Here is a 56,918-nt window from a genome sequence, read left to right on the forward strand (position 1 = left end):
GACCTCGACCGGTTCAAGCTGTTCAACGACACCTACGGGCACCAGGCCGGAGACCTGCTGCTCACCGACGCCGCCACGGCCTGGAGCCTCGCGCTGGGCGGCCAGGACATGCTGGCCCGCTACGGCGGGGAGGAGTTCGTGCTCGTCATGCCCGGCCGGGAACCGGCGGACGCGGAGCGGCTGCTCGCCGCCATGCGCGCGGCCACCCCGCAGGCGCAGACCTTCTCGGCCGGGCTCGCGCTCTGGGACGGCCGGGAACGCCCCTCCGACCTGCTGCACCGCGCCGACCTGGCCCTGTACGCCGCCAAGGAGGCCGGGCGCGACCGGGTGGTGCGGGCGAGTCGGCCGGCGCCGCCGGCCGGCGCGCACCCCGCTCCCCCGTCCCCGGCGAGGACGTGACGCCCCCGCCTCGGGTCTCCGCCTCGGGTCTCCGCCTCGGGTCTCCGCCTCGGGTCTCCGCCTCGCCCGCGGCGTCCGCGACGACGCGGATGTCCGCATCCGGCCATTCTCATAATAGATCTTGTCAATGAGGGTTAATGGTGCGAATACTTGCGATTTGTTCTTATTGGCGAGGAAGGCACGTGATGAAAAAAGTCATCGTTCACAAGCCCGGCACGGTCGCGCTCAGCGGGGCCGCCAGCCCCAAGCACGTCGGCTGAACCGGAACCGCAGAGCCGGCGTCCAGTGATGGACGCCGGTCCGCCAAGGGAATCGAGGAGATCGGTGAGTCGGGGACCCCTCGCCCCGGGAGAAACCTCGGAAGAAGCAGCGGCGGAAGCGCCGGGAGAAGCAGCGGAAGCCCCGGCAGAAGCCTCAGAAGAAGCGCGCCTCCCCCCGCTGCTCCTGCCCCCCGTGGACGCCGACCGGCGCCTGCGCGGGCCGTACACCGCCGCGGGTGCGATCATCGCCGCCGTGCTGCCGCAGGCCCGCCCTGAACTCGTCGCCCGCCACGACATCGAACTGCGCGCCGTCGCGCCCGACCTGCGCGACCGGATCCCCGCCCGGCGCCGGTCCCGGGCGGACGCCCTGCCCCGGGCGGAGCGGATCCTGGTCCACGCGCCGCGCCGGACGCTGCGCATCGCCAACGGCGTCGCCGAGTTCCTCCGCGCCCACCTGGAGGGGCTCCCCGACGAGCGGCCGGAGCGGACCGGCCCCCGGCGACTCGTCGTCACCGGCACCGCCGAGGCCGACCCCACCGACCTGGAGCTGCTGGCGGTGCTGCGCCGCCGGATCCCGTCCGAGCTGCTCACCGTGGAGCTGCGGGAGCAGGCCGCGGCGCCGCCCGAGCTCGAACCCGAGGAGCACGACAGGCGCGCCGACGACCTGGAGCGGCGGGGCTCCGTCGGCGCGCGCCTCGGCGCGGTCCCCTACCACCGCGAGCGCGGCACCGACCCCCGCCTGGCCGTGGAGGCGCTGCGGTTCGCGGTGCAGTGGTGCCTGGACGCCGGATGCCACGACGCCGTCGCGGAGCTGGGCCCGCGCGGCCTGGCGCTGACCGACCCGGAGAGCGATCCGGAGACCTGGTGGCGGTTCCTGCACAGCACCGCGACCGCGCTGGGCTCGCTGCGCCGCGAGGACGAGGCCGCGGCCCTGTTCGACCTGGCCAGGCGCCAGAGCGTCTCCCCCGTCACGCACGCGGCGGCCGCCTACTCCACCGGCATGCTGAAGGTCCGCCACCACGACCCCGCCCGGCGCGACCCGGAGGCGGCGCTGGCCTGGGTCAACCAGGCGATCGCCATCTCGACGCTGCTGCCGGACCCGCGCGAGCGGGCGTTCAAGCTGGGCTTCGACCTCAACGGCCGCGCCCTGGTCGAGGTACGGCTCGGCCGCCCCGCCCGGGCGCTGGAGCTGGTCCAGCAGGCCGTGGACCTGGCCGACCGGGAGCTGGGACCGGACGAGCATCCGATCCACCGCCTGGTGCTGCTGGCCAACCGGGCGCAGCTGACCGTCATGCTGGGCCGCCCGGAGGCGGCGCTGGAGGACCTGGACGCGGCCATCGCCGCGGATCCGGGCTATCCCGACTACTACATCGACCGGGGCAACCTGCTGCACCGGCTCGGCCGGCTGGACGCGGCGGTCGCCGACTACGAGACGGCGATGCGGGCGGGCCCGCCCTTCCCCGAGCCGTACTACAACCGGGCCGAGATCCGCTTCTCCACCGGCGACCACGCCGGGGCCCTCGCCGACCTGGACCACGCCCTGGAGCTCGACCCGGAGTTCGTGGACGCCCTGGCCAACCGGGCCGGCCTGCTGGCCGCGCTCGGCGAGTACGGCCGGGCGCGCGCGGACGCCGAGGCGGGGCTCGCACTGGACCCCGGCAACCCCTACCTGCTGTGCGCGCTGGGCCAGGTGGAGGCGGTCGAGGGGCGGCACACCCGGGCGCGGGAGGCGTTCGACCGCGCGCTGGAACGCTCCCCGGGGCTCTCGGCGGCCTGGGCCAGCCGGGGGGTGCTGGCCTTCGAGACCGGGGACCCGGAGGGCGCGGTCGCCGACTTCACCCGCGCCCTGGAGCCGGGCGCCGATCCGGCGCTGCTGTTCAACCGGGCGCTGGCGCTGCGCGCGGCCGGACGCGACCGGGAGGCCGCGGCCGACCTGGCCAGGGCGCTGGAGCTGGCCCCGGACGACGAGGACGTCCGGCGCGAGCTGGCCGCCCTCGGCGGCGCCCCCGGCGCGGACGCCCCCGGTGGCGGATCCCCCGGATCCCCCGGATCCCCCGAAGACACCGGAGACACCGAAGACACCGGAGACACCGAAGACACCGGAGACGGCTCCCGCGGAGGCGCCGGCGGCGACCTCAGCGGCGGGTCCGGCCGGACCGGGTGAACGCCCCCGCCAGGTAGCGCTCCGCCAGCTCGCAGGTCCCCCGGGTGTAGCCCGCGCCGAGCTCGGCGGCGGTCTCCACCCCGGCGTGGCTGCCGATCCAGGCGACCAGCAGCAGGCGGCGGAACATCACGAACGTCCAGGCCTCGGCCTCGTCCCCGGCGGGCAGGCCGAGGACGGTCCGGTAGCCCCGCAGCCAGGAGTCGATCATCTCCGGGACCTCGGGGCGGTGCTCGATGAAGCTGAGCGCCGCGGCCAGGTCGTAGAGGTACCAGCCGAAACCGCAGTCGTCGAAGTCGATGACGCTGGGCGGCCCGTCGCCGGTCACCAGCAGGTTGGCCGGCCGCAGGTCGGCGTGGATCAGGCCGTAGCGGCCGGCGTCCCGGCCGAAGCGGCGCAGCCGCCCGCGCAGCTCCTCCGCCAGCCGGCCCAGCACGGCGAGCGCCTCGGCGTCCATGCCGGGACCGTCCCGCCAGTGCCCCCACCGGGACTCCGCGCCCAGCGCGGCGTCGTGGTCCCAGTGGAAGCGGGTGAAACCGGCCGGGCGGCGCCAGGACCGGGCGTGCCGGTGCATCCGCGCGGTGATCGCGCCGAGCCGCTCGAAGCCCTCGACCAGGCGGTCCTGCGGAGGCTCGGCCCCCGGCAGGAACTCGAACAGGACGCACTCGCGGGGCGGCTCCCCCGGAACGGTCAGCACCCGGGAGCCGTCCGGGGCCCGGAGCACCCGCGGCGTCCTGACCCCGGCCTCCTCGCGGAGCGCCTCCAGCCAGGCCAGTTCGGAGCGGATCGCCGCCGTGGAGTGGTAGCCGAGCCGGTGCACCCGCAGCACGGCCCGCAGCCCGGTCCGCGGATCGTCGACCCGGAAGGTCGCGTTCTCCGACACGTTGATCAGGGTGACCTCGGCGCCGGGCAGGCCGTACAGGCGCGCCGCCGTCCGGGCGGTCGCGTGCACGCGCTCCAGCACGCCGCCGCCGGCGGACAGGTCGTGGGCGCGCACCGCCCCGCGCCCGTCCGGACGCGCGGCCTCCCGCCCGCCGGGTCCCGTCACGGCCCGGCCGTCCGCACGCGCCGCCTCCCGGATCCCGCCGGGTCCGGCCCTCGTCACCGGCCCGACGAGCGGAGGTAGGCGAGCACCGCGAGCACCCGGCGGTGCTGGTCGCTGTCCTCGACGTGCAGGCCGAGCTTGGCGAAGATGCTGCGGACGTGCTTCTCCACCGCGCCGTCGCTGACCACGAGCTGGCGGCCGATGGCCGGGTTGGACCGGCCCTCCGCCATCAGGCCGAGCACCTCCCGCTCACGCGGGGTGAGGGAGGCCAGCGGGTCGTCGCGGCGCCGCCGCACCATCAGCTGGGCCACCACCTGCGGGTCGAAGACCGTGCCGCCGGAGGCGACCGAGCGCAGGCCCCCCATGAAGTCGTCGACGTCCACGACCCGGTCCTTGAGCAGATAGCCCACCGCGCCGCGCGCGTCGGCGAGCAGGTCGTCGGCGTAGGAGACCTCGACGTACTGCGACAGGATCAGCACCGGGGCCCCCGGCACCCGCCGCCGCGCCTCGACCGCGGCCCGCAGGCCCTCGTCGGTGAAGCTCGGCGGCATCCGGACGTCCACCACCGAGACGTCCGGCCGGTGCGCGGCGACGGCCTCCACCAGGCCCCCGCCGTCCCCCACCTCCGCCACCACCTCGCAACCGAACTCCTCCAGCAGCCTGATCAGGCCCGCCCTGATCAGGACCGCGTCGTCGGCCACGACTACCCGCACGGCACCTCCGCCACGATCACCGTCGGCCCGCCCACCGGTGAGTCCACCGCCAGCTCGCCGTCCACCGCCTTGAGGCGGTCGGCGAGCCCGGACAGGCCGTGTCCCTTGGCGACGTGTGCGCCGCCGACCCCATCATCCCCGATCGTGAGCATCAGGACGCCACCGGTCTTGCTCAGGGTGACGGTGCAGACGGTGGCGTGGCTGTGCTTGGCGATGTTCGTCAGGGACTCGGCGACCACGAAGTAGACCGTGTTCTCCACCGCGGCGGCGAAGCGCCCCTCCACCTGGACGTCCAGGTCGACCGGGACGGTGCACCGGCCGGCGAGCGCGGCCAGCGCCGGGGCCAGACCGCGGTCGGTCAGCACCGGCGGGGCGATGCCGCGCGAGAGCGCGCGCAGCTCGTCCAGGGTCTCGCGGGTGGAGCTGATGGCCTCGGACAGCATCCGCTCGACCGCCTGGGGGTCGCGCTTGAGCTGGCGCTGGGCCCGGGACAGGTCCATGGCCAGGGAGACCAGGCGCTGCTGCGGGCCGTCGTGGATGTCGCGCTCCAGCTTGCGCAGCGCGTTGGCCTCGGCCGAGACCGCCGCGGCCCGGCCCTCGGCCAGGTCGTCGATGCGCTCCTGCAGCTCCGCGACCCCGGTGAGCATGGCCCGGCCGAGCCCGGCCTGGACCAGCGCCGCGCCGCGGATCACGATCGGCAGTGTGATCGCGAACAGCACGCCGATCACGGTGTGGAGCGTCACCTCCGCCAGGGCGCTGTCGCCGAAGCCGAGCAGTTCGGCCAGCCCATGGTTGTCCGGGATGTTCGCGGTGATCCACCCGTAGATCGGGGCGGTCAGGCCGAGGACCGTCCCGGCCCACCAGGTCACCGTGATGCAGAACGTCGCGACGGCGACCGGGAAGCTCACGATCGCGTGCAGCAGGTCCAGCCACGACTGCCCGCTGGTCAGCGGGTTGGCCATCCGCCGGAGCCAGCCGGCGCCCTCGGGCGCCGGGCGGTAGCGCGGCCGGGCGACCTGGTAACCCAGCACTTGGGGCAGCGAGCGGCGCTCGATGTCGGCGAAGCCGCGGGCCAGCATCAGCGTGGCAGCCAGGACCGGCACGCCCAGCCAGACGACGAGCGTCCCCAGTCCGGCGGCGAAACCGGTCACCGCCAGGCAGAAGGCGATCAAGGAGAGGGGGAAGCCGGTGAGCAGGTAGCGGGTGTCGACGGCGATGCGGCGCAGGAGGGATCTCATGGGGGCAACGCTACGAGCAGCGGGCGGCGCGATCGACCCGGTGCGCAGGCGTACGGGGGTAGGGCGGGCCCTACCCCCGCCAGTGGGGTGATCATGCGCCGAAGAGGGCGGGAGCCGTCACTGTGCCGCCGGAGGTTTCGCGGAAGGCTCGGAGCCCTCGGAGCACTGCCCCCCTGACGAATCGAGGCGACCGGTGACCGCCGTCCTGACCCGCTCCACGCCCCCTCCCGCACGACCTGTCCCCCCGGTGCTCGCGCCCCCCGGCCGCGACCTGTTCATCGACGTCCTGCGCCTGTTCGGCACGGCCCTGGTGGTGCTGCAGCACTGGAGCATGCCGGTGCTCTCCCTGGCCGGCGACCGGATCACCACCGGCAACGCGCTGGCCGCCGGGAACGCCTGGGCGATCACCTGGATCAGCCAGGTGATGCCCCTGGTGTTCTTCGCCGGGGGCGCGGCGGGCGCGATCAGCCACCGCGCCGCGCTCCGGCGCGGCGACGGCTCGCCCGCCTGGCTCGCGGCGCGGCTGCGCCGCCTGGCCTGGCCGGTGTTGCCGCTGGCGGCGGTCTGGCTGCCCCTGCCCCATCTGCTGCTCGCCCTCGGCCTGCCGTCCCAGCCGGTGGTCACGGCCTCGCGCCTGGCCGGGCAGCTGCTGTGGTTCCTGGCGGTCTACCTCATCGCGGTGGCGGCGACGCCGCTGATGCTCCGGCTCGGCGCGGCGTACGGCCTGCGCGTGCCGGCGGCGCTGGCGGCGGGGGCCGTCGTGGTCGACGTGCTGCGGTTCGCCTGCGGCCTGGAGGTCGCGGGCTGGGCGAACATCGGCCTGGTCTGGCTCGCGGTGCACCAGCTCGGCTTCCTGTACGCCGACGGCCGCCTGGACCTCCCCCGGACCCGCCTGTGGGGCATGGCGGCGGCGGGGTACGGCCTGGCCGCGCTCCTGGTGGCCCTCGGCCCCTACCCGGGCAGCATGATCGGAATGCCGGGGGCCGCGGTGTCCAACATGGCGCCGCCCACGGTGGCGCTGCTGGCGGTGGGGACCGGGCAGATCGGGCTGGCGCTCGCCCTGCGCCGGCAGATCGGCGCCCTCGCCCGCCGACCGGCGGCGGCACGGGCGCTGGGCTGGGCCGGTCCGCGCATGATGACCGTCTACCTGTGGCACATGAGCGCGCTGTTCTGCGTCACCGCGGTGGTCGTGGTGGGGCTGGGCGTCCCCACCCCGGAGCCGGGATCGGCGGCCTGGCTGTCCGGCTGGCCGCTGTGGCTGGCCGCGCTCGTGCTGGTCCTGTGGCCGCTGCTGCGCGGGCTGTCGCGCTTCGAGGAGCCCCCGGCGGCGGCGCCGTACCGCGGGGGGACCGTCAGGATCGCCGCCGCGCTCACGCTCGCCGGCGCGGGGCTGCTCGTCCTGACCGTGTCCGGTTTCGCCCCCGGGCCGTGGCCCGTGCTCGGCTCCGGTCTGCTGGTGGGCGGTCTGCTGCTCACCCGTTCGACCGGATCCCGCTGGATTCTCGGGAATTGACGGCATCTCTACCGCCCCGGTGGTCCGACCACCGCCCGTTCTTCGGCAGGATGGGAGGGTGAGCCTTGTAGATCGCCTGCCCGAAGAGATCGACGCCGACCCCGACGCCATCTTCGACGCCTTCGTCGAGTGGAACACCGAGCGGGGGCTCACCCTCTACCCGGCCCAGGAGGAGGCCCTGATCGAGGTGGTCTCGGGCAACAACCTGATCCTGGCCACCCCGACGGGCTCGGGCAAGAGCCTGGTCGCGGCGGGGGCGCACTTCACCGCCCTCACCCGCGACGTGCGCACCTTCTACACCGCGCCGATCAAGGCGCTGGTGTCGGAGAAGTTCTTCGACCTGTGCGCGCTGTTCGGCACCGAGAACGTCGGCATGATGACCGGCGACGCGAGCGTGAACCCCGGCGCGCCCGTCATCTGCTGCACCGCGGAGATCCTCGCCAACGTCGCGCTGCGCGACGGCGCGGCGGCCGACATCGGCCAGGTCGTGATGGACGAGTTCCACTTCTACGCCGAGCCGGACCGCGGCTGGGCCTGGCAGGTGCCGCTGCTGGAGCTGCCGAACGTGCAGTTCGTCCTGATGTCGGCCACCCTCGGCGACGTCAGCATGTTCGAGGAGGACCTGACCCGGCGCACCGGCCGGCCCACCGCGGTGGTCAAGCACGCCGAGCGCCCGGTCCCGCTGGTCTACTCCTACCGGATGACCCCGCTGCACGAGACGCTGGAGGAGATGCTCTCCACCGGCCAGTACCCGGTCTACGTGGTGCACTTCACCCAGGCCTCCGCCATGGAGCGGGCGCAGTCGCTGATGAGCATCAACATGTGCACCAAGGCCGAGAAGGAGGCCATCGCCTCGCTGATCGGCGGCTTCCGCTTCACCACCAACTTCGGCCGCGCCCTGTCCCGGCTGGTCCGGCACGGCATCGGCGTGCACCACGCCGGCATGCTGCCCAAGTACCGCCGCCTGGTGGAGCGGCTGGCCCAGGCCGGCCTGCTGAAGGTCATCTGCGGCACCGACACCCTCGGCGTCGGCGTGAACGTGCCGATCCGCACCGTGCTGTTCACCGCGCTCAGCAAGTACGACGGCAGCAAGGTCCGGCGGCTGCGCGCCCGCGAGTTCCACCAGATCGCCGGGCGGGCGGGCCGGGCCGGCTACGACACCATCGGCTACGTCGCCTGCCAGGCCCCCGAGTACGTCATCGAGAACGAGAAGGCGCTGGCCAAGATCGGCGACGACCCCAAGCGGCGGCGCGGCTACGCCCGCAAGAAGCCGCCGGAGGGCTTCGTCGGCTGGAGCGAGGAGACCTTCGCCAAGCTCCAGGAGGCCGAGCCGGAGCCGCTCGGTTCCCGTTTCAAGGTCAGCAACGCCATGCTGCTGGCGGTCATCAACCGGCCCGGCGACTGCTTCGCCGCGATGAAGCACCTGCTCACCGACAACCACGAGGACCGCAAGTGGCAGCGGCGGCACATCAGCCAGGCCATCGCGATCTACCGCTCGCTGCTGGCGGGCGGCGTGGTGGAGCAGCTCGACGAACCCGACGAGCAGGGCCGCCGGGCGCGCCTCACCATCGACCTGCAGGAGGACTTCGCGCTCAACCAGGCGCTGTCGACCTTCGCGCTGGCCGCCTTCGAACTGCTCGACCGCGAGGCCCCCACCTACGCCCTCGACATGGTCTCGATCGTGGAGTCCATCCTCGACGACCCGCGCCAGATCCTGTCCGCCCAGTTGAAGAAGGCCCGGGGCGAGGCCGTCGCGCAGATGAAGGCCGACGGGATCGAGTACGAGGAGCGGATGGAGCTCCTGGCCGAGATCACCCACCCGATGCCCCTGGCCGAGGAGCTGCTGGGCGCCTACGAGACCTACCGGCGGGGCCACCCGTGGGTGGCCGACTACACGGTCAGCCCCAAGAGCGTCGTGCGCGACATGTACGAGCAGGCGATGACCTTCACCGAGTACGTCGGCCACTACGAGCTGGCCCGCTCCGAGGGCACCGTGCTCCGCTACCTCGCCGACGCCTACCGCACGCTGTCGCGGACCATCCCCGAGCACCTGAAGACCGAGGACCTGGTCGACCTCATCGAGTGGCTCGGCGAGCTGGTCCGCCAGGTCGACTCCAGTCTGATCGACGAGTGGGAGAAGCTGACCAACCCGGCGGCGGCGCTGGAGTCCGAGGAGGAGATCGAGGTCAAGCCGCGCCCGGTCACCGGCAACCCGCGCGCCTTCCGGGTGCTGGTCCGCAACGCGATGTTCCGCCTGGTGGAGCTGGTCGCGATGGAGAAGGAGGAGGAGCTCGCCGGGCTCGCCCCGGACGTCGACTGGCCCGCCGCCCTGGACGCCTACTACGACGACCACGAGGAGGTCGGCACCGGTCCGGACGCCCGCGGCCCGGCCCTGCTCCGCATCGAGGAGGAGAAGGAGCTCTGGAGGGTCCGGCAGGTCATCGCCGACCCGGCGGGCGACGGCGACTGGGGCATCGACGCCCAGGTCGACCTGGCCGCCTCCGACGAGGAGGGCCGCGCGGTGCTCCACGTCATCGGGCTCAACCGCCTCTGACCGCGCCGGGCCGCGGTCGGCCGCGAGTTCGGCATGGCGCCGCACCAGTACCCGACCGGGCGCCGCGTCGGCCTCGCCCGCCGGCTCCTGCCGGAGGGCGCGCCGCCGCCCGCTGCCGCGGCCTCCGCGGGCTGCTGCGGCCGGCCCCCGCCTCACCCGGCGCTTCAAGTGCGTGCCGGAGAGCACCTCCACGCACTACGCGCGCGCCCGACCCGCGGGACCCGTGAAAATAGGGGCATGAGCGATGAGGCGATCAGGCAGGTGCTCGGCCTGCTCTACCAGGACGACACGCTGCGGGTGCTGTCGGCGCTGGCACTGGAGCGCGCGCCCGAGGAGGCGGGGCTGGAGCGGGACGCGATGCTCCTGGCGCTGGACCGGCTGAAACGCGGCGGTCTGGCCGTGCACGACCACGAGGGGGTGTGGCGGCTGCGGCGGGAGCGCTTCCGCGAGCTGCTGCACGCCGCGGCCCCGCCGCCCGAGCCGGTCTCCCCCGAGGAGAAGGTGCTGCGCGCCTTCCTCGTGGAGGGGCGGCTGCGGGCCATCCCCACCAAACGCGACAAGCAGCTCGTCGTGCTGAACTACGTGGCCCAGGTCTTCGAGCCCGGCGTGCGCTACTCGGAGAAGGACGTCAACGTGGTGCTGCGCGCCTTCCACGACGACCACGCGGCGCTGCGCCGCTACCTGGTCGACGAGGGCCTGCTGACCCGCGAGAACAACGTCTACTGGCGCAGCGGCGGCACGGTCGACGTCGCCGGCGCCTGAAACCCGGCGGCCGACCCGCGCACGCGGCGGTCCTGATCCGCCCGCGGAGGGACCAGCGCGGACGGGCCGATGGCGGCAGGACCGGAACCCGCGCCGGTCGTGTTCCTCGGCCGGTGCGGAGCGGGTCAGCCGCCCGAGGTGTCGAGTTCGGCGTCCGCGCAGGGCACGGCCAGGTCGTACGGGTCGTCGAGCCAGCCCGCGGGCAGGTGCACGCGGTCGCGGGCGTGGGTCTTGCCGCGCGGCGCGTCCGCCACCTTGCCGGGCCAGGGCTGGGCGGGGTCGAGCTCGGCCAGCCCCTCGCGGAGCCCGGCGAGGGTCTCCGAGGTGGCCAGGCGGCGACGCAGCTCGGAGCCGACGGTGAAGCCCTTGAGGTACCAGCCGACGTGCTTGCGGAAGTCGGCCACGGCGTGCGGCTCGCTGCCGAAGCACTCCGCAAGGAGCGCGGCGTGCCGCTCCATGACCGCGGCGACCTCCCCCAGTCGGGGCCTGGCCCGCTCGTCGCTCCCCGCGCACATCGCGGCCAGGTCGGCGAAGAGCCACGGCCGGCCCAGGCAGCCCCGGCCCACCACGACGCCGTCGCAGCCGGTCTCCGCCATCATCCGCCGCGCGTCGTCGGCGCTCCAGACGTCGCCGTTGCCGAGCACCGGGATCTCGGTCACCGCCTCCTTGAGCCGGGCGATCGCCTCCCAGTCGGCCGTCCCGCCGTAGTGCTGGACCGCGGTGCGGCCGTGCAGCGCGATGGCCGCGACGCCCTCCTCGACCGCGATCCGGCCGGCGTCCAGGTAGGTGAGGTGGTCGTCGTCGATGCCCTTGCGCATCTTCATCGTCACCGGGAGCGCACCGGCGTTGCGCACGGCCTCCCGCAGGATCGCGCGGAGCAGGTTGCGCTTGTACGGCAGGGCGGAGCCTCCTCCGCGCCGGGTCACCTTGGGCACCGGGCAGCCGAAGTTGAGGTCCACGTGGTCGGCCAGGCCCTCGTCGGCGACCATGCGGACGGCCCGGCCGACGGTCACCGGGTCCACCCCGTAGAGCTGGAGGCTCCGGGGCCGCTCGTCCGGTGCGAACCGGATCATCTTGAGCGTCTTGGCGTTCCGCTCCACCAGCGCCCGCGTCGTGATCATCTCGCAGACGAACAACCCGCCGCCCTGCTCGCGGCAGAGCGTGCGGAACGCGGCGTTGGTGATCCCGGCCATGGGCGCCAGCACGACCGGCGGCCACACCTCCAGCGGGCCCAGCTTCAACGACTCCACCTCGTGTTTCTACCGCACGCGGCCACATCGGACGAACCGGTCGCCGCCCCGGCTCCGCCGTCCGCGCCTCTCCCCGGCCCCGTGCGCACCCGCCGCCGTGACGCGCGGTTACGCAACCACCCGGAAAACCCGCTAGAGTTCTCTCGTCGCCACGGGCCGGAACGCCCGGCGGAGGCGCGCGGAAGTGGCTCAGTGGTAGAGCATCACCTTGCCAAGGTGAGGGTCGCGGGTTCGAATCCCGTCTTCCGCTCGGAGAGGCCCCTCGGGTCTCACTCGGTGGAGTGGCCGAGAGGCGAGGCAACGGCCTGCAAAGCCGTGTACACGGGTTCAAATCCCGTCTCCACCTCTGGTCTTCACGCCCGGACGATTAGCTCAGCGGGAGAGCGCTTCCCTGACACGGAAGAGGTCACAGGTTCAATCCCTGTATCGTCCACCACGCTCCACGGCCGGGTTCTTCCCGGTCGAACGGGAGACGAAGCCCCAGCTCACGGCATCAGCCGAGAGTCTGGGGCTTTTTGTCGCCCCTGATGGCTTCGGGCCGCTGTCAGCACCGGCGCCGACGTCGTGCCGCCCCTCGAAGCGAGGTTCGTCAGCGGTTTCCTTCCCATCGTCCGATCCGGGCCGTTGGGACACCGCGTCCCGGCCGGTCCCACATCCGGATGCCCGCTCAGCCGCCGGGAGGCGTCCCGCACAAGGACGCCCCCAGCGCGGTCGTCATGTACAGGACGTTGCGCCCGCAGCGCTCGCGCGCGACGAGCCCGCTCTCGCGCAGCACTCCGAGGTGCTGCGAGACCGCGCTGGGAGTGACACCGAGCGCACGAGCCAGATCCGTCGTCGTCGCGGGCGACCGGAGCGTCTCGAGCAGTTCGGCCCGCACCCGGCCGAGCAACCGCACCGTGCTCCCCGCGGACGGCCGCGTCCCCGCCGTCCACAGCGCTCCGACGCCCCGTGCCGGATAGCGCACCGTGGTCTGCGTCGACGTGCTCTGTTTGACCAGCACGTACGGCGAGCCGAGAACGACCGGGATGAGGACCAGCCCGCCCGGACCGCGATTCACCACGCGCTCGGTGCGCCAGCGCTCTCCTCCCAGCATCAGCCGGCCATCGCACCACCGCAGATCCGGATGCAGGTCGGCGAACAACTTCTCGGCACCGCCTGCGGCCAGCCGCCTGGCGCGGTGGCCGACGTCCGCATCGAGCACGCTCCGGATCCGAGGCCAGTGCGGCGCGACGAGCCGCTCGTGCGCCGTGCTCAGTTCCGCGGCGATCGCCCGCAGACCGGCCGCCGGCCGGGCGGCGAGCGCGGCGGCCACATCGGGGAGCCGTTCACCGAAGACGCGCCGGAGGCTGGCCCGCACCTGACGGGCCGTCGTTCTCCGCAGCGCGGCCAGTTCATCGTCGATGGACGACCCCGCGCCGGACGGGGCGGGGACGAGGAACTCCGGCCAACTCGGCCGGTCGCTGACGAGCAGCGGCCACGTATGCGACAGGTCGAGGGGCCGACGGGCGAGCTCGTCGGCCGCCCAGTGCAGCCATCGCAGGTTGACCGGGTTGCGGTCACGGCCGCTCAGCTGCTGCAGGCCCGCCACCGTCTCCGACAGCGGTGAGACGGAAAACCTCGTCGCCGCCAGCTCGGCCACGCCGAGATGGATCGTCAAAGCCATCGATCGATTATGTAGCCGGGGCCTAAATGCTGTCGTGGGAGCACCCGGGACCGCAGGATCCCGACATGAGGTCGGACATGCCGGGAAACGAGGCCGAGCCGCGTCTGCCCGCGGCCTTCTGGCGGCTGTGGTGGGCCACGGGTGTCACCGCGGTCGGCGACGGGGTGGTCGCCGCGGCGATCGCGCTGCTGACCGTCACGATCACGCGCGACCCGCGACTGGTGTCGGTCGTCTCCGCGGCGGCCTACCTGCCGTGGCTGCTGCTGTCCCTGCCTGTCGGCGCGATCGTCGACCGCTGCGACCGGGTCGGCCTCCTGCGGCGCTCCCAGGCGGTCCAGGCAGTGATCGTCACCGTCCTCGCGGTCCTCGCCGCGTCCGGCCGCCTCGGCATTGCGATGCTCGCGGCCCTGGCCTTCGGGCTGGGCGCCTGCACGGTCGTCTCCGCCAACGCGGCTCAGGCGATCGTGCCGAACCTCGCCGCCGGACCCCTGCTGCACACGGCGAACGGCCACCAGCAGACGATCACGACCATCGGCCGGGAGTTCGCCGGCCCGATGATCGGCAGTCTGCTGTTCGCGGTCGCCGCAGCACTGCCGTTCGGCGTGGACGCCGGCTTCCTCACTCTGTCCGCCGTCCTGCTCGCGACCCTCCCCCGGCGCGGACCCCGGCGCGATCGGCACCCACCGATGCGCACGGCCATCGCCGACGGCCTGGGGTGGCTGGCCCGTCACCGATTGCTGCGCACTCTGGCGCTCCTGCTCGGCACCAACACCTTCTGCGCCCACCTGGCCAACGCCACCCTCGTCCTGCTGGCCACCCAGGTCCTGCACCTCGGCACGCGCGGCTACGGACTGCTGCTGGCCGGGGCGGCGACGGGCAGCCTGCTCGGCGGCCTGGTCGGCGCGCGCCTCATCACCCACTTCGGCGCGATTCCCGTACTGCTCGCCGCGCTCACCGCGAACGTCATCGTCTTCGTCGGGATCGGGCTGAGCCCGAACGCGACCGCGCTCGGAATCCTGCTGGCCGGCAACGGCTTCGTCGTCACCCTCTGGAACATCGTGACCCTCGGTCTCCGCCAGCAGAGCGTGCCGTCCGGGATGCTCGGCCGGGTCAACGGCGTCTACAGGATGATCGGCTGGGGACTGATCCCGCTCGGAGCTCTGGCCGGCGGATTGGTGGCGCACGCGTTCGGCCTGCGTGTCCCGTACCTCGCCGCCGGCGTGCTGAGAGGGATCGCTCTGCTGGCGGCGCTGCCCATCCTGATCCGCTCCTTCCGGACCGGCGCCGCAACGTCATCGGGCGAGACCGATCGACACTGATAGTAAAGTATTGATTACCCTTTGAAGGGAGGATCGTGTCCCCCGGCCATGAGCATGAAATGCCCCTGGAGATGACCAGGCGCCGCCCCGCCTTCGCCCTGGAGCTCCTCGCTCTGGGGCTGAAAGCCCACCCGGACGGATACCACGACGCCCGCCTCGAGTCGGTGGAGCTGAACGAGCGGCTGCCCGCCGAGTACATGGCCGACTCGGTCATCTCGGTCGAAGGCCCCGACGGCGGCCGGCGTTTCGTGATCGTGGAGGTCCAGCGGGCGTGGGACGACCGGAAGGTCTGGTCCTGGGCGGCCTACGTCGGCGGCCTGATGGGGCGGCACCGGTGCGCGGTGCTCCTCGTCGTGGTCTGCCTCAACAAGGCCGTAGCCGCCCGCTACGACCGGCCGATCATGCCGACCGACTCGTGCATGCTGCTCCGTCCGGTCGTCGTCGGCCCCGACCAGCTCCCCCTCCCCCGCACCACCGAGGACGTGCTGGCCTCTCCGGAGCTCGCCGTGCTGTGCGCTATCGCGCACAGCGACGACTTCGACGTGGTGGCCACGGTGGGGACCGCCATGGCCGAGGTCGAGGACGACCGGGGCCCCGTCTACTACGATTACTTGTACGGACATCTCGCGGAGCCGGTCCGCGCACGGCTGGAGGAGATCATGAGCACCATCACCCCGGAGACCGAGAGCGGCATCGAGCGGCTCATGCGACGGCGGGAGGCCATCGCGGAAGCACGCGCGGAGGCACGCGCGGAGGCACGCGCGGAGGTGCACACGAAAGCCGAGATGCTGGTCCTCGTCCTGGAGGCCCGCGGGCTCGCGCCGAGTCCTTCCCAGCGTGAGCGGATCGCCTCCTGCACCGACCCCGAGGTCCTGACCGCCTGGGTGGCCCGCGCCGCCACCGCCACCGCCACCGCCGAGGTCTTCGGGGACGGCTGAGGACCGGTTCCACGCCCCGCCGGGTCATCCCGTCGCACAGCGGATGGCGGATGAGGAGCTGACCGCGGCGATCGCCGAGACCCTACCCGGGAGGATAGGGCGTGGTGTAGCCCTGCGGGTTGTAGGCCTGCTGGGTCTGGGCGTTGTACGCCTGCGGGTCGTACGCCTGAGGAAGCGGCGGCTGTGCCTGCCCGTGGTGCCCGGGAAGAGGGTAGTGCTGCGCGGGGGGGACGTGCCGGCGCTCCGCGGCGCCGCACGCGGCGCCGCCGACCATCAGTCCGATCCCCGTCAGGGCGAAGACCGGCGCCTGCTGCATCTCCTGCGGCTCGTCTCCGAAGGAGAGACCCACCCCGAAGAACAGCGCGATGCAACCGAAGGAGAGGAAGAGGGCGCGGCCTACCATGGGGAGAGTGTAACGCCTGCGACGTGAGGCGGTGATCGGCCATCAGGCCGCCCGTCCGGGACCGGACGGGGAGCGGCGCTATCCGGCCACCAGGAGGTGGTCGCGCTCGACGGCCTCCAGGGAGAGCGTCTTGTAGCCGACCTCCTCGAACAGGACCGTGACCCGGTCGTTCTCCCGGCTCATCACCGTTCCCGGGCCCCAGGCGCTGTGCCGTACCCGGGCGTGCATCGCGAAGGGGCCGTCGTCGACCTCGGGGGCCTCGGCGACGCCGGCGCGGCAGGTGTCGCACTCCCCGCAGGCCCGCTCGTACGGCTCGCCGAAGTACTCCAGCAGGAACCGGCGGCGGCACCCGGTGGTCTCGGCGTAGCCGCGCATCATGTCGATGCGCGAGTCGTCGATGCGGCGGCGGGTCTCCTCCAGCTCCACCGCCGTCTCCACGGCCTTCTCCGGGCCGGGCCCGCCGGGGACCGCGCGCAGGTCGCCCTCCGCGGTGACCTCGACGGCGCCCGCGCGTTCCAGCAGGTTCACCGCCCGGGTCAGGCGGGTGGCGCTGACGTCGAGCACCTCGCGCAGCTCGCGGGCGGGCACCGTGCCGCCGTGCCCGCAGATCAGCGTCGCGGCCCGCAGCAGGAGCTCCTCGTCGGCCCTGCCTCCGGCGAAGAACCGGCGCAGGCCCAGGTCCTCGGGCCGGTAGAACAGCACCGCGGCGGCGGGTTCCCCGTCCCGTCCGGCCCGGCCGATCTCCTGGTAGTAGGAGTCCGGCGACTCCGGTGGGGCGGCGTGCAGCACGAAGCGCACGTCCGGCTTGTCGATGCCCATGCCGAACGCCGAGGTCGCCACGACGACGTCCAGTCCGCCGTCGCGGAACAGCTCGTGGATGCGGTGCCGGTCGGCCGCCTTCATGCCCGCGTGGTACGGCTCGACCCTGCGGCCGGCCTCCCGGATCGCCTCGGCGTACTCCTCGGCGGCGCGGCGGGTGGCGACGTAGACCAGGCCGAGGCCGACGCGGGAGGCGGCGTCCTCCACGAGCGCCCGCCGCAGGTCCTCGTCGGCGGTGAAGCGGCGGACCTCCAGGTCGAGGTTGGGCCGGTCGAACCCCCGCACGACGTGGAGCGCGTTCCGCAGGCCCAGCGAGGCCGCGATCTCCTCGCGGACCACCGGGGTGGCCGTGGCGGTCAGCGCCACCACGGGCGGGTGGCCGAGCCGTTCGACGACCTGCCCGAGCCGCAGGTAGTCGGGGCGGAAGTCGTGCCCCCAGGCGGAGACGCAGTGCGCCTCGTCGATGGCGATCAGCGAGGGCTTCGCGGCGCGCAGCCGCTCCACGGTCTCGGGTTTGGCGAGCTGCTCGGGCGAGAGGAAGACGAACTCGGCGCGGCCCGCCCGTACGGCCTCCAGGGAGGCCTCGCCGCCCGACTGCGCGGAGTTGACCGCGACGGCCCCGCCCACGTCGGCCTCGGCCAGGCCCGCGACCTGGTCCCGCTGGAGGGCGATCAGCGGCGAGACGACCACCGTGGGCCCGTCGAGCAGGAGCGCGGGCACCTGGTAGACGGCCGACTTCCCGCTGCCGGTCGGCATGACCACGAGCGCGTCGCCGCCGTCCAGCAGGTGGCGCATGGCCTCGATCTGGCCGTCGCGCAGGTCCTCCCAGCCGAAGACCTCGCGCGCGACCTTCCGCAGCCGCCCCGTCCCGGACCCGTTCCCCACGTCCGTCCCCCTCCGTCGTCCGTCCCCGACCCGTCACCGGCTACCCGCGGATCGGCGCGGTACTCGTCGACGGGAAGGGTGGGCGGGTATGGCAGCATCTGCGGAGAAGGTCGCACGTCAGGGGGAGGGTCCGTGGAGGTCGATGTGCGGGGCCGGCTGCAGCGGCTGGCCTTCATGAGCCCTTCCATCGTCCAGTGTTCCGTGGCGGCGGGGCTCGCGTGGGTCGTGGCCACGAACCTGTTCGGCCACGAGCGCCCCTTCTTCGCGCCGATCGCCGTGGTGGTCTGCATCGGCGTCGCCGTCGGCCAGCGGGTGCGGCGGGCGGCCGAACTGGTCGCCGGGGTGAGCCTGGGCGTGGGCGTCGGCGACCTGCTGATCCTCCAGATCGGCTCCGGGCCCTGGCAGATCTCCCTCGTCGTCGCGCTGGCGATGGGCACCGCGGTGCTCCTGGACAGCGGCACGCTGATCGTGCTGCAGGCGGGGTCGTCGGCGGTCCTGGTCGCCACCCTGCTGCCGCCCAGCGGCACCGGAGGGCTGGACCGCATGGTCGACGCGCTGATCGGCGGGGTGCTGGGCATCACGGCCGTCGCTCTGCTGCCCGCCAGTCCGGCCGCCATCGTGCACCGCCATGCCGCGGCCGTCCTGGAGTCGCTGGCCGCCGCGTTCACCGGTACGGCGGAGGCCCTGGAACAGGCCGATCCGGAGCGCGCCGCGGCCGTGCTGGAGGAGGCCAGGAAGACCCATTCCTCGGTGGAGGCGTTCGGCCGGGCTCTGGAGACGGGCCGGGAGATCACGGCCATCGCGCCGCTGCGCCACCGCCGGCGTGAGCGCTTCCTGAGGTACGACACGGCCTCGACGCCGGTCGACCTCGCGCTGCGGAACATGCGGGTGCTGTCCCGGCGGGCCCTCGTCGCCCTGAGCCAGGCGGAGTCCCCGCCCGCCGCGCTCCCGACGGCCCTGCGGGAGCTCGCCGGAGCCGTGCTCCTGTTCCGCGACGAGCTGGAGGCCGGCCTCCCGCCCGAGGGGACCAGGGCCGCCGTCACGAAGGCGGCGGCGCTGCTGTCCGAGATGCCCCCGGGCCGGGCGGGGCTCTCCACGGACGCCATGACCGCGCAGCTGCGGTCCGTCATCGTCGATCTGCTGGAGGCGACCGGGGCGGACCGGGAGGCCGCCGCAGCCGTCCTGCCGCCGATCGCCCCGCCGCCCGGCTGAGGACGGCCCGGACCGGCGGCGGACCGGGCCGGGCGGGATCCCGGTCCGCCGCCGGGATCCGGGATCCCCCGGGGGCGTTCACCGGCGTCCTCACTGCCGGGATCGGCCGGCGGAGCGTTCGAAGTCCTCCCACGCCCGCACGCAGGAGGAGTGACGCCAGTCCCCCCGGGGCAGGCGCCTGCAGACGTAGGCGCTGCTGAAGCGCGGGTCGAGGGCGTCGGCGCCGTCGGGTGCGCCGCCGTCCGCGCCGTCCGCGCGGGGCGCCGGCCCGTCGCCCGGGGCGCCGTCCCGGCCGGAGGGCGGCCTTCCGCCGCCGGACGGTCCCGTCTCGGCGGACGGCCTTCCGGCACCGGGGGCTCCCGTCCCACCGGACGGCGCCGCGCCGTACGGCACGGCCGGTCTGATCGTCGCTCCGCCGGGCCCGCGGCCGACGGACGCCGCTCCGCCCGTCCGGGTGGAATCGCTCCGCCCGGCGGCGTCCCCCCGAACGGTCGTCACGCGGGGGCGGGGGCGTTCCACGACGGCGGCGCCCGGCGGGCCGGTCTCCGGTCCGGTCGCGACCCGGGCCGAGGACCCGGCCTCCGCGCCCGGGGGAAGGCCGTCCGCCGTCCCGGGAGGGGAGCCGTCCGCCCCCTCCTGCCCGGTCCCCGTCTCCTCCGGGGGCGCGGCGCGGGAGGGGGCGGGCGTCGAGGCGGCGGACTCCGAGCCGGTCGTCAGGTCGCCGCCCCGCGGTGACGCGGCCGGGAACGGGGCCCCGTGGCCCGGCGCGGCGGACGGCCCGGTCGCGGTCGGCCACACGGCGGACAGACCGCCGGCCCCCACCAGGAGGAGGAGGCCGCCGACGAGCACGGGCCCGGACAGGCCGCCGCGGAGGGTCCGCGGCCGGGCCCGGGTCCCCTTGCCGGGGAGACGCGGGAGGGTGACCGTTCCGTCCTGCCCGCCGGGACCGGCCGGGGCGGGGAACTCGGGCGGGGACTCGTCGTGGGGTATGCGGCCGCGCCGTACGGACCTGGGGGTGGGGCCGTGCTCACCGTGCATCTCGTCTCCCGTGTCGGATGGGGTCCGCTCCAGCCTGCCGGAAAACACGGAGAGCGTACGGTCGATCACAGAACGATCATTCCGAATCGCGGGGATGGCCGGCTCCGGGCGCGGCACACCCGAAGGTTCTGCGGGTTTTTTCCGATTCAGCCCGGGAAGGAGGTGTTTCTACCGTTTTGCGACTTATGCAGGGAAAGAAAACATATGAGCACTGTGCCGGTTTTTTTTGGACCTGCTTCCGGGAGTTCGGCCGGGAGAGGGCCGTCGCGGGCATGAACCCCCTCGTCGCCGGGCCCTCCTCCCCGGAGCAGGCCCTCACCATGGGCGTGGAGGAGGAGTTCCTGATCATCGACCCCGAGACCGGGCGGGTCGTGCCCGTCGCGGACGCCGTCCGCAGGCGGATCGGCGCCGCGCTCTCCGACCGGGTCCAACCGGAGCTCATGCGGTTCCAGATCGAGACCAACAGCCTCGTCCACACCGACCTGGGACGGCTCCGGCACGACCTGGCCGGGCTCCGGGCCGCCGCGGCCGCCGCGGCCGAGTCCGCCGGAGTGCGCCTGGCCGCCTCCGGCACCTCGCTGCTCGGGAACACCGGCCCGCCGCCGCTGACCCCCTCCCCCCGCTACCAGCGCATGCACCGGCAGTACGGCGGCGTCCTGCAGGGACAGGGCGTCTGCGGCTGCCACGTCCACATCGGCATCCCCGACCGCCACGAGGCCGTCCAGGTCAGCAACCACCTGCGCCCGTGGCTGCCGGTGCTCCAGGCGCTGATGAGCAACTCCCCCATCGCCGACGGGGCCGACACCGGGCACGCCAGCTGGCGCGTCGTGCAGTGGACCCGCTGGCCGAGCTCCGGGCCGCCGCCGTTCTTCACCTCGGCGGAGCACTACGACGCCCTCGTCGACGCGCTGTACGCCACCGGGGCGATCATGGACCGGGGAATGGTCTACTGGTACATCAGGCCCTCCCACCACCTGCCCACCCTGGAGTTCCGCGGCGCCGACGCGTGCGCGACCGTCGACGAGGCCGTCGCGCTGGCGGGCCTGGTCAGGGCGCTGTGCACCGTCGCCCTCGCCGACGTCAGGAGAGGACTGCCGGCTCCGGCGGTCGACCAGACACTGCTCAACGTGGCCTACTGGCGGGCGGCCCACGACGGCCTGGAGGGCAGCGGGTACGACCTGCTCTCGGGCCGGCGGAGGCCCGCCTGGAAGCTGGTCGGGGGCCTGGTGCAGCGGGCGCGGCCCGCCCTGGAACGCAGCGGCGACCTGGCCTTCGTCACGGAGGTGCTGAACCGGCTGCGGTCCGGGGGCTCGGGTGCGGCCCGCCAGCGCGCCGCCTACCGGCGGCGGCACTGCCTGCGCGACGTCGCGCACCTGCTCGTCGAGCAGACCCGGCCGCCCTCCGAAACCGCCGTCCCCGCGGGGGCCTCCGTACGGTGAGCCGGGGCCTCCGTACGGCGAGCCGGGGCCTCCGTACGGCGAGCCGGGGCCTCCGTACGGCGAGCCGGGGCGCGCCGGCCGCGGTCGCCGCACGGCCGCGGCACCCGTGCGGAGCGGGCGGGCCCGCGGCCCGGCACGGCCTCCGCTCCTCAGCCCACCGGCTGCGCGGCCAGCCCGTCCAGTTCGAACACCTCGGCCAGTTCCATCTGGCGGCACGAGCGCATCAGACGCGGCGGCAGGCCGGCGAGCCTCAGCCGTCCCGAGACCGTGGCCAGCCGCCAGCGGATGCCCAAAAGCAGCGTCCAGCCGGCGCCGTCGCAGGAGTCGAGCGCGCTCACGTCGAGGACGAGGAACCGGTGGCCCTGGTCCACCAGCTCGGTCAGGACCCGTCCCAGCAGGCAGGCGGTCGCCATGGTGAGGCCGCCCGCCAGCGTGACGACCGTCTCCTCGGACTCTGATCCGATCACGAGTTTCAGCTCGGCGACGGGTGCCGCCTCCGGCGGCCTCCCCGCGGCCACCGGCGCGATCTCCGGCACGGTGCGGCTCTCGAGACTTCTCATGATCGACACGACCTCCTCGGACGGGGCGGCAGGCCTGGGCTCCGCCGTACGGGCTGAGGGGGTGCCTGATTGTTTACCCGAAAACCAGGATATATCACTCTTAGTAGCGCTTCGGTTACCGTCCAACGCATCCCCTAGGAGAAATATCACTTCCGGCGCCGGAATAGGGTGCGTCCGATCTTGTGTTGTCACAGCGAGGTAACGAGTGGCATCCCAGAGCGGCCCGGGCCGCACGCGCGACACGCCGGGGGTCACGGTCACGCGACTGGAGAGACGCTTGCACACCACTGTTCTGGACGTCCGGCACGCCCCGCCTCGGGCGGTCTTCCCCGGCGCGGCGGCGCCTGCCGCCCGGACGCTGCTCGACATCCTCGACGAGACCGTCCGGAGCCGTCCCGGCGCCGCGGCGCTGGACGACGGGCGGACCCGTCTCGACTACGCCGGTCTGCGCGCCGAGGCCGACCGGCTCGCCGGGGGGCTGCGCGCGGCCGGCGTCGGCCGCGGCGACCGGGTGGGGGTGCGGGTGCCCTCGGGCACGACCGGCCTCTACGTCGCGATCCTGGGCGTGCTCGCCGCCGGCGCCGCCTATGTGCCGGTGGACGCCGACGATCCCGACGAGCGGGCCGAGCTGGTCTTCGCCGAGGCCGGGGTCGCCGCGGTCGTCACCGAGGGTGAGAAGATCGTCCTTTTTGACCGCGCGGACCGCGCGGACCGCGCGGAAGCCGGGAGCGGCCCGGCGGGGACGTCCGGGGCGGACCGGCCGGGCCTGGACGACGACGCGTGGATCATCTTCACCTCGGGCTCCACCGGCAGGCCCAAGGGCGTCGCGGTCACCCACCGCAGCGCGGCGGCGTTCGTCGACGCCGAGGCCCGGCTGTTCCTCCGGGACGAGCCGATCGGCCCCGGCGACCGGGTGCTGGCGGGTCTGTCGGTGGCCTTCGACGCCTCCTGCGAGGAGATGTGGCTGGCCTGGCGGCACGGCGCCTGCCTGGTCGCCGCGCCGCGGGCGCTGGTGCGCACCGGCGTGGACCTCGGGCCGTGGCTGGTCGAGATGGGCGTCACCGTCGTGTCGACGGTGCCGACGCTGGCGGCCCTGTGGCCCGTGGAGAGCCTCGACGACGTCCGGCTGCTGATCTTCGGCGGTGAGGCCTGCCCGCCCGAGCTGGCCGAGCGGCTGGCCGTACCCGGGCGGGAGGTGTGGAACACCTACGGTCCGACCGAGGCGACGGTGGTCGCGTGCGCGGCGCCGCTGACCGGGGAGGGGCCGGTCCGGATCGGGCTGCCGCTGGACGGCTGGGACCTGGCCGTCGTGGGCGCGGACGGCGAGCCGGTCGCCGTGGGCGGGACCGGTGAACTGGTCATCGGCGGTGTCGGCCTGGCCCGCTACCTCGACCGGGACAAGGACGCCGAGAAGTACGCCCCGCTCCCGTCCCTCGGCTGGGAGCGCGCCTACCGCAGCGGCGACCTGGTCCGGGCCGAGCCCGAGGGGCTCGTCTTCTGCGGCCGGGCGGACGAGCAGGTCAAACTCGGCGGGCGCCGGATCGAGCTGGGCGAGGTGGACGCCGCGCTGCAGGCGCTGCCGGGGGTGTCCGGCGCCGCCGCCGCGGTGCGCACGACCGGCGGCGGCCACCAGTTGCTCGTCGGGTACGTCGTGCCCGGCGAGGGCTTCGACCCGCAGGAGGCCCGGGACCGGCTGCGGGACGCGCTGCCGGCCGCGCTGGTGCCCCGGCTCGCCCTGGTCGGCGACCTGCCGACCCGCACCTCGGGGAAGATCGACCGGGCCGCCCTGCCCTGGCCGCTCCCCGGCACGGCCGCGGGCGCGGGACCGGCCCCGGAAAGAGCCCCGGGAACGGCGTCGGGCGCGGTCTCCGGCACGGCGGCGGGCACGGCGGCCGGCACCGGTCCGGACGCCGGTCCCGTCGCGGACCCGTGGCTGGCGGACCGCTGGCGGGACGTCCTCGGCGTGACCGAGGGCGACTTCTTCGCCGAGGGCGGCACCAGTCTGGCCGCGGCCCGGCTGGTGTCGGCGCTGCGGGAACGCCACCCGGCGGTCACCGTCGGCGACGTCTACGACCACCCGACCCTGCGCGCGCTCGCCGCGCACCTGGGCGCCCTCGACGCCCCGCCGCCGCCGCCCGCCGCGACGCGGACGGTCGCGCCGGTGCCGCGGCGCGCCGCGGTCGCGCAGGCCCTGCTCACCGTGGTGCTGCTCACCGCCGGCGGGATGCGGTGGCTGGTCGGCCTGGCCGCTCTCGGCACCCTCGCCGGTCCGCCGTGGGCGGCCGTGTCCTGGTGGTGGGTGCTGGCGGGCGGACTGCTGTTCGTCAGCCCCGCCGGGCGGATCGCGCTGGCCGCCGGGAGCGCGCGGCTGCTGCTGCGCCGGCTGGAGCCCGGTTCCCACCCGCGGGGCGGGGCGGTCCACCTGAGGCTGTGGTTCGCCGACCGGCTCGCCGAGCAACTGGGCGTGACCGCGGTCTCCAGCGCCCCCTGGCTCACCCACTACGCCCGCGCGCTCGGCGCCCGGATCGGCCCGGACGCCGACCTGCACTCCCCGCCGCCGGTCACCGGCATGCTCCGGCTCGGCCGCAACGCCGCGGTCGAGCCCGAGGTCGACCTGAGCGGTTACTGGATCGACGGCGACCTGGTGCACGTCGGCGAGATCAGGATCGGCGCCGGGGCCGTGGTCGGGGCCCGCTCCACGCTCCTGCCCGGCACCCGGATCGGCAAGAACGCCCAGGTCCTCCCCGGCTCGGCGGTGGCCGGCGCGGTGCCCTCCGGCCAGCGCTGGGCCGGGGTGCCGGCCGTCCGGACGGGCCGGGCCCGCCGCTCCCCCGGCGAGCGCCCGGCCCGCTCCCGCCGCTGGTCGGCCGTCTACGGCCTGACCGCGCTGGCACTGGGCCTGCTGCCGGTCGCCGCCGCGGTCCCCGGCCTCCTCCTGCTGACCCGCGAGGGCACCCTCGCCGGCGCCCTGTACGGCGTGCCGCTCGCCACCGTGGTCTCGATGGCGGTCTTCGCCCTGGCGGTCCTGGCCGCGGTGCGGCTGCTGGCCGTCGGCCTGCACGCCGGGCTGCACCCGATCCACGGCCGCCAGGCCTGGCAGGCGTGGACCACCGGCCGCCTGATGTCGATGGCGCGCGTGTGGCTCTTCCCGCTGTACGCGAGCGCCGCCACCCCCCTGTGGCTGCGCGCCCTCGGCATGAGGGTCGGCCGGGACGTCGAGCTGTCCACGGTGCTGGCGCTGCCCTCGATGACCACGGTCGGCGACGGCGCGTTCCTCGCCGACGACACGATGGTCGCGCCGTACGAGCTGGACGGCGGGCGCTTCCGGGTGGACCGCGTCCGGATCGGCAAGCGGGCCTTCCTCGGCAACTCCGGGATGACCGCGCCCGGCCGGAAGGTCCCCAAGGACGGGCTGGTCGCGGTGCTGTCGGCGGCGCCGAAGAAGGCCAGGGCGGGCTCGTCCTACCTCGGCATGCCCCCGGTCGAGCTGCGCCGCGCCGCCGGGGACGGCGACCGCAGCCGCACCTACGACCCGCCGGTGCGGCTGCGGGCGGCCCGCGCCGCCGTCGAGCTGTGCCGACTCGTCCCGGCGATGGCCACGGTCGCGCTCGCCGTGCTCGCGGTGGCGGCGCTGGAGCGGCTCGCCGGCGCGTACGGCGTCGCGGTCGCGGCGCTGCTGAGCGGGGTCGTGGCGGCCGGGGCCGGGGTGCTGGCCGCGGCGACCGCCACCGCCGCCAAGTGGGCGATCCTCGGCCGGGTCTCCGCGGGCGACCGGCCGCTGTGGAGCTCGTTCGTGTGGCGCAACGAGCTGGCCGACAACTTCGTGGAGGTGCTGGCCGCGCCGTGGTTCGCCCAGCACTGGCTGGGGACCGCCCCGCTCAACCTCTGGCTGCGCTCGATGGGCGCGCGGATCGGCCGGGGCGTGTGGTGCGAGACCTACTGGCTGCCCGAGATCGACCTGGTCGCCCTGGGCGACGGCGTGTCGGTGAACCGGGGCTGCGTCCTGCAGACGCACCTGTTCCACGACCGCGTGATGAGCATCGATACCGTCGTCCTGCGGAACGGCGCGACGCTGGGCCCGCACGGGGTGGTCCTGCCCGCGGCGACGATCGGGGAGAACACCGCCGTGGGCCCGGCGTCCCTGGTGATGCGCGGCGAGTCCGTGCCGCCGGGGACCCGCTGGTTCGGCAACCCGATCGCCGCATGGACGACCCGCCCCCCGAGGACGTGAGACCGGTTACCAGCACCGCCCACCGCCCCTGTTTCCCCACGCACGGCGACGACGGCTTCCGGATCGGCCGCTACGACCTGTCCCTGGAGTACAAGGTCGCCGCCAACCGGCTCGGCGCCGTCGCCCGGCTCTCGGCGACGGCCGTCCGGCCGCTGGAGCGCGTCTCCCTGGACCTCGGCGCCTTCCGCGTGGGCGGCGTCCTGGTCGACGGGCGTCCGGCGCGCTTCACCCACCGCGACGGCCGGCTCCACCTCACCCCCGGGCGCCCGGAACCGGGGCCGTTCACCGTCGAGGTCCGCTACTCCGGCGTTCCCCGGCCGGTCTCCAGCCACTGGGGCGGGGTCGGCTGGGAGCAGCTGACCGACGGCGTGATCGTGGCCGGGCAGCCGATCGGGGCCCCGTCGTGGTTCCCCTGCAACGACCGGCCGGACGACAAGGCCTCCTACCGGATCGCGGTGACCACGGCCTCGCCGTACACGGTGGTGGCCAACGGGGAGCTGGTGGAGCGGCGGCGCGCGGGCCAGGCCACCACATGGGTGTACGAGCAGGCCGAGCCCATGGCGACCTATCTGGCGAGCGTGCAGATCGGCCGCTACCGGCGGACGGAGCTCGGGCCGCGGATGCTGCTGTTCCACCCCGCGCGGCTCACCACGCGGGCCGCCAACGACTTCGGGCGCCAGGACCGGATGATGGCGCTGTTCACCGACCGGTTCGGCCCGTATCCGTTCCGCGCGCCGTACACCGCGGTGGTGACGGAGGACGAGCTGGAGATCCCGGTCGAGGCGCAGGGTATGTCGATCTTCGGCGCCAACCACGTGGACGGCGCGCGCGGCGAGGAGCGCCTGGTCGCCCACGAGCTGGCCCACCAGTGGTTCGGCAACAGCCTGACCGCGGCCGACTGGCGCCACATCTGGCTGCACGAGGGGTTCGCCGCCTACGCCGAGTGGCTGTGGTCGGAGGAATCGGGTGGGCCGTCCGCCGCCGCGCACGCGGCCCACTGGCACCGCCGACTCGCCGCCCTGCCCCAGGACCTGGTGCTCGCCGACCCCGGCGCCCGCGACCTGTTCGACGACCGCGTCTACAAGCGCGGCGCCCTGGCCCTGCACGCGCTCCGCACCGGCATCGGCGACCTGGCGTTCTTCTCGCTGCTGCGCACCTGGACCGCCGCCCACCGGCACGGCTCCGTCACCACGGAGATGTTCGTCGACCTCGCCCTGGAGTACACCCCGCGGTCGTACGAGACGTTCTTCGCCTCCTGGCTGTACGGCACCCGCCTGCCGCCGCTGCCCTGACCCGGGTACCGGGACGCACGCCCCCCGCGCCGCGGCCCCGGCACGCGGCCCTGGAACATGCTCCCGGCCTGCGGCCCCGGAACGGTCGCCGCCGGAGCGGCCGCTATCGTGGGGCGGTGCCCCACGCCCTCCGCTCCCGCCTGCCCGCCGCGCTGGCGGCCGTGGCGACCGTGGCCGCCGGGCTGACCCTCCGCGCGGTGGCCGGCGGCCCGCTCGGCGCGTACGGCGGTGACGCCCTCTACACCGTGCTCATCCACACGATCATCGTGTTCGCCCTGCCGCGCGTCGCGCCGCTGCGGGCCGCGGCCGGGGCGCTGGCCTTCAGCTGGGCGGTCGAGTTCGCCCAGCTCACCGCCGTGCCCGCGGCGCTCTCCGCGGCGAGCGCGGTGGCCCGGCTGGTGCTCGGCAGCACGTTCGGCGCGGCCGACCTGGCGGCCTACGCCGCCGGGGCCGCCTGCGCCGCGGCCGTCCACACGCTCCTGCACCGCCGGTCCGCCGCCGCTCTCCTGACGTCCGGACCGACCGGACCGACCGGACCGACCGGACCGACCGGACCGACCGGATAACCTTCGCCCATGCCCGAAGGACACACCATCCACCGCCTGGCCGCCGAGCACCGGCAGGTCTTCGCCGGACGGGCGGTCCGCGCCGAGAGCCCGCAGGGCAGGTTCGCCGCCGGGGCCCGGCAGATCGACGGGCGGGTGCTCCGGGAGGCCGACGCGCACGGCAAGCACCTGCTGCTCGGCTTCGACGACGACCGCTGGCTCCACGTTCACCTCGGTATCTACGGCAGGTTCGCCTTCGGCCCGATGCCCGCCCCCGCCCCCGTCGGCGCGGTACGGCTCCGCCTGACCGGCGCGGACGCCTGCGCCGACCTGCGCGGCCCGAACACCTGCGAGCTGCTCGACCCCGTCGACGTCAAGGCGCTGCACGCCCGGCTCGGCCCCGACCCGCTGCGCGCCGACGCCGACCCGGACCTCGCCTGGCGGCGGATCTCCCGCAGCCGCACGTCCGTCGCGGCACTGCTGATGGACCAGTCGGTCATCGCGGGCGTGGGCAACATCTACCGGGCCGAAGTGCTGTTCCGCCAGGGCATCGCCCCGGCGACACCCGGCCGGGAGCTGACCCGCGAGCGGTGGGAGGCGGTCTGGGCCGACCTGGTGGCCCTGATGGCCGAGGGAGTGCGCGCGGGCCGGATCGACACGGTCCGGCCGGAGCACACGCCCGAGGCGATGGGCCGGCCGCCCCGGGTCGACGACCACGGCGGCGAGGTCTACGTCTACCGGCGCTCGGGCCTGCCCTGCCTGGTCTGCGAGACCGAGGTCCGCACCGAGTCGCTGGTCGGCCGCAACCTCTTCTACTGCCCGGGCTGCCAACCGGGCTGACCGGCCCCGGCCTTCGGCCCGCCCGGCGACCCCCTCCGGCCTGACGGCCCCGCGTCCGGTGCGACCTGCGCCGGTGCCCGGCACCGGGAGAGAGGCCGGTTCGTCCCGGCCCTGCGCAGACGAGACCGGCCGGTGGCGGCTTGGCGGAGGCCCGCTCAGAGCAGCCGCAGGACCGCCTCGACCGACTCGCGCCTGGCCGGCACGAGCGGGAGCCGTACCGACGGGGTGGGGATGAGGCCCTGCGCGTGCAGCACGCCCTTGAGCACGGTGGGGTTGGACTCGGCAAACACGGCCGCCGCCAGGGTCGACAGGCGGTGGCCGAGCGCGCGGGCGCGGGCGGCGTCGCCGGAGCGCCAGGCCTCCGCGAGCGCGGCGAAGTCGGCGGTGCGCAGGTGGGCGGTGGCGACGATGCCGCCGGGGGCGCCCAGGGCGAGCAGCGCGGAGAGGAACGCGTCGTCGCCGGCCAGCACCGCGAAGTCCTCCGGCGGGTCGGCCAGGAGGGCGACGGTGTCGGCGTCGAGGCCGCCGACCGCCTGCTTGACCCCCCGCACCATGGGCAGCGCGCCGATCTCGCGCAGTGCGGCGGCTCCCGCGGTCTGGCCGGTCCGGTGGGGGACGTTGTAGACGATCAGCGGCACCGGGCTGCGCCGGGACAGCTCGGTGAAGTGCGCCAGCACCCCCGCCTCGCCGGGGCGGACGAAGGACGGCACGGCGACCAGTGCGGCGTCCGCCGCCCCGGCGAGGTCGCGCAGGGCTTCGGCGGTGCCGCGGGTGCCGCTCGATCCGGCTCCCACCACCAGAGTCGCCTCCCGCTCCCGGCAGACCCGGGCGCACACCTCGGCGACCGCCCGCCGCTCCTTGCCGGTGAGCATGGCGGCCTCGGCGGTGGTGCCGAGCGCGACCAGCCCGCTCGCGCCTCCGTCGAGCACGGCGTGCGCCAGGCCTTCCAGCGCCTCGGCGGCGATCTCGCCGTCGGCGGCGAACGGGGTGATCAGCGGGACGAGGACACCGGAGAACGTCACGGTCCGAGCCTGGCAGCCGCCGGGCCTTCAGGTCCAGTTAGCTTTCGTTGGGCCGGTCGTTAAGCCCTGCTGATCCGTTCCGTCGCAGGCCGTCTCACATGAGGGTGCGGGCGGTCCAGAGCTCGGGGAAGATCTCCCGGCGCATGCTCCGCTCCAGCCAGGTCATCCCGCTGGAGCCGCCCGAGCCCGGCTTGGCGCCCATGGAGCGGCGGACCGCCATCAGGTGGCGGTAGCGCCAGTCGGAGAACTGCTCGGCCAGATCGGTCAGCGCCTCGGCCAGCGGCGCCAGCGGGCTCGCGTAGACCTCGGCCCAGACCGCCTCCACCTGTCGGCTCGGCTGGTACTCGGCGGCGTGGTCGCGCTCGGTCACCTGGGGCGGAACCGCGAAGCCGTTGCGGGCCAGGAAGGCCAGCACCGAGTCGTAGAGGCTGGGCCGGGCCAGCGCGTCCACGAGTTCGGCGTAGGCCTCGGGGTTGCGCCGGTGCGGACGGATCATGGCCTCGGACTTGATGCCGAGCAGGAACTCCACGTGCCGGTAGTAGGCCGACTGGAAGCCGGACGCCTCACCGAGCGCGTCGCGGAACTGGTTGAACTGCGCCGGGGTGAGCCAGCTCAGCGAGGACCAGGCCGCGTTGAGCGCCTCGAAGTGCCGGACGCTCCGCCTGATCGTCGTGATCGCGGACGCGGCGTCGTCGTCGTCGAGCTGCCGCTGGGCCAGCCGCCACTCCGAACGGAGCAGCCCGAAGTACAGCTCCATGACCTGCGTGGTGACCAGGAACGCGAGCTCCTCCGGGGCGTCGGTGACGGTCCGCTGGAGCCGGTGCAGCAGGGCGGTGCCCACATAGTCGTCGTACGGCGTGGCGGAGTCGAAGCCGAGCGTGGGCAGCCCTTCGTTCTCGGCGGCCCGGACGGCCCGCTCCTGCTCGGTGCGCTGCTTGATGCTGTTCACTTCTCTCCCTCGTGCGGTCTTCCTTCCATCCTTTCTCACACCACTGAATACCTAAATAACGCGATAAAGGCGATTCGGTGGTTTACCTTGGGAACGGAAGGCCGCCAGGCGGATCGGGTTTGCGGATGACGGAGCGTGACAGTGGACGCGATGGACTGGGCACTCCTGGCCGAGCTGCAGAAAGACGCCCGGCTCTCCTACAGCGAGCTCTCCCGCCGGGTCCACCTGTCCGCTCCGGCCGTGGCCGAGCGGGTGCGGCGGATGGAGGAGTCCGGCGTGATCACCGGCTACCACGCCCGGGTGGACCCGGCCCGCGCCGGGCGCGCCGTGGCGGCGCTGATCAGGATGTCGTGCTACGGGCCGCGGTGCGTGCTCCGCGACGAGCAGGCGCTGGCCTGGCCGGAGATCCTGGAGGTGCACCGGGTGACCGGGGAGACCTGCTGCCTGATGCGGGTCTCGGCCGCCTCGATGACGGCCTTCGAGGAGCTGATCGACCGGCTGGCGCCGTACGGGCACCCGTCGAGCATGATGGTGCTCTCCAGCCCGGTGCCCTGGCGCCCCCTCTCCCCCTGAGCGGACGCGCCGCCTCCCGGGCGGACCGTGAGCCCTTGGACGGACGCGCGACCCCTTGAGCGGACGTTCCCGCGCGCCGGCGCCGCGCCGCCGGTCCTCACTCCGTCAGCCCGCCGGCGGGCCTCCCGCGCCGCGGAGGATCCGGTCGGTGATCGCCCCCGCGGTGGCCCGCCAGATCGGCGAGGCGGGGTCGATCACATCGAAGTGGTCGCCGGTCATCTCCAGATAGGTCACCTCGTCGCCCGCGGCGCGGGCGGCCCGCGCGTAGCGGCGGTTGAGGTCGACCAGGTCGAGGTCGTCCCCGTCCCCCTGGACCACGAGCTGCGGGACCTGCAGCGGCAGGCGCTCCAGCGGACTGGAGCGGGCGTAGACCTCGGGCACCGCCCCGACCGGACCGCCCAGGGCGGCGGCGACCGCGCCCCCGCTGAGGTGGCGGCGGTCGCCCTCCACCAGGTCGAGAACTCCGGCCAGGGAGACCGCCAGCGCCACCCGCCCGTCGTCGGCCGCCGCCCGCAGGGCCAGCTGCCCGCCCGCGGAGTGGCCGATCACCGCGACCGGTCCCCGCGCGCTCCGCACCGCCAGCGCCAGGCCCGCGGCCACGTCCTCGGTCGTCGCGGCCCAGCCGTGCCGGTCGGGACGGCGGTATTCGAGGTTCCAGGCGTCCAGGCCGCGCCCGGCCAGGTCCGCGCAGAGCGCGTCCATCAGGTCCGCGCCCCAGACCGACCGCCAGTAGCCGCCGTGCAGCACCGCCGCCAGCGGGACCGGCCGCCCGCCCTCCGGGCCGCCCCACGGCTCGTCCGGTGACCCGTGCGCCCGCCGCACCTCCGCCCACTGGTCGGGGTGCGCGCCGTAGGCGACCCTGCGGGCGGGCCGGCGCAACCGGTGCACGGCGTGGCGGATCGCCCAGGCCAATCCCCCGACCCCGCGCCCGTGCAGGTGGCCGGGGCCCGAAGGCTCCGTGACCCGGTCGAGGTCCAGCCAGACGGCGCGGGGGTGCCGGGGCATGAGGGCGCGCGCCTCGGGGTCGGGACCGGGCAGGACGACCAGGGGGCCGGAGGCCTCCAGGACCGCCGCCTCCAGCGCTGCGGGCCCGGGGACCGCCGCAACGGTCCCGCGCACGCCCAGCGCGGCGCACTCCCGGTCGGCGATCTCGGCGAGCAGCCGGAGGTCGGCGACCAGGCCGGGACCGGCGAGCACGAGGACGTCCCTGACATCCGTGGCGGACGGGATCATCCGCCCATTCTCCTCCATCCGCCCTCACCTGTCCTCTCCGCGTACGCGGGGACGGCCCGGCGACGGGCTGCCGGTCACCTCGGGGAGCGTTCCCGGGGCCGGCCGGGTGCCGCCGTCGACAGATTGTGCCGAAATCAGGAAATGATCCTGACCGGAATGATCCCTAGCCGTGGGACGGATGAGGCGTTAGCGTCGGCGCATGCGCCCTGTTGAGGTCTCCGGCAAGGGACTCGGCCTGCGGGAAGTGACGTTCGCCGATGTGGAGGCGCTGCACGCCGTCTACGGCGACCCGGCGACCACCGAGCATCTGCCCTTCGGCCCCCGCACCCGGGAGGAGGTCGAGGAGATCGTCGCCGAGGCGATCGAGTCGGCGGGCAGAGAGCCCCGGCGGCTCTACGTGCTGGCGGTGACCGAGCCGGACGGCGGCGAGGTCATCGGCGTCGCCCGACTGCACATCGAGGCCGATCACCCGCACAGTGCGGAGATCGGCCTCGGGCTCCGGCCCGACCACTGGGGCCGGGGGAGGGGCACCGACCTGATCCGGCTGCTGCTGACGTTCGGCTTCAGGCATCTGCGCCTGCACCGCATCTGGGGCGCCCGTTCCCCCGCCAACACCGCCGCCCAGCTCGCGATGCTGGTCGCCGGGATGGTCGAGGAGGGCAGGATCCGGCACCACGTGCGGGTCCACGGCGCCTGGCGCGACTCCGTCGTGCATTCGGCGCTGGAGGACGAGTGGGAAGGGCACCGCGAGGCCTGACCGGCCCGGACGGCGTCTCCGGCGTCCCGGCGTCTCCGGCCGGCCCGCGGGAGCTCCGCGGAGAGCGCCCGGAGGTCCCTGAGGCCGCCGGGGGCCTCAGGCGAGCGCCACGGGAGCCCGTGGGGAGCCCTCGGGAGCCCGTGGGACGCCCCTGCGGGGTGCCCTCACCGGTGTTCCGGCGCGTTGTGACGGAATCGCTGCCGTTTTCCGGCAGCGGAGCGACCGAAATGGCCCTAGAGTTCGCGCGTGTGAGTGAGAGTTCCAGCCTCCCCGTGCGCGGGCGCGCCGCCCGGCCCTCCGGCCGGCACCGCAGACCCGTGCCTTCCCAGCTCCCGCCCGAGGCCCCCGCGCTCGTGCTGGCCGTACCCGGCGACGCGTCCGGTGCCGCCGCCGAGCTCGCCGCCACCGTCCGGGTCGACAACCCGCAGATCGAGGTCCGCCTGGCCGGTCTCGGCGAGGACGGCAAGGAGCTGACCTCCGAACTGGAGGCCTCGGCCCGCTCCCGGCCCGAGGACGCCGTGGCCGCCATCGTGGTTCCGCTGCTGACCGGTCCGCACCCCTCCGCCGACCGGATGATCGCCGAGGCGGTGGCGGCGAGCGGGGCGACCGTGACGGTCACCGAGCACCTCGGCCCGCATCCGCTGCTCGCCGAGGCCCTGCACATCCGCCTCGCCGAGAAGGACCTCGCCAGGCCCGACCGGGTGCGGCTGCTCAACGTCTCCAGCCCGGTCGACGCGGTCGTCCTGGCCACGGTCGGCGGAGACCGGGGGGCGGTGGAGGCGCAGCCGACGGCCGTGCTGCTGGCCTCCCGGCTGACGCTCCCCGTGCTGGTCGCCTCCCTCGACGGCGCCCCCTCCGTCGCCGACGCGGCCGAACGGCTGCGCGGCATCGGCGCCGGGCGCATCGCCCTGTCCCCGTGCCTGATCGGTCCCGAGGCCGGCCCCGGCCTCGCGGACGCGGTGGCGCGGGACGCCGGGATCGAGTGCGCCGGCCCGCTGGGCGCGCACGGGCTCATCGCCGACCTGGCGGCCCGCGCCTACGGAAGCGTGCTCGCCGAGGCGTAGGACTCCCGGCTTCCGGACGGGACACGCAAGACATGCGCAGACAGGGACGGACACGCTCGGTCGATACCGGCCGGGCGTGTCCTGTCGTGATTCCTGCCATGATTCCCGCCATGACACGTGAACACCGCTACCGGCTCACCGTCACCTGGACCGGGAACCGCGGCGAGGGCACCGCGGGTTACCGCGGCTACGGCCGGGAGCACGAGGTCACCGCCGCGGGCAAGGAGCCGCTGGCCGGATCGTCCGACCCCGCCTTCCGGGGCGACCCGGCCCGCTGGAACCCCGAGGAACTGCTCGTCGCCTCGCTCTCCCAGTGCCACCTGCTCTGGTACCTGCACCTGTGCGCGACCGGCGGCGTCGTGGTGACCGGCTACGTGGACGAGCCGGAGGGCACCATGGCGGAGGACGGGAACGGCTCGGGACGGTTCACCGGGGTCGTGCTCCGGCCGACCGTGACCGTCGCCTCCCCCGCGATGGCGGCCGCGGCCGAACGCCTGCACGGCGAGGTGCACGCGTACTGCTTCATCGCCCGCTCGGTGAACTTCCCCGTCACCGCCGAACCCGTGATCAGGTTCTGAGCGCTCCCGGACCCGTCACGGGACGAGCGACCGGTAGAGCGCCATCGTCCGCTCGGCGATCCGGGCCCAGGAGAAGTGCTCCACGGCCCGGGCCCGCCCGGCCCGGCCCAGCTCGGCGGCGAGCGCCGGATCGGCCAGCAGCCGGTTGACCCGCTCGGCGAGGTCGGCGGCGAAGGCGGCCGGGTCGTCCGGGGTGCCGTCCGCGGCCGTCTGCGCGATCGGGACCAGCAGGCCGGTCGCGCCGTCGGCCACGACCTCGGGGATGCCGCCGGTGGCGGTGGCGACCACGGCGGTCTCGCACGCCATGGCCTCCAGGTTCACGATGCCCATGGGCTCGTAGACCGACGGGCAGACGAACACCGTGGCGTGGGTGAGGATCTGGATCACCTCGGGGCGCGGGAGCATCTCCGAGATCCAGACGACCCCGGCCCGGTCCCGCTCCAGCTCCCGCACCAGCCCGGTCACCTCGGCGGCGATCTCGGGCGTGTCGGGGGCGCCCGCGCAGAGCACCAGCTGGGCGTCGGGGTGCAGGTCCCGGGCCGCGTGCAGCAGATGGACCAGGCCCTTCTGCCGGGTGATCCGCCCGACGAACACGACGTACGGCCGGCCGGCGTCGATGCCGTGCCGCTTCAGCACGTCGGTGCCGGGGTCGGGGGCGTACTCGTCGGTGTCGATGCCGTTGTGGATCACCGAGACCCGCTCCGGGGCGATCTCCGGGTAGCAGGCGAGCACGTCCCGGCGCATGCCCTCCGAGACCGCGATGATCGCGTCGGCCGCGGCCAGCGACGTCCGCTCGGCCCACGACGAGAGGGTGTAGCCGCCGCCGAGCTGCTCGGCCTTCCAGGGGCGGAGCGGCTCCAGGCTGTGCGTGGTCGCCACGTGCGGCGTGCCGTACAGCATCTTGGCCACGTGACCGGCGAAGTTGGCGTACCACGTGTGGCTGTGCACGAGGTCGGCGCCCTCGCACCCCGCGGCCATCTCCAGATCCACCCCGAGCACCTGCAGCGCGGCGTTGGCCGCCGCCAGGCCGTCCGGGACCCGGTAGGCCTCGGTCCCGGGCTCGGAGCGCGGGGCCCCGAAGCAGCGGACGCGGGTGTCGGCCAGCGCTCTCAGCTCCCGGGCGAGGTACTCGACGTGCACTCCGGCACCGCCGTAGACCTCCGGCGGGTACTCACGGCTCAGCAGATCGACTCGTAGATCGAATCCCATGGTCACACCCTAGTGTTTCATCCCCCTTCGCCAGGTTAAGGTCCTGGTATGAGAGTCCTCGCGATCGTGCTCGCCGGCGGTGAAGGCAAGCGGCTCATGCCGTTGACGGCGGACCGGGCGAAACCGGCGGTGCCGTTCGGAGGGATCTACCGGCTGATCGACTTCGTGCTGTCGAATCTGGCCAACGGCCACTACCTGAAGATCGTCGTGCTGACGCAGTACAAGAACCACAGCCTCGACCGGCACATCTCCCGCACCTGGCGGCTCTCGGCGATGCTGGGCAACTACGTCACCCCGGTCCCGGCGCAGCAGCGGCTCGGGCCGCACTGGTTCTCCGGGTCGGCCGACGCGCTGTTCCAGAACCTGAACCTGATCTACGACGAGCTGCCCGAGCACGTCATCGTGTTCGGCGCCGACCACATCTACCGGATGGACCCCCGGCAGATGGTGGAGCAGCACATCGACTCCGGCGCCGAGGTGACCGTGGCGGCGATCCGGCAGCCCCTGTCGCTGGCCGACCAGTTCGGGGTGATCGAGACCGACCCCGCGGGGCGGCGGATCACCGCGTTCCGGGAGAAGCCCACGGACGCGGTGGGCCTGCCGGACGCGCCCGACCAGGTCTACGCCTCGATGGGCAACTACGTCTTCAGGACCCAGGCGATGATCGACGCGCTCCGCGAGGACGCGCTCGACCCCACCAGCAAGCACGACCTCGGCGGGAACATCATCCCGATGATGGTCAAGAGCGGCAGCGCCGAGGTCTACGACTTCGCCGACAACGTCGTGCCCGGTTCGACCGAGCGCGACCGGGGCTACTGGCGCGACGTGGGGACCCTGGACGCCTACTACGAGGCGCACATGGACCTCATCTCGGCGCACCCGGTCTTCAACCTCTACAACGACCGCTGGCCCATCTACACCGGCCACGACCCGCTCCCCCCGGCCAAGTTCGTGCTCAACGACGGCGACCGGGTCGGCCGGGCGATCGACTCGCTGGTCTCCTCGGGGGTGATCGTCTCGGGCGGCCTCGCCGAGCGGTCCATCCTCTCGCCCGGCGTGGTGCTGCACTCCCACTCCGTGGTCGAGGACTCCGTGCTGATGGGCAATGTGAAGATCGGCAGAGGTGCGATCGTGCGCAAGGCCATCATCGACAAGAACGTGGTCATTCCGGACGGCGCCCGGATCGGCTTCGACCTGGAGCACGACCGCTCCCGCTTCGCGGTCACCGACAGCGGCGTCGTGGTCATCGGCAAGAACGAGATCGTCGACCGGTAGGGCCCGCCCCGCGGGCCCCGGCCGTCCCCAATGCCCGGATCGGGGCTCCGGCTCCCCCAGGACGTCCTGGGGGAGCCGGAGCCCCGATCCGCCGCCGGATGCGGTGTCCGGCCGCCGTCCGGCGCACCGCCGGGTGACCCGCTACGGCCGGGCCGGCTCCCTCTTCTCCGGCAGACGCTCCAGGATCGCCTGGAACATGGCGGCGTTGGACCTGGCCAGCGCGTCGACCCGACCGCTCAGCTCGTCGACCCTGCCGCCCAGCTCCTCGATCCGACCGCTCAGGCGCTTGTCGAGCTCCTCGACCCGGCCGCTCAGCTCGTCGACCCGACCGCTCAGACGCTTGTCGAGCTCCTCGATCCGACCGCTCAGGCGCTTGTCGAGCTCCTCGACCCGGCCGCTCAGGCGCTTGTCGAGATCGCAGAACTGACCGAACAGCAGGTCGAAGCGACGCTCCACCCGGTCCATCCGGCCGATCGCCGCGCCGACCTGCTCGCTCAAGATCTTGACGTCGTCCCTGGTCCGTTCGACCGTCTGCTCGACACCGGCGAGCCGGTGGTGCATCTCCTCGATCATGCCGTAGGCGGGGTCCACCGCCTGGTGGGCGTGCTGCAGCGACCGCTGCCTGCACCTCATGCCGAATTCCGTGATGTCCCGCTCCAAGTGGGTGACCCGTTCCTCGATCGTGGGCGTCGTGGTCATGGGGAAGTCCTCCGCGCGTGATTCCGCAGCGTAGCCGAAGCCCGCCGACGAGGCCGGGGGATGGAGAGGCCTCGCGGGAAGCAGTTTTGGAGATCTCCGGGTGCGTTCACCGGAAAACGCCGAAACTGAAATACCTCAGTTCGAACAATCGAATGAGGTTGATCCGTCCGCGTTTGAACAAAGCCCCACCCGGAGAAAAGAATCCCCCACTTTCCTTGAGCAGGTAACCGGAAATAATCTCTTTCGCGAGGGAAGGTGCGTTTCCCCCGGAACCGGCCGTCACCGGCCCCAGGTGAAGCGGGGCGGGCGCCGCTCCAGGAAGGCCGCGACCCCCTCGGACCGCTCGTCCCGGGAGGCCTGCTGCCACGCGCGGAAACCGTCCTCCCCCGTCCTGCCGTCCACGATCTCCTTGCTCGCCGCCAGCGTGAGCTGCGACCGCCCGGCCATCGTGCGGGCCAGGCCGTACACCCGGCCGGCCAGTTCCCCGGCCGGCAGGACCTCGTCGACCAGGCCGATGCGCAGCGCCCGGTCGGCGTCGACCAGGTCGGCGGTGTAGAGCAGCGCCTTGGCCGCGGAGGGCCCGACGTGGTCGACCAGGCGGCGGGTGGAGGAGAGCGGGTAGACGATGCCGAGCCTGGCCGGGGTGATCCCGAAGCGGGCGTCGCCGGCGGCGAGGCGCAGGTCGCAGGCGAGCGCGAGCTGGCAGCCGCCGCCCACGCAGAAGCCCTCGATCATCGCGATCACCGGCTTGGGGAAGCGGGTCAGCGCCCGCTCGGCGGTGACGGTCAGGCCGGTGTCGTCGCCGTCCTCGGAGAGCCGCGCGATCTCGGAGATGTCCGCGCCGGAGCAGAAGGTCCCGCCCGCCCCGGTGAGCACGAGCACCCGCACCCCCGGGTCCGCCGCGAGCCGCTCCAGGATGCCGGGCAGCGCCCGCCACATGTCGGCGCTCATCGCGTTGCGCTTGTCCGGGCGGTCGATCCGGAGCGTGGCGACGTGCTCGGCGGGATCGCCGACCGTCAGCCGGAAGCCGTTGCAGATCTGCACGGGGTAGATTCTCCCGGGAGCTTCGTGCGATCATGCGGCCGGTCCCCTCTCCCCCGCCGGACGCCCGAGTCTGTGAGGCCGAATGTTCGGGATCATCCGCCCCTGCGGCGAGCACGCCTGCCCGTCGCTGCGCCGCGCGTGGGCGGCCCACCTGTGCGGGCTCTGCCTGACCCTGCGCGACGGGCAGGGCCAGGCGGCGCGGCTGGCCGCCAACTACGACGGCCTGATCGTCTCGGTGCTCGCCGAGGCGCAGCTGCCGGCCGCCTCCCCGCACCGGACGGCGGGCCCGTGCGCGCTGCGCGGGTTCCGGTCCGCCGACGTGGTGGACGCCCGGGCGCGGGGGGCCCGGCTGGCGGCCTCGGTCTCGCTCGTGCTGGCCGCGGGCAGGATCCGCGACCACGTCGCCGACGGCGACTCCGCCTCCGCCACGGCGCCGGTCCGCGGCCTGCTCGCCGCCCGCTGGGCCGCGGCCGGGGCAAGGATCGGGGCCGGGGTCGGGTTCGACACCGCCGTCCTGGACTCCGCCGTGGGGCGGCAGCTCGCGCTGGAGCGCCGGGCGGCGGTCCCGGCCGGCGGCGCGGCCGGGACGCCGGGCGTCTCCCTGCTCGACCTGACCGGTCCCGCCGAGGAGGCGGTGGCCGCCGCCTTCGCGCACACGGCGGTGCTCGCGGGCAGACCGGGCAACGCCGAGGCGCTGGCCGAGGCGGGCAGGTTCTTCGGCAGGATCGCCCACCTGCTCGACGCGGTGGAGGACCGCGAGGAGGACGACGCGCGGGGGGCCTTCAACCCGCTGACCGCCACCGGAACCTCCCGCGAGGAGGCCCGGCGGCTCTGCGACGACGCCGCCCGCGGTCTCGCCCTGGCCCTGGCCGAGACGGAGCTGGAGGACCGGCACCTGGCCGAGGTGCTGCTCGGCGCCGAGGTCCGGCGGGCGGTGGACCGGGCGTTCGGCGCCGGCGCGCCCTCGGCCTCCTACGAACGGCCGGGGATCGTGCGCAAGTCCGCCGCGGGGGTCGCGACCTTCCTCACCTGCGGGATGTGGCGGCCCCGGTGGAGCAGGAAGCGGGGCCGCCCGTGCGACGAGCGCTGCCACCTGCGCGAGTGCGACTGCTGCAGCTGCTGCGACTGCTGCGACTGCAGCTGACGGATCGCGGGTGCCGGGAGCGCTCCCGGCGGAGGACGGAGGGACCGAATGCGGCTGAACCGCCCCCTGCGGCGGCTGAACCCGGCCGAGCGGCGGCTCTGGGACGCCTACCCCACGGGCTCCTGGGTGGACCTGCGCTCCGGCGACCCGCAGGCCGACGACCCCGCGGGCGGGGAGTCCTGGGGCCCGGAGCGGACGATCCGGGCGGAGGTCGTGGCGGCGCTGCTGCGCGGCGCGCGGGAGGCGGAGCCGGGCACGACCCCCGGTCTCCGGCTGGCCGGAGCGCGGATCACCGGGAGCCTGGACCTGTCGGACGCCGCCGTCGGGGCCAAGCTCCACCTGCTCAACTGCCACCTGTCCGGAACGGTCGACCTCACCGACGCCAGCACCCGGGGGCTGCGCTTCCGCGGCTGTGAGATGCGCCGGGTCCGGGCGGCGCGCAGCACCGTCGACGGGCTGCTGGAGTTCGACGGCTCCACCCTGCGCGGCGGCCTGCGGCTGGACAACGCCCACGTCACCGGCCAGCTCCGGCTCTCCAAGACGCACCTGGCCGCCGCCACCGAGGACGAGGAGCCCGCGGACGCGTTCCTGGAGGACGTCAGGAGGCCGTTCAGCGAGGCCGAGCGGAGGGAGCGCGGCCTGGACCGGCACCACTGGGCGATGTGGGCGGGCGGGCTGGTGGTGGACGGCGGCGCGTTCCTGAGGGGCCTGCGGGCCACCGGAGGGCTCCGGATGACCGGGGCGAGGTTCCTCGGCGGCCTCTACCTGCAGGGCGCCTCGATCACCGCCGTCGGATCGCACGCCGTCCACGCCGACTTCCTGGAGGCCGGGGCCGCCGAGTTCAGCGCCGGGTTCCGCGCGACGGGCACCGTACGGCTGCGCGGCGCGCGGATCAACGGCGTGCTCTCGTTCGACGGGGCGGCGCTCAGGGCTCCTGACCGGTCCCTGCACCTGAGCCATCTGCAGGTCGACGAGCTGATCCTCACCCCGTCCGAGGCCGAGGGCGAGGTCAACCTCGGCTACTCGCGGATCGGCGTGCTGCTGGACCGGCCCGGCGCCTACCCCGGCCGGGTCCAGCTGAACGGGCTGACCTACGAGGCGCTGCGCGGCGCGTGGACCGTCGCCGAGCGGCTCTCGTGGGCCGGCCGGGACCCGGACGGCTACCGGCCGCAGCCGTACGAGCAGCTCGCCGCCTGGTACCGGCGGATCGGCCACGAACCGGACGCCCGCCGGGTGCTGCTGGCCAAGCAGCGCGAGCACCGCGGCACGCTCCGGTCCACCGGCCGCTTCTGGGGCCGCCTGCTCGACGTCGCCGTCGGGTACGGCTACCGCCCCTGGCTGGCCGGGCTCTGGGCGGCGGTGCTGCTGGTCGCGGGGACCGCGGTCTTCTCGGCGGTGCCGCCGGTGAAGATCGACCCGGAGCACGTGCGGCACTTCAACGCCTTCGTCTACACGCTGGACCTGCTGGTCCCGGTGAGCGTCTTCGAGCAGCGCGGGGCCTGGGAGCCGGTCGGCTGGACCCGGTGGCTGGCCTGGACGCTGGTGGCCTCCGGGTGGGTGCTGGCCACCGCCCTGATCGCGGGAGCCGCCCGGGTGCTCCGGCCGCCGAACAGCTCCTAGCCGCGGCCGGGGCCGGCCTCCCGGCGGGCCGGCGGCCGAGGACGCCCCGGTGGCGGGAGCGGCCGGTGACCTCCTAGGCGGGGGTCTCGAGCCGGAACCGGGGCAGCGCCTCGGGGTACTTCTCCCGGACGAAGGCCACCAGGTGCTCGCGCATGTCGCACTTGAGGTCCCAGGCGCTGGCGGAGTCGGCGGCGCTCATCAGCGCGCGCAGCTCCACCAGGCCGTTGGGCAGGACGTCGGTGACCTGGAGCGTCCAGTCCTTCTGGTCCCACAGCGGGTGGGCGCGCAGCGCGTGGTAGAGCTCGGTGCGCAGCTCGTCCACCGGGACGGACCAGTCGACCCGGAAGGTCACGTGGCCGATCACCCGGCTGCCGTGCCGGGTCCAGTTCTCGAACGGGGTGGTGGTGAAGTAGGAGACGGGCAGGACCAGTCGGCGCTCGTCCCACAGGCGCAGGACCACGTAGGTGAGGGTCAGCTCCTCGATCCGGCCCCACTCGTCCTCCACCACGACCACGTCGTCCAGCCGGATCGCGTCGCTGAACGCGAGCTGCAGTCCCGCGAGCAGGTTCCCGAGCGTCGACTGGGCGGCGATGCCCGCGACCACGCCCGCGATCCCGGCGGAGGCGAGCAGACCGGCGCCGAGCGCGCGGACCTGGGGGAAGGTGAAGAGCATCGCCCCCAGCGCGACCACGATGACCACCGCAGAGGCGACCCGGCGGACCAGCGCGATCTGGGTGCGGATGCGCCGGGCCCGCAGGTTGCGCTCGCCCTCCACCCGGATCAGCCGGTCGAGCACGACGTCGGTCACCGCGTAGGCGGCCTGGATGACCAGCCAGGTGACGGAGCCGATCATGGCCAGGCTGAGCAGCCGCTGGATGTTCTGGTTGGCCTCGCCGTCGGCCATGGCGCCCGGTTCGTAGACCGTGTAGGCGGCGACCACGGCGGCCGTGGCGAACGCGGGCCAGGTGCAGCGCCGCACCAGCGGCCCGGCGAGGACCCACTTCTCCCCGATCAACCGCGAGCGCAGCACCCGCCTCACCACCTCCACGGCCGCGACCGCGGCCAGTACGGCGACCAGCATGATGATCCAGTCCGTCACGGACGGCGTCCCCCCTCGTCGTCTTTACCGGCGGGAGGGTTCCCCTAGATTCGGCGCATAATCAGAAGTCCTCGTCGAATGCGACATCTCCCCCGACGGCCACCTGGTAGGCGGAGACCCGCCGCTCGAAGAAGTTCGCCAGTTCCTGCACGTCCTGCAGCTCCATGAAGGCGAACGGGTTGGCGGTGCCGTACCGGGCGGGCAGGCCGAGGCGGGCCAGGCGGCGGTCGGCGACGTACTCCAGGTACCCCCGCATCGCCTCGACGCCCATCCCGGACAGGCCGTCGCCGCACAGGTCGGCGGCGAAGGCCAGCTCGGCCGCGACCGCCTCCTCGATCATCCGGACCACCTGCGCGCCGAGCTCGTCGTCGAAGAGGTCGGGCTCCTCGGCGCGTACGGTGTCCACCACGCTGAAGGCGAACTCCATGTGCATGGACTCGTCGCGGAACACCCAGTTCGTCCCGGTGGCCAGGCCGCCGAGCAGGCCGCGGGAGCGGAACCAGTAGACGTAGGCGAAGGCGCCGTAGAAGAACAGGCCCTCGATGCACGCGGCGAAGCAGATCAGGTTGAGCAGGAAGGCGCGGCGGTCCTGTCTCGTCTCCAGCCGGTCCAGCGCGCCGAGCGAGTCGATCCAGCGGAAGCAGAACGCGGCCTTGTCCCGGATGGACGGGATGTGCTCGACCGCGGCGAAGGCCTTGGCCCGCTCGTCGTGGTCGGGCAGGTAGGTGTCGAGCAGCGTCAGGTAGAACTGGACGTGCACGGCCTCCTCGTACAGCTGGCGGCTGAGGTAGAGCCGGGCCTCGGGGGCGTTGACGTGCCGGTAGAGGTTGAGGACCAGGTTGTTGGCCACGATCGAGTCGCCGGTGGCGAAGAACGCCACGAGCCGGTTGATCAGGTGGCGCTCCCGGTCCGTCATCTTCGCCAGGTCGGCGAGGTCGGAGTGCAGGTCCACCTCCTCCACCGTCCAGGTGTTGCGGATGGCGGCCCGGTAGCGCTCGTAGAAGTCCGGGTAGCGCATGGGCCGCAGGGTCAGGTCCATGCCGGGGTCGAGCAGCATGCTGGAGGTCTCCGTGTCGTCGTCGGGTCGTGCGTGCGGTCGTCGGGTGACGCCGGGCCGCGTCAGGGCGCGGCGGGCCGCCCCGCCGGCCGCCGGGCGGGGCGGTCGGAGGTCGGCGGTCGGCGGTCGGCGGTCGGCGGTCGGCGGTCGGCGGTCGAGGGCGTGGCACCCGGGGGCGCGGTGCGGGGGCGGCCTACTGGCAGGCCTCGCACACCTCGGGGTTCTCCAGGGAGCACGCGACGGCCTCGACGCCGGCGGGCGCGGGCGTGCCGCCGGCGGACGCGGGCGTTCCCGGGAGGGCGGCCACGGTGGTCTGGGCGATCCGCGTCGCGGGGCGCGAGCGCAGGTAGTAGGTGGTCTTCAGGCCCGCCTTCCACGCGTAGGCGTACATCGAGGAGAGCTTGCCGATGGTCGGGGTCGCCATGAACAGGTTCAGCGACTGCGACTGGTCGACGTACGGCGTGCGCGCGGCGGCCAGGTCGATCAGCGCCTTCTGCGGCAGCTCCCAGGCGGTCCGGTACAGGACCTTGAGGTCGGCGGGGATCTCCGGGACGTCCTGCACCGAGCCGTCGGCCCGCTTGATCGCGTCCCGGATCCGCTCGTTCCACAGCCCGCGCGCCTGCAGGTCGCGCACCAGGTAGCGGTTGACCTGGAGGAACTCCCCCGACAGGGTCTCGCGCTTGAAGACGTTGGAGACCTGCGGCTCGATGCACTCGTAGCAGCCGGCGATGGAGGCGATCGTGGCGGTCGGCGCGATCGCGATCAGCAGGGAGTTGCGCAGGCCGGTCCGCGCGATCCGCTCCCGCAGCGCGGCCCACTCCGGCGAGCGCGCGGCGGACCGGGAGGCACCGGGACCGCCACCGGGACCGTCGCCGCGGCCGTCGCCGTAGTGGTCGGGGTGGAGCACCCCGCCGGCGGCGCGGGTCTCGCCGTAGGAGGGGTGCCGGCCCCGCTCGGCGGCCAGGTCCGCGGAGGTGCCGTAGGCGGCGAGCGCGATCTCCTCGGCGATCCGGGTGGACAGCTCCAGCGCCTCGGGCGAGTCGAACGGCAGGCGCAGCGCGAAGAACACGTCGGCCAGGCCCATCACGCCCAGCCCGATCGGCCGCCACCGGCGGTTGGCGGCCTCGGCCTCGGGCGTCGGATGGAAGCCCAGGTCGATGGTGCGGTCCAGGAACCGCACGGCGGTGCGGACGGTACGGCGCAGCCGCGCCCAGTCGATCCCGTCCCCGGCCAGGTGGGCGGCGAGGTTGACCGAGCCGAGGTTGCAGACGGCCGTCTCGGCGTCGCCGGTGACCTCCAGGATCTCGGTGCAGAGGTTGGACAGGTGGATGACGTTCTCCGGGCGGGCGGTCTGGTTGGAGGTCCGGTTGGCCGCGTCCTTGAAGGTCATCCAGCCGTTGCCGGTCTGGGCCAGGGTCCGCATCATCCGGCCGTAGAGGGTCCGGGCGGGGATCCGCCGCACGGCCAGCCCGGCCTCCTCGGCGGCCCGGTAGGCGGCCTCGAAGGCGGAGCCGTACAGGTCGGTGAGGTGCGGGACGTCCTTGGGGTCGAACAGCGACCACTCCGCGTCCGCCTCGACGCGGCGCATGAACTCGTCCGGCACCCAGTTGGCCAGGTTGAGGTTGTGGGTGCGGCGGGCGTCCTCGCCGGTGTTGTCGCGCAGCTCCAGGAACTCCTCGACGTCGGCGTGCCAGGTCTCCAGGTAGACGCAGGCCGCGCCCTTGCGCCGGCCGCCCTGGTTGACCGCGGCGACGCTGGCGTCCAGCGTGCGCAGCCAGGGCACGATGCCGTTGGAGTGGCCGTTGGTGCCCCGGATCAGCGAGCCCCGCGAGCGCACCCGGGTCCAGGCGATGCCGATCCCCCCGGCGTACTTCGACAGGCGCGCGACCTGCCCGTAGCGCTCGTAGATGGCCTCCAGCTCGTCGCGCGGCGAGTCGAGCAGGAAGCACGACGAGAGCTGCGGGCGGCGGGTGCCGGAGTTGAACAGGGTGGGCGAGCTCGGCAGGTAGGACAGCGTGGTCATGAGGTCGTACAGCTCGGCGGCCTCGGCCACCGTCTCCGACAGGCCGCAGGCCACCCGGAGGAAGAAGTGCTGCGGGCGTTCCAGGACCCTGCGGGTCTCCGGGTGGCGCAGCAGGTAGCGGTCGTAGACCGTGCGCAGGCCGAAGTACTCGAACCGGGTCTCCTGGCGGACCAGCGCGTCCAGCTCCGCCGCGTGGGCCGCGACGAACTCCGCGAGCCGGTCGGCGACCAGCCCGGCCGCGTGGGTGGCGGCGACGGACTCGGAGAAGGTCCGCACGCCGTGCCCGGCGGCCTCGTCGGCGATCAGCCCGTCCAGCAGCCCGGCGGCGGTCCTGGAGTTCTCCGGGTCGGTGATCACCCGGGCGGCGGCCTCCTCGATGGCCAGCCGGCGGGCGTCCGGGTCCCCGCCCGCCCCCGGCACGGCGCCGGACCCCGCGGCACCCACCGCCCGGTTCTCCGTGCCGCTCTTCCTGCCGTTCTCCGTGCCGTTCTCCGTGCCGTCCGCTGCCTGTGCCATGGTCGGTGCTGTCACGTGCCACCCCTCGCGCGCCGGATTCCCCGTGGTGTACGGCTCTCGCGGGACGGGCGCGCGTCGGAGGGCGGATCCCGGCCGGAGATGGGCATGCGGAGACCGCCTCGTCCGCGGGCCCTCCCTCGAGGCCCTGGACTGCGTGCGTGGCCGGGGCGCCTGCGCCGGGCGGTCCGGAGCGCCCGCGGGCGTCCCGGAGCCCGGTCCGGCTCCCCTTCCACACGTCGCCGGCAGGTCTTCGGACTCACGGGCGTGGTCGTGCGCCTCCTACTGGCCGTCGCTTCCCAGGTCTCCCCAGTGCCTCTGACGGCGGTCGTTCCCGTTCACCGCTGCGGGGCAGTCCCGGAATCGCACCGGGTTCCCTCTCTCCTCGCCCCGCCAGGGGCGAACCAGCAACGAGGAGGATCCTACATCTAGGGCCGGATCGCGCAACCGACCCTACAATTTGTGTCGGACGAGCCCAGCAGGCCGAGTTCGTAGAGCACGCCCCGGGTCCGCTCGGTCTCGGTGGCGAGCCACTGCCGGAAGTCGTCACCCCTCAGGTACACGCGCTCCCAGCCCTCCTGCGCGCACAGCTCCCGCCAGTGCGCGGAGGAGTCGATCCGGTCGCAGAGCCCGACGGCGGCCGCGCGGTCCTCGGCGCCCATCCCCGCGGGACCGAGCAGCCCGCGCCAGTCGGCGTACTCCAGGCGGATCTCCAGCTCCATGAGCGTCGGCGCCTCGATCCCCTCGATCCGGTCGCGGGAGGAGACCGCCAGCGCGCGCAGGCGGCCCTCGGCGAACCCGGCGGCCAGGGCGCGGACCGGGAGCAGGACCGCGGCGGCCGATCCGCCGCCGAGCGCCTCGACCGCCTGGTCGGCCCCGGCGTACCCGGCGTAGTCGAGGAGGCGGGCGTCCACGCCGAGGCACTTGCCGATCATGCCGTAGAGGACGTGGTCCGGGCCGCCCACCGACCGACCGCCGACCACCAGGCCGGCGGGGTTCCGCCGGAGCCCGGCGGCGAAGTCCTCGAAGGAGCGCAGGCGCGAGTCCGCGGAGACGGCCAGCGCCGTCCACTCGCCGACCAGGCGGGCCAGCGGGGTGGCGGACTCGGCCAGGGGGACGGCGCCGGACGTCTCCGCCCCGGCGACCATCGGCATCCCGGTCACCAGCAGCCCGCCCCGCCGGGCGAACGGCGCACCGGATCCCCGCGACGCGGCGAGGGCGGCGAGGGCGGCGGCCCCCGCCCCGCCCGGATGGTTGTCCACCTCGACCGTCCGGGCCAGCCCGTCGCCGGCCAGCACCGCCGCCAGCGCCCGCGCCACCCGGTCGGCCTCGCGCCCGCGCGCCGCGGGCGCGATGACGGACAGCCTCTCCATCGCCGGCGGCCCGGCTCCGTCCGTCGTCCCGCATCCCGTCGCGGCGACCACGACTCCCGCGGTGATCCAGAAAAATCGCCTACGGTGCATCGGTGCCCCTTTCCCAGGGTGCCCTCGGCACTCTAGGTTACCGCATCATCACTTTCCGCCACAGAACAGGGCGTAGCGGACACCGCGCGCCGGTCACTCCACCGTGACGCTCTTGGCCAGGTTCCGGGGCTTGTCCACGTCCCGCCCCAGGGCGACGGCGGCATGGTAGGCGAAGAGCTGGAGCGGGATGCCCAGCAGGATCGGGTCCAGCTCGACCTCGTTCCTGGGCACGACCAGGCAGTCGTCGGCCAGCTTGGGGTCGGCGACGCGGTGGCCGACCATCAGCACCCGCCCGCCGCGCGCCCGGATCTCCCCCAGCGTGGTGAGGTTCTTGTCCAGCAGCTCGTCGTCGGGGACGATCGCCACGGTCGGCATGTCCGGGCCGATCAGCGCCAGCGGGCCGTGCTTGAGCTCGCTGGCCGGGTAGGCCTCGGCGTGCACGTAGGAGATCTCCTTGAGCTTCTGCGCGCCCTCGCGCGCCACCGGGTAGCCCCGGACGCGGCCGACGAACATGATGCTCGGCGAGCCGGCGTACTTCTCGGCCAGCTCCTTGACCCGCGGCTCCAGGGCCAGGATCTCCTTGATCTGGTCGGGCAGCCGGCGCAGCCCCTCGCAGATCCGGCGGCCGTCGGCCGGCGACAGGTCGCGCACCCGGCCCAGGTGCAGGGCGAGCAGCGCGAAGGCCACGGCGGTCGAGGTGAACGCCTTGGTGCTGGCGACGGAGACCTCGGGCCCGGCGTGCAGGTAGACGCCGCCGTCGCACTCGCGGGCGATGGCGCTGCCGACGGTGTTGACGATGCCGAGCACCCGGCCGCCCTTGCGCTTGAGCTCCTGGACGGCCGCGAGGGTGTCGTAGGTCTCCCCCGACTGGCTGATCGCCACGTACAGGGTGTCGGCCTCCACGACCGGGTTGCGGTAGCGGAACTCGCTGGCCGGCTCGGCGTCGGCCGGGATGCGGGCCAGCTCCTCGATGAGCTGCGCGCCGATCTGGCCGGAGTAGTAGGCCGAGCCGCAGCCGATGATCTTCACGCGGCGGAAGGAGCGGGTCTCCCGCGCGTCCATGTTGAGGCCGCCCAGGTGGGCGACGTTGAAGCGCTCGTCCAGGCGTCCGCGCAGCGTGCGGGCGACGGTGTCGGGCTGCTCGGAGATCTCCTTGAGCAGGTAGTGCTCGTAGCCGCCGGTGTCGTAGTGCGCGGCCTCCCAGTCGACGGTCAGCGGCTCCTTGGCGGTCTCCCGCGCGTCGCTGGCGAAGGTGGTGAACCCGTCGGCCCGCAGCACCGCGAGCTCGCCGTCCTCCAGGTGCACCACCTGGCGGGTGTAGCGGACCAGCGCGGCCACGTCGGAGGCGGCGAACATCTCCTTCTCGCCGATGCCCAGCACGATCGGGCTGCCGTTGCGGGCCACGACCACCTCGCCGGGGCGCTCGGCGTCGAGCACCGCGATGCCGTAGGTGCCGACGACCCGCTTGAGCGCCAGGCGGACGGCCTCCTCCAGCGAGTCGGTCTCCTTGACCGTCCGGGCGATCAGGTGCGTCAGCACCTCGGTGTCGGTCTCGGACAGGAAGACCGCCCCGTCGGCCTCCAGCTTGGCCCGCAGCTCGTCGGCGTTCTCGATGATGCCGTTGTGCACCACCGCGATGCGCTCGTCGTTCGACAGGTGCGGGTGGGCGTTGACGTCGCTGGGCACGCCGTGGGTGGCCCAGCGGGTGTGACCGATGCCGACGGTCCCCTTGAACCGCGCGGGCACGGCCGCGGCCAGGTCCGCCACCCGGCCCTTGACCTTGCGCATCTTCAGGCCCTTGTTGGAGACCACCACGCCGGCCGAGTCGTAACCCCGGTACTCCAGGCGCTGCAGGCCCTCCAGCAGGATCGGCGCCGCGTCCTTGGGGCCGACGTAGGCCACGATTCCACACATGATCATCACCCTTTCACTGAGACGTCAACGACTTCTGCACGGCGCTATCCGTAGACGATCCGCCGCAACTGGCGCAGGGAGAGCCCGGGGGGCGCGACCCGGCGGGCCGCCAGCTCCGCGGCGATCCGGGGGAAGATCGCATCGTTGACCAGCCCCTTCGCCTTGAGCTCGGCGTGCCGCCGCCGGACGTACTCCTCGGTCTCCTCCGAGAAGTACGCCAGCACGTCCGCCACCACCCGCGCCGCCTCCCCCGGCCCGAGCGCGCTCGTCCGGGTCAGATGAGCGATCAGCTCCTCGTGCGGATGCCATGCCGTGGACACAGATCAGGACGATATGCAGGGAGAACACGATTCGCCAACTTTCCTGCCCGGAATCGGGCAGGAAATCATCGATTTCATTCTCCTCATCCGATCAATCACAGACGGTAGTCGGCCGTGACCTTGGGTAGTGATGCGGGCGGGAGGAACCACTATGCGCCGCCTGCCATGGACCACCGTCGTCGCCCTCGCCGTCCTCGCCGCCCTCGGCCCGCCCCCCGCCCACGCCGTCCCGGAGGCGGGCGCCGGGCCGGGGGGGCAGGCCGCCTTCGCCGTCCGGGAGGCGGGCGCCGGGCCGGGCAGGCAGGCCGCCTTCGCCCGGGCCGCCCGGACGTACGGCGTGCCGGAGAACGTGCTGCTCGCCGTCTCCTACCTGCAGTCCCGCTGGGACGCCCACGGCGGCAGGCCGAGCGTCTCCGGCGGGTACGGCCCCATGCACCTGACCGATGCGCGCGCCACCGCACCCCGTGCCGACCAGCACGGCGCCCGGCACGGCGATCACGGCGGCGCGGCCGGAGGGGACCCGCGCGGCGACGAGGCGCGGCCGCTGCACGTGACCGCCTCCCGCCCCGCCGTCCGCGGCGGCCAGGCCCCGCCGCAGGACACCCTGCTCCGGGCCGCGCGGCTGACCGGGATCTCCCCCGACCGGCTGCGCCGGGACCCGGCGGCCAACGTCATGGGTGGTGCCGCGCTCCTCGCCGACCACCACCGGAGCACCGGAGGACGGCCGGACGCCGGTCCCGCCCACTGGTACGACGCGGTGGCCCGCTATCCCGGGAGCCGCGACGCGCGCGCCGCGGCGGTCTTCGCCGACGAGGTCTACGCGATCCTCCGCACCGGCGCCGCCCGGGTGACCGACGACGGTGAGCCGATGACCCTGCGCGCGGACCCGGCCCTGGCTCCGGCGAGGCGGGCGGGCCGGGACGGCGGGACGCCCCGCCGGCTCGCCCTGCTCCCGGAGGCCCGTGGCAGGACGGGGCCCGACTGCCCGCGCGAGGTCTCCTGCGAGTGGATCCCCGCCGCCTACCGCAGGCTCGGCCGGGGCCGCTACGGCAACCACGACCGCTACGAGGGCCGCCGGGAGATCGACTACATCGTCGTCCACGACGGGGAGACCGGCTACGACGCCATGACCCGGCTCGCCGCCGACCCCGCCTACCTGAGTTGGCACTTCACCCTGCGCTCCAGCGACGGCCACATCGCCCAGCACCTGCGCGGCCAGGACGTCGGATGGCACGCGGGCAACTGGTACGTCAACTCCCGCTCCATCGGCCTGGAGCACGAGGGCTACCTGGCCCACGGCGGCGCCTGGTACACCGAGGCGATGTACCGCGCCTCGGCCCGGCTGGTCCGCCACCTCGCCCGCCGGTACGGCGTGCCGCTGGACCGGGCGCACATCCTCGGTCACGACAACGTGCCCGGCGCCACCCCGGCGACCGTACGCGGCATGCACGAGGACCCGGGCCCCTACTGGGACTGGGAGCACTACTTCGACCTGCTCGGCCGCCCCCTGGACCGGACCGCGCGGGCTCCGCGACCGGCCCTGGCCGCCCTGTCGGCCCTGTCCGCCCGCCGGGCCGCGCCCTCGGTGACGATCCTGCCCCGCTACGCCGCCCACCGGCCCCCCTTCACCGGGTGCGGCGGCGGGTCGCGCGCCTGCCCGCCCGCGGGCGCGTCCTCGGTCTGGCTGCACACCGCCCCGGCGGCGGGCGCCCCGCTGGTCAGGGACGTCGGCAAGCACCCGACCGGGGATTCCAGCCGGAGCGTCTACGACCACGCCGCCCGCGCCTCCACCGGCCAGCGCTACGCCCTGGCCGAGCGCCGGGGCGACTGGACCGCCATCTGGTACCTCGGGCAGAAGGCCTGGTTCCACGACCCCGCCGGCGCCCGGACCTCGGTGCGCGCCCGCGGCCCCGTGGTCACCCCCCGGCCCGGCCTGGCCTCGGTGCGGCTGTACGGCAGGCCGTACCCCGAGGCCTCGGCCTACCCGCGCGGGGTCGCGCCGCAGAGACCCGTCCCGCTGCAGTACCGGCTCCCGGCCGGGCAGCGCTACAGCCTCGGCCTGACCCGCCGCGGCTCCCACCTGCGCGCGGTGACCTTCGACCCGGCGAAGCACCGCCTCATCCGGGGCGCGCGGCGCTACCACCAGATCCAGTTCGGGCACCGGGTCATGTTCGTCCGGGCGGAGGACGTCGTCCGGGTCCAGGGGCGTTAGCGGGATGAACGGCCCGGAGCCGCGGCGGACGGCCCGGTTGGACGCGCGCGCTCCGGGAACGCGCTAGAGTCTTCCCGTGCCCCGGACGAATGCGCCGGGAAGCGCGCGGAAGTGGCTCAGTGGTAGAGCATCACCTTGCCAAGGTGAGGGTCGCGGGTTCGAATCCCGTCTTCCGCTCTGACGGATCCTCAGGGGTCCGGCTGGTGGAGTGGCCGAGAGGCGAGGCAACGGCCTGCAAAGCCGTGTACACGGGTTCAAATCCCGTCTCCACCTCACCGCACGGACATCGGAGCCCTCGGGATCCGGTAAAGTGTTGCAGGCACCGCACGGGGAGACCCGCGGCGGGACGCGCGGAAGTGGCTCAGTGGTAGAGCATCACCTTGCCAAGGTGAGGGTCGCGGGTTCGAATCCCGTCTTCCGCTCTGATTCACCCGAGGACGATTAGCTCAGCGGGAGAGCGCTTCCCTGACACGGAAGAGGTCACAGGTTCAATCCCTGTATCGTCCACCACCAGCGATCCCCCGGCCCGAGAGCCGGGGGATCGTTTTCGTTTCCCGCCCTTCCCGGCACGTCGGAAGTGACCTGAATCAACCGCAGGGGGGACACCGCAGGCCTCGCAAGGAGGCACCATGGAAGCACGCCTGACCCGAAATCGGGTTGATAGGTATGCTTTTGGCTTCGGCGAAGGGGGCGGGCCCGTGCTGCGTGTGGTGGTCGATCCGGAGGTGCCTGCGGAGGTCGCCAACCTCATGCGCCGGAACGGCCCGCTGCTGTCCCGGTTCCATCGCGGCTGGAACCCCGAGGCGCGCGACCGCTCCCGGATCCCCGGACCGGTCCTGGGGATCTTCGGCCTGACGCTGCTGCTGGCGTTCGTGACCTTCGTCGCCGCCGGCATCGGCGCCTACCCCCTGATCGTCCTGACCGGGATGGAACTCTTCGTCATGGCGACCCTGTACCTCGCCAGGAAGCCCACCCCCGCCGACTCCCTGGAGCGCGTCCTGTACGGCCACGCGGTCCAGTTCCGCGGCCGGTTCCTGGTCCTGGAGGACTTCGACCCGCCTTCGCGGCACCTGCTCGGCCGGGTCCAGCAGGCCATCGACCGCATCCTGCGCTCCCGGATCAACGCCATGGGCCTGCTGGACGGCGTCCGCAACTCGGTGATGCTCCCCGCGGAGGAATGGGAGATCGCCCGGCTGCTGACCAAGCTGTCCGCCCTGCGGGCCAGGCACCACGCCATGGCCAGGGGCGGGAGGACCCCGGAGGTGGCCGCGGCGATGGCGCCGCTGGAGCGGGCGCTGGCCGCCAGCGAGGCCGCCGTCGTCGCCCGCGTCGAGGCGCTGGAGCGCTACGCCGGCCACGTCGCCGAGGCCGAGCGGGCGCTGCTCTCCCACCACCAGATCGAGGCCCTGCGCGCCCAGCTCCCCGAGTACGAGCAGCTCGTCGCGGAGGCGGGCGCGGGCCGGCTGATGGCTCCGGAGATCGGTCATCTGGCGCAGGACGCCGACCAGCTGCGGCAGGCGCTGCACGCCAGCATCCGCTCCGCGCACGAGGCGTTCCGCTACCTCGACGGACAGCCGGAACCGTAAGATTTCTCGACCACGGTCCGCCCGCGGGAAAGGGGAGAGCGAGCCGGTGCAGCACGTGGCGGTCGACCCGGAGGTTCCTGCGGAGGTCGCCGATCTGTTCCGCAGGAACGGATCCCTGCTGTCGCGCATCCGCGCCGGATGGACCCCCGAGCCGCAGTCGGGCACCCCCGGCCTGCCGATCCGGGCGCTGCAGGCCGGTGGGGCGATCACGGCGCTCCTGCTGTTCGCCGGCGCCTTCCTCACCGGCGACGGGCGGACCCTCATGTTCGTCCCCGCGCTGCTCGTCTTCGTGGTCTTCATCGGCCATCTGGCCGCCCGCGAGGACGGTCCCCTGGACGACGAGGGCACCGAGCGGGACGTCTACCGCAACGCCCGCTGGTACGAGGATCGCTACCTGCTCCCGGAGGACTTCGACCCCGCCGCCGAGCGGCTGCGCGAGCGGACCCGCAGGGCGGTCGAGCACGTCCTGCGCTCCCAGGTCCACGCCTCCGGGATGCTCGACGACGCGCGCAACTCCGTGATGCTCCCGGCCCAGGAGTGGGAGATCGCCCGGCTGCTGGCCAAGCTCTCGGCCCTGCGGGACGAGCACGACCGGCTCGGCCACGACGGGAGCGCTCCGGAGGTGGTCGCCGCGATGGCGCCGCTGGAGCGGGCGCTGGCCGCCAGCGAGGCCGCCGTCGTCGCCCGCGTCGAGGCGCTGGAGCGCTACGCGGGCCACGTCGCCGAGGCAGAGCGGGCCTTCCGCGCCCACCAGCAGATCGAACTGCTCCGCTCCTGGCTGCCCCGGTACGAGGAGCTCCTCGCCGAGACGGGCGCCGACGCGCTCGCCGTACCGGAGATCGACCATCTCGCACAGGACGCCGGCCGGCTGGAGCGGGCGCTGCGGGAGAGCGTGCGTTCGGCGCACGAGGCGTTCCGCTACCTGGACGGTCCCGGCACAGAAGGTGACAAGTAGGGTTTGTCTATGACAGACCGACCAGTGCTGATCTACGACGGCGACTGCGGGTTCTGCACGGCGAGCGTGCGGTTCGCCGAGAGGCGGATCGGCCTGCGGGCCGAGGTGACGTCCTGGCAGTCCGCCGACCTGCCCGCCCTCGGCGCCACCCGGGAGCGGGCGGAGCGCGAAGTGCTCTGGGCCGAGCACGGCCGGGTGCACGGCGGGGCGCAGGCCGTGGCCCGGCTGCTGATCGCCGCGGGGGCGCCCTGGAGCACGCTGGGGCTCGCCCTCCGGCTCCCGCCGCTGCGGTGGGCGGCCCACGGCCTCTACCGGCTGGTCGCGGCCAACCGGCACCGCCTGCCCGGCGGCACCCCGGCCTGCTCCCTGCCGGCGGGTCCGCGATGAGGGCGCTGCTGGCCGGGTTCGAGCCCTTCGACGGCGCGACCGTCAACCCGTCGTGGGAGGCGGTGCGACGGGTGCCCGGCGCGCACGCCGTCCTGCTGCCGTGCGAGTTCGGCGCGGCGACCGAGCGCCTGCGGGCGGCGATGCTGGAGCACGGGCCCGAGGTGGTGGTCTGCGTCGGGCAGGCGGCCGGGCGGGCCGACGTCACGGTCGAGCGGGTCGCGATCAACCTCGACGACGCCCGCATCCCCGACAACGCGGGCCACCAGCCGGTGGACCGCCCGGTCGTCCCCGGCGGCCCGGCCGCCTACTTCGCCACGCTTCCGGTGAAGGCCTGCGTGGCGGCGGCGCGGAAGGCGGGCGTCCCGGCGAGCGTGTCGCACAGCGCCGGGACGTTCGTCTGCAACCACGTCTTCTACGGCCTCATGCACCTGATCGCCACCGCGTTCCCGCAGGTGCGCGGAGGCTTCGTGCACGTGCCGGCCGCCCCCGGGCAGGTCCTCGACCAGGGCTGGCCGGCCATGCCGTCCATGCCGGTCACGATGGTCGCCGAGGCGCTGACCGCGATCGTGACGGCCGCCGGCCTGGTCCACGACGACCTGCGCCTGACCGGCGGCTCCCTCCACTGACCGGGCGGCCGGATCGCACGGCCGGTCCGGGAGATCGGAAGGGCGGGCGGCCGGATCGCACGGCCGCAAGGGCGGCCGGGCGGGCTAGAGGGGCACGCCGTAGATCACCCGGCGGCCGACGAACTCGGTCACGCTCCACACCTGTCCCCGGCCGCGCACGCAGGTGAGGTCCTCCGGGCCCACCGGGTACGGCCTGCGGACGACCGTGTCGCCGACCTCGATCAGGGTGCCGTTCCGCTGCGATCCGGCGGCCTGGCTGAGGTACCAGACGCCGTCGTGCGACAGGGCGCCCTGGATCTTCCCGGCGGGCAGCGCGTAGGCGTCGAGCGCGATGGCGACGCCGTCGGACCCGGCCCGCAGGGTTCCGTCGGAGTCCAGCCGCCAGCGGGCCACCCGGCCGGTCCCGCCCGGCCCGTCGATGTACTCGCCGGAGACCAGCAGGTGGGGGTCGGCACTGCGGTCCACGGCGGCGAAGGAGAACCGGGCGGTCCTGGTGGTAGTGGTCCACGCGCCGGTC

At 74.1% G+C, this 56,918-nt stretch carries 47 protein-coding genes, 7 tRNA genes and 1 riboswitch (2 of these 55 only partly in view); of the genes, 32 read left to right on the forward strand and 22 right to left on the reverse strand.

Annotated elements, in window-relative coordinates; all coding sequences use genetic code 11:
- Together HS045_RS36245 and HS045_RS23315 are read left to right on the forward strand one after the other, a co-directional pair.
- On the forward strand, positions 1-399 hold the 3' end of the coding sequence (locus HS045_RS36245; protein WP_196453527.1) for a diguanylate cyclase. 1,068 nt of this gene lie to the left of the window's left edge; 399 of the gene's 1,467 nt are visible here — the last part of the coding sequence; its start codon lies beyond the left edge, outside the window; its stop codon occupies positions 397-399.
- Between the two features lie 453 nt (positions 400-852).
- Complete coding sequence (locus HS045_RS23315; RefSeq protein WP_307827659.1) at positions 853-2,823, forward strand: tetratricopeptide repeat protein; 1,971 nt, start codon at positions 853-855, stop codon at positions 2,821-2,823.
- Here the strand turns inward: HS045_RS23315 and HS045_RS23320 are convergent.
- From HS045_RS23320 to HS045_RS23330, 3 genes are read right to left on the reverse strand one after another with little or no spacing between them, the layout of a single operon-like run.
- Positions 2,795-3,925 carry a phosphotransferase gene (locus tag HS045_RS23320; RefSeq protein ID WP_307827660.1) on the reverse strand — a complete coding sequence of 377 codons (1,131 nt, stop codon included), beginning with the start codon at positions 3,923-3,925 and terminating at the stop codon, positions 2,795-2,797. The genes HS045_RS23315 and HS045_RS23320 overlap by 29 nt on opposite strands.
- A complete protein-coding gene (locus tag HS045_RS23325) occupies positions 3,922-4,578 on the reverse strand; it encodes a response regulator transcription factor (RefSeq protein WP_196453529.1) in 657 nt (218 codons plus the stop codon). Before HS045_RS23325 ends, HS045_RS23320 begins: the two co-directional genes overlap by 4 nt.
- A complete protein-coding gene (locus HS045_RS23330; RefSeq protein ID WP_196453530.1) occupies positions 4,569-5,816 on the reverse strand; it encodes a sensor histidine kinase in 1,248 nt (415 codons plus the stop codon). The genes HS045_RS23325 and HS045_RS23330 overlap by 10 nt, the downstream gene beginning before the upstream one ends.
- Before the next feature lie 193 nt (positions 5,817-6,009).
- Between HS045_RS23330 and HS045_RS23335 the strand changes: the two genes are divergently transcribed.
- From HS045_RS23335 to HS045_RS23345, 3 genes are all read left to right on the forward strand, one after another.
- Positions 6,010-7,329 (forward strand): acyltransferase family protein, encoded by a 1,320-nt coding sequence (locus tag HS045_RS23335; RefSeq protein ID WP_196453531.1) that lies wholly within the window; start codon positions 6,010-6,012, stop codon positions 7,327-7,329.
- Between the two features lie 58 nt (positions 7,330-7,387).
- The gene (locus HS045_RS23340) at positions 7,388-9,883 is read left to right on the forward strand and encodes an RNA helicase (protein WP_196453532.1); all 2,496 of its coding nucleotides are present in this window, start codon (positions 7,388-7,390) and stop codon (positions 9,881-9,883) included.
- A gap of 237 nt (positions 9,884-10,120) precedes the next feature.
- On the forward strand, positions 10,121-10,645 hold the full coding sequence (locus HS045_RS23345; protein ID WP_196453533.1) for a DUF2087 domain-containing protein: 525 nt from the start codon (positions 10,121-10,123) through the stop codon (positions 10,643-10,645).
- A 125-nt stretch (positions 10,646-10,770) separates the two neighbouring features.
- On the opposite strand, the gene dusB is transcribed toward HS045_RS23345, so the two are convergent.
- Complete coding sequence (gene dusB / locus HS045_RS23350; RefSeq protein ID WP_196453534.1) at positions 10,771-11,895, reverse strand: tRNA dihydrouridine synthase DusB; 1,125 nt, start codon at positions 11,893-11,895, stop codon at positions 10,771-10,773.
- 178 nt (positions 11,896-12,073) lie between these two features.
- Here dusB and HS045_RS23355 point away from each other — a divergent pair.
- The 3 genes from HS045_RS23355 (at position 12,074) to HS045_RS23365 (ending at position 12,331) form a co-directional block, all read left to right on the forward strand.
- Positions 12,074-12,145 (forward strand) — tRNA-Gly (locus tag HS045_RS23355).
- Positions 12,146-12,170: 25 nt separating this feature from the next.
- A tRNA-Cys gene (locus tag HS045_RS23360) sits at positions 12,171-12,241 on the forward strand.
- Between the two features lie 15 nt (positions 12,242-12,256).
- Positions 12,257-12,331 (forward strand) — tRNA-Val (locus HS045_RS23365).
- Between the two features lie 231 nt (positions 12,332-12,562).
- Here HS045_RS23365 and HS045_RS23370 read toward each other — a convergent pair.
- Positions 12,563-13,558 carry a DUF5937 family protein gene (locus HS045_RS23370; RefSeq protein ID WP_196453535.1) on the reverse strand — a complete coding sequence of 332 codons (996 nt, stop codon included), beginning with the start codon at positions 13,556-13,558 and terminating at the stop codon, positions 12,563-12,565.
- Between the two features lie 77 nt (positions 13,559-13,635).
- Here HS045_RS23370 and HS045_RS23375 point away from each other — a divergent pair, with 77 nt between their 5' ends.
- Positions 13,636-14,877: an MFS transporter gene (locus HS045_RS23375; protein ID WP_230884549.1), complete on the forward strand. Its 1,242-nt coding sequence runs from the start codon at positions 13,636-13,638 to the stop codon at positions 14,875-14,877.
- 59 nt (positions 14,878-14,936) lie between these two features.
- Positions 14,937-15,815, forward strand: coding sequence for a hypothetical protein (locus HS045_RS23380; RefSeq protein WP_196453537.1), 879 nt, complete (start codon positions 14,937-14,939; stop codon positions 15,813-15,815).
- An 82-nt stretch (positions 15,816-15,897) separates the two neighbouring features.
- Here the strand turns inward: HS045_RS23380 and HS045_RS23385 are convergent, their stop codons facing one another.
- Complete coding sequence (locus HS045_RS23385; protein ID WP_196453538.1) at positions 15,898-16,218, reverse strand: hypothetical protein; 321 nt, start codon at positions 16,216-16,218, stop codon at positions 15,898-15,900.
- A gap of 78 nt (positions 16,219-16,296) precedes the next feature.
- Positions 16,297-17,922, reverse strand: a complete 1,626-nt coding sequence (locus HS045_RS23390; RefSeq protein ID WP_196453539.1) for a RecQ family ATP-dependent DNA helicase — start codon at positions 17,920-17,922, stop codon at positions 16,297-16,299.
- Between the two features lie 132 nt (positions 17,923-18,054).
- Here HS045_RS23390 and HS045_RS23395 point away from each other — a divergent pair, with 132 nt between their 5' ends.
- Entirely contained in the window at positions 18,055-19,134 is a 1,080-nt protein-coding gene (locus tag HS045_RS23395) for an FUSC family protein (protein WP_307827661.1), read from the forward strand.
- Between the two features lie 90 nt (positions 19,135-19,224).
- Here the strand turns inward: HS045_RS23395 and HS045_RS23400 are convergent, their stop codons facing one another.
- Positions 19,225-20,241: a hypothetical protein gene (locus HS045_RS23400; RefSeq protein ID WP_196453540.1), complete on the reverse strand. Its 1,017-nt coding sequence runs from the start codon at positions 20,239-20,241 to the stop codon at positions 19,225-19,227.
- 203 nt (positions 20,242-20,444) lie between these two features.
- Here HS045_RS23400 and HS045_RS23405 point away from each other — a divergent pair, with 203 nt between their 5' ends.
- Entirely contained in the window at positions 20,445-21,611 is a 1,167-nt protein-coding gene (locus tag HS045_RS23405; RefSeq protein WP_196453541.1) for a glutamate--cysteine ligase, read from the forward strand.
- Between the two features lie 149 nt (positions 21,612-21,760).
- Here HS045_RS23405 and HS045_RS23410 read toward each other — a convergent pair whose 3' ends face one another.
- On the reverse strand, positions 21,761-22,171 hold the full coding sequence (locus HS045_RS23410; protein WP_196453542.1) for an STAS domain-containing protein: 411 nt from the start codon (positions 22,169-22,171) through the stop codon (positions 21,761-21,763).
- A 277-nt stretch (positions 22,172-22,448) separates the two neighbouring features.
- Here HS045_RS23410 and HS045_RS23415 point away from each other — a divergent pair, with 277 nt between their 5' ends.
- The 4 genes from HS045_RS23415 (at position 22,449) to HS045_RS23430 (ending at position 29,079) form a co-directional block, all read left to right on the forward strand.
- Positions 22,449-26,402, forward strand: a complete 3,954-nt coding sequence (locus HS045_RS23415; protein ID WP_230884550.1) for a Pls/PosA family non-ribosomal peptide synthetase — start codon at positions 22,449-22,451, stop codon at positions 26,400-26,402.
- Positions 26,375-27,694 carry a M1 family metallopeptidase gene (locus HS045_RS23420; protein WP_196453543.1) on the forward strand — a complete coding sequence of 440 codons (1,320 nt, stop codon included), beginning with the start codon at positions 26,375-26,377 and terminating at the stop codon, positions 27,692-27,694. Before HS045_RS23415 ends, HS045_RS23420 begins: the two co-directional genes overlap by 28 nt.
- A gap of 116 nt (positions 27,695-27,810) precedes the next feature.
- Positions 27,811-28,260, forward strand: a complete 450-nt coding sequence (locus HS045_RS34865) for a DUF2809 domain-containing protein (protein WP_196453544.1) — start codon at positions 27,811-27,813, stop codon at positions 28,258-28,260.
- Between the two features lie 9 nt (positions 28,261-28,269).
- The gene (locus tag HS045_RS23430) at positions 28,270-29,079 is read left to right on the forward strand and encodes an Fpg/Nei family DNA glycosylase (protein ID WP_196453545.1); all 810 of its coding nucleotides are present in this window, start codon (positions 28,270-28,272) and stop codon (positions 29,077-29,079) included.
- Positions 29,080-29,234: 155 nt separating this feature from the next.
- Here HS045_RS23430 and HS045_RS23435 read toward each other — a convergent pair whose 3' ends face one another.
- Positions 29,235-30,101, reverse strand: a complete 867-nt coding sequence (locus HS045_RS23435) for a dihydrodipicolinate synthase family protein (RefSeq protein ID WP_196453546.1) — start codon at positions 30,099-30,101, stop codon at positions 29,235-29,237.
- Between the two features lie 94 nt (positions 30,102-30,195).
- Positions 30,196-31,050, reverse strand: coding sequence for a tryptophan 2,3-dioxygenase (locus tag HS045_RS23440; protein ID WP_196453547.1), 855 nt, complete (start codon positions 31,048-31,050; stop codon positions 30,196-30,198).
- 150 nt (positions 31,051-31,200) lie between these two features.
- On the opposite strand from HS045_RS23440, the gene HS045_RS23445 reads away from it, so the two are divergent.
- On the forward strand, positions 31,201-31,623 hold the full coding sequence (locus HS045_RS23445) for an Lrp/AsnC family transcriptional regulator (RefSeq protein WP_196453548.1): 423 nt from the start codon (positions 31,201-31,203) through the stop codon (positions 31,621-31,623).
- A gap of 105 nt (positions 31,624-31,728) precedes the next feature.
- On the opposite strand, the gene HS045_RS23450 is transcribed toward HS045_RS23445, so the two are convergent.
- Positions 31,729-32,856 carry an alpha/beta hydrolase gene (locus tag HS045_RS23450; RefSeq protein WP_230884551.1) on the reverse strand — a complete coding sequence of 376 codons (1,128 nt, stop codon included), beginning with the start codon at positions 32,854-32,856 and terminating at the stop codon, positions 31,729-31,731.
- Between the two features lie 199 nt (positions 32,857-33,055).
- Between HS045_RS23450 and HS045_RS23455 the strand changes: the two genes are divergently transcribed.
- The 3 genes from HS045_RS23455 (at position 33,056) to HS045_RS23465 (ending at position 35,255) form a co-directional block, all read left to right on the forward strand.
- Entirely contained in the window at positions 33,056-33,613 is a 558-nt protein-coding gene (locus tag HS045_RS23455; protein ID WP_196453549.1) for a GNAT family N-acetyltransferase, read from the forward strand.
- 317 nt (positions 33,614-33,930) lie between these two features.
- Positions 33,931-34,677: a hypothetical protein gene (locus tag HS045_RS23460; protein ID WP_307827662.1), complete on the forward strand. Its 747-nt coding sequence runs from the start codon at positions 33,931-33,933 to the stop codon at positions 34,675-34,677.
- Positions 34,678-34,787: 110 nt separating this feature from the next.
- Positions 34,788-35,255 carry an OsmC family protein gene (locus HS045_RS23465; protein ID WP_196453551.1) on the forward strand — a complete coding sequence of 156 codons (468 nt, stop codon included), beginning with the start codon at positions 34,788-34,790 and terminating at the stop codon, positions 35,253-35,255.
- A 15-nt stretch (positions 35,256-35,270) separates the two neighbouring features.
- Here the strand turns inward: HS045_RS23465 and glgA are convergent, their stop codons facing one another.
- Positions 35,271-36,464: a glycogen synthase gene (gene glgA, locus HS045_RS23470; protein WP_196453552.1), complete on the reverse strand. Its 1,194-nt coding sequence runs from the start codon at positions 36,462-36,464 to the stop codon at positions 35,271-35,273.
- 48 nt (positions 36,465-36,512) lie between these two features.
- On the opposite strand from glgA, the gene glgC reads away from it, so the two are divergent.
- Positions 36,513-37,739 (forward strand): glucose-1-phosphate adenylyltransferase, encoded by a 1,227-nt coding sequence (glgC, locus tag HS045_RS23475; RefSeq protein WP_196453553.1) that lies wholly within the window; start codon positions 36,513-36,515, stop codon positions 37,737-37,739.
- 141 nt (positions 37,740-37,880) lie between these two features.
- Here glgC and HS045_RS23480 read toward each other — a convergent pair whose 3' ends face one another.
- On the reverse strand, positions 37,881-38,438 hold the full coding sequence (locus HS045_RS23480; RefSeq protein ID WP_196453554.1) for a hypothetical protein: 558 nt from the start codon (positions 38,436-38,438) through the stop codon (positions 37,881-37,883).
- A gap of 279 nt (positions 38,439-38,717) precedes the next feature.
- Entirely contained in the window at positions 38,718-39,482 is a 765-nt protein-coding gene (locus HS045_RS23485; protein ID WP_307827663.1) for an enoyl-CoA hydratase-related protein, read from the reverse strand.
- Positions 39,483-39,564: 82 nt separating this feature from the next.
- Here HS045_RS23485 and HS045_RS23490 point away from each other — a divergent pair, with 82 nt between their 5' ends.
- Positions 39,565-40,626, forward strand: a complete 1,062-nt coding sequence (locus HS045_RS23490) for a DUF5685 family protein (RefSeq protein ID WP_196453555.1) — start codon at positions 39,565-39,567, stop codon at positions 40,624-40,626.
- Between the two features lie 48 nt (positions 40,627-40,674).
- Positions 40,675-42,246, forward strand: coding sequence for a pentapeptide repeat-containing protein (locus tag HS045_RS23495; protein WP_196453556.1), 1,572 nt, complete (start codon positions 40,675-40,677; stop codon positions 42,244-42,246).
- Between the two features lie 73 nt (positions 42,247-42,319).
- On the opposite strand, the gene HS045_RS23500 is transcribed toward HS045_RS23495, so the two are convergent.
- The 6 genes from HS045_RS23500 to HS045_RS23525 all read right to left on the reverse strand — a co-directional run bounded on the left by HS045_RS23500 (position 42,320) and on the right by HS045_RS23525 (position 50,635).
- On the reverse strand, positions 42,320-43,345 hold the full coding sequence (locus HS045_RS23500; protein ID WP_196453557.1) for a mechanosensitive ion channel family protein: 1,026 nt from the start codon (positions 43,343-43,345) through the stop codon (positions 42,320-42,322).
- A gap of 61 nt (positions 43,346-43,406) precedes the next feature.
- Positions 43,407-44,402: a ribonucleotide-diphosphate reductase subunit beta gene (locus tag HS045_RS23505; protein ID WP_196453558.1), complete on the reverse strand. Its 996-nt coding sequence runs from the start codon at positions 44,400-44,402 to the stop codon at positions 43,407-43,409.
- 193 nt (positions 44,403-44,595) lie between these two features.
- Positions 44,596-46,941, reverse strand: a complete 2,346-nt coding sequence (locus HS045_RS23510; RefSeq protein ID WP_196453559.1) for a ribonucleoside-diphosphate reductase subunit alpha — start codon at positions 46,939-46,941, stop codon at positions 44,596-44,598.
- 223 nt (positions 46,942-47,164) lie between these two features.
- A riboswitch (cobalamin riboswitch) is annotated at positions 47,165-47,362 on the reverse strand.
- Positions 47,363-47,366: 4 nt separating this feature from the next.
- On the reverse strand, positions 47,367-48,311 hold the full coding sequence (locus tag HS045_RS23515; protein WP_196453560.1) for a tripartite tricarboxylate transporter substrate binding protein: 945 nt from the start codon (positions 48,309-48,311) through the stop codon (positions 47,367-47,369).
- 183 nt (positions 48,312-48,494) lie between these two features.
- A complete protein-coding gene (glmS, locus tag HS045_RS23520; RefSeq protein ID WP_196453561.1) occupies positions 48,495-50,315 on the reverse strand; it encodes a glutamine--fructose-6-phosphate transaminase (isomerizing) in 1,821 nt (606 codons plus the stop codon).
- 44 nt (positions 50,316-50,359) lie between these two features.
- Positions 50,360-50,635, reverse strand: coding sequence for a hypothetical protein (locus HS045_RS23525; RefSeq protein WP_196453562.1), 276 nt, complete (start codon positions 50,633-50,635; stop codon positions 50,360-50,362).
- Positions 50,636-50,786: 151 nt separating this feature from the next.
- On the opposite strand from HS045_RS23525, the gene HS045_RS23530 reads away from it, so the two are divergent.
- The 9 genes from HS045_RS23530 (at position 50,787) to pcp (ending at position 56,401) form a co-directional block, all read left to right on the forward strand.
- Positions 50,787-52,847 carry an N-acetylmuramoyl-L-alanine amidase gene (locus HS045_RS23530; RefSeq protein ID WP_196453563.1) on the forward strand — a complete coding sequence of 687 codons (2,061 nt, stop codon included), beginning with the start codon at positions 50,787-50,789 and terminating at the stop codon, positions 52,845-52,847.
- 105 nt (positions 52,848-52,952) lie between these two features.
- A tRNA-Gly gene (locus HS045_RS23535) sits at positions 52,953-53,024 on the forward strand.
- 25 nt (positions 53,025-53,049) lie between these two features.
- Positions 53,050-53,120, forward strand: a tRNA-Cys gene (locus HS045_RS23540).
- A 77-nt stretch (positions 53,121-53,197) separates the two neighbouring features.
- Positions 53,198-53,269 (forward strand) — tRNA-Gly (locus HS045_RS23545).
- A gap of 13 nt (positions 53,270-53,282) precedes the next feature.
- Positions 53,283-53,357 (forward strand) — tRNA-Val (locus tag HS045_RS23550).
- A 188-nt stretch (positions 53,358-53,545) separates the two neighbouring features.
- Positions 53,546-54,433, forward strand: coding sequence for a hypothetical protein (locus tag HS045_RS23555; RefSeq protein WP_307827664.1), 888 nt, complete (start codon positions 53,546-53,548; stop codon positions 54,431-54,433).
- A 46-nt stretch (positions 54,434-54,479) separates the two neighbouring features.
- Complete coding sequence (locus tag HS045_RS23560; RefSeq protein ID WP_307827665.1) at positions 54,480-55,388, forward strand: hypothetical protein; 909 nt, start codon at positions 54,480-54,482, stop codon at positions 55,386-55,388.
- A 9-nt stretch (positions 55,389-55,397) separates the two neighbouring features.
- Positions 55,398-55,775: a thiol-disulfide oxidoreductase DCC family protein gene (locus tag HS045_RS23565; protein ID WP_196453564.1), complete on the forward strand. Its 378-nt coding sequence runs from the start codon at positions 55,398-55,400 to the stop codon at positions 55,773-55,775.
- Positions 55,772-56,401, forward strand: coding sequence for a pyroglutamyl-peptidase I (gene pcp / locus HS045_RS23570; protein ID WP_196453565.1), 630 nt, complete (start codon positions 55,772-55,774; stop codon positions 56,399-56,401). The genes HS045_RS23565 and pcp overlap by 4 nt, the downstream gene beginning before the upstream one ends.
- Before the next feature lie 84 nt (positions 56,402-56,485).
- Here pcp and HS045_RS23575 read toward each other — a convergent pair whose 3' ends face one another.
- Positions 56,486-56,918, reverse strand: the 3' end of a protein-coding gene (locus tag HS045_RS23575) for a hypothetical protein (RefSeq protein WP_196453566.1). It continues 611 nt past the right edge of the window; the window shows 433 of its 1,044 coding nt (coding positions 612-1,044); its start codon lies off the right edge, out of view; it ends in the stop codon at positions 56,486-56,488.

Source organism: Planomonospora sp. ID82291 (assembly GCF_015711645.1).
Taxonomy (GTDB): Bacteria; Actinomycetota; Actinomycetes; order Streptosporangiales; family Streptosporangiaceae; genus Planomonospora.

Coding starts and splice junctions, on each gene's coding strand:
- HS045_RS23495 (WP_196453556.1), top strand. CDS start 40,675: ATGCGGCTGAACCGCCCCCTGCGGCGGCTGAACCCGGCCGAGCGGCGG.
- HS045_RS23505 (WP_196453558.1), bottom strand. CDS start 44,402: ATGCTGCTCGACCCCGGCATGGACCTGACCCTGCGGCCCATGCGCTAC.
- HS045_RS23375 (WP_230884549.1), top strand. CDS start 13,636: ATGCCGGGAAACGAGGCCGAGCCGCGTCTGCCCGCGGCCTTCTGGCGG.
- HS045_RS23455 (WP_196453549.1), top strand. CDS start 33,056: ATGCGCCCTGTTGAGGTCTCCGGCAAGGGACTCGGCCTGCGGGAAGTG.
- HS045_RS23420 (WP_196453543.1), top strand. CDS start 26,375: ATGGACGACCCGCCCCCCGAGGACGTGAGACCGGTTACCAGCACCGCC.
- HS045_RS23480 (WP_196453554.1), bottom strand. CDS start 38,438: ATGACCACGACGCCCACGATCGAGGAACGGGTCACCCACTTGGAGCGG.
- glgA (WP_196453552.1), bottom strand. CDS start 36,464: ATGGGATTCGATCTACGAGTCGATCTGCTGAGCCGTGAGTACCCGCCG.
- HS045_RS23530 (WP_196453563.1), top strand. CDS start 50,787: ATGCGCCGCCTGCCATGGACCACCGTCGTCGCCCTCGCCGTCCTCGCC.
- HS045_RS23565 (WP_196453564.1), top strand. CDS start 55,398: ATGACAGACCGACCAGTGCTGATCTACGACGGCGACTGCGGGTTCTGC.
- HS045_RS23380 (WP_196453537.1), top strand. CDS start 14,937: ATGCCCCTGGAGATGACCAGGCGCCGCCCCGCCTTCGCCCTGGAGCTC.
- HS045_RS23515 (WP_196453560.1), bottom strand. CDS start 48,311: ATGGAGAGGCTGTCCGTCATCGCGCCCGCGGCGCGCGGGCGCGAGGCC.
- HS045_RS23385 (WP_196453538.1), bottom strand. CDS start 16,218: ATGGTAGGCCGCGCCCTCTTCCTCTCCTTCGGTTGCATCGCGCTGTTC.
- glgC (WP_196453553.1), top strand. CDS start 36,513: ATGAGAGTCCTCGCGATCGTGCTCGCCGGCGGTGAAGGCAAGCGGCTC.
- HS045_RS23445 (WP_196453548.1), top strand. CDS start 31,201: ATGGACTGGGCACTCCTGGCCGAGCTGCAGAAAGACGCCCGGCTCTCC.
- HS045_RS23450 (WP_230884551.1), bottom strand. CDS start 32,856: ATGATCCCGTCCGCCACGGATGTCAGGGACGTCCTCGTGCTCGCCGGT.
- HS045_RS23510 (WP_196453559.1), bottom strand. CDS start 46,941: ATGGCACAGGCAGCGGACGGCACGGAGAACGGCACGGAGAACGGCAGG.
- HS045_RS23430 (WP_196453545.1), top strand. CDS start 28,270: ATGCCCGAAGGACACACCATCCACCGCCTGGCCGCCGAGCACCGGCAG.
- HS045_RS23410 (WP_196453542.1), bottom strand. CDS start 22,171: ATGAGAAGTCTCGAGAGCCGCACCGTGCCGGAGATCGCGCCGGTGGCC.
- pcp (WP_196453565.1), top strand. CDS start 55,772: ATGAGGGCGCTGCTGGCCGGGTTCGAGCCCTTCGACGGCGCGACCGTC.
- HS045_RS23490 (WP_196453555.1), top strand. CDS start 39,565: ATGTTCGGGATCATCCGCCCCTGCGGCGAGCACGCCTGCCCGTCGCTG.
- HS045_RS23330 (WP_196453530.1), bottom strand. CDS start 5,816: ATGAGATCCCTCCTGCGCCGCATCGCCGTCGACACCCGCTACCTGCTC.
- HS045_RS23405 (WP_196453541.1), top strand. CDS start 20,445: ATGAACCCCCTCGTCGCCGGGCCCTCCTCCCCGGAGCAGGCCCTCACC.
- HS045_RS23370 (WP_196453535.1), bottom strand. CDS start 13,558: ATGGCTTTGACGATCCATCTCGGCGTGGCCGAGCTGGCGGCGACGAGG.
- HS045_RS23465 (WP_196453551.1), top strand. CDS start 34,788: ATGACACGTGAACACCGCTACCGGCTCACCGTCACCTGGACCGGGAAC.
- HS045_RS23345 (WP_196453533.1), top strand. CDS start 10,121: ATGAGCGATGAGGCGATCAGGCAGGTGCTCGGCCTGCTCTACCAGGAC.
- glmS (WP_196453561.1), bottom strand. CDS start 50,315: ATGTGTGGAATCGTGGCCTACGTCGGCCCCAAGGACGCGGCGCCGATC.